General features: G+C 44.1%; 46 protein-coding genes and 1 pseudogene (2 of these 47 cut by a window edge). 37 read left to right on the top strand and 10 right to left on the bottom strand.

Annotation, left to right across the window (positions count from 1 at the left end):
- The 6 genes from hisC to epsC all read left to right on the top strand — a co-directional run.
- On the top strand, positions 1-756 hold the 3' portion of the coding sequence (gene hisC / locus EO124_RS00755) for a histidinol-phosphate transaminase (RefSeq protein ID WP_127057891.1). Its footprint begins 333 nt before the window's first position; 756 of the gene's 1089 nt are visible here — the last part of the coding sequence; its start codon lies off the left edge, out of view; its stop codon occupies positions 754-756.
- Between the two features lie 229 nt (positions 757-985).
- The gene (gene queC / locus EO124_RS00750; protein ID WP_127057890.1) at positions 986-1675 is read left to right on the top strand and encodes a 7-cyano-7-deazaguanine synthase QueC; all 690 of its coding nucleotides are present in this window, start codon (positions 986-988) and stop codon (positions 1673-1675) included.
- Positions 1676-1689: 14 nt separating this feature from the next.
- Positions 1690-2283 carry an SGNH/GDSL hydrolase family protein gene (locus EO124_RS00745; RefSeq protein WP_127057889.1) on the top strand — a complete coding sequence of 198 codons (594 nt, stop codon included), beginning with the start codon at positions 1690-1692 and terminating at the stop codon, positions 2281-2283.
- 588 nt (positions 2284-2871) lie between these two features.
- Positions 2872-3336, top strand: coding sequence for a hypothetical protein (locus EO124_RS00740; protein WP_127057888.1), 465 nt, complete (start codon positions 2872-2874; stop codon positions 3334-3336).
- A 1302-nt stretch (positions 3337-4638) separates the two neighbouring features.
- Positions 4639-5559, top strand: a complete 921-nt coding sequence (cysK, locus tag EO124_RS00735) for a cysteine synthase A (RefSeq protein WP_226974606.1) — start codon at positions 4639-4641, stop codon at positions 5557-5559.
- 129 nt (positions 5560-5688) lie between these two features.
- The gene (gene epsC / locus EO124_RS00730) at positions 5689-6324 is read left to right on the top strand and encodes a serine O-acetyltransferase EpsC (RefSeq protein ID WP_021840117.1); all 636 of its coding nucleotides are present in this window, start codon (positions 5689-5691) and stop codon (positions 6322-6324) included.
- 392 nt (positions 6325-6716) lie between these two features.
- On the opposite strand, the gene aroQ is transcribed toward epsC, so the two are convergent.
- From aroQ to EO124_RS00690, 8 genes are all read right to left on the bottom strand, one after another.
- Positions 6717-7157, bottom strand: coding sequence for a type II 3-dehydroquinate dehydratase (gene aroQ, locus EO124_RS00725; RefSeq protein ID WP_127057886.1), 441 nt, complete (start codon positions 7155-7157; stop codon positions 6717-6719).
- Positions 7138-8397: a shikimate kinase gene (locus EO124_RS00720; RefSeq protein ID WP_127057885.1), complete on the bottom strand. Its 1260-nt coding sequence runs from the start codon at positions 8395-8397 to the stop codon at positions 7138-7140. The genes aroQ and EO124_RS00720 overlap by 20 nt, the downstream gene beginning before the upstream one ends.
- 109 nt (positions 8398-8506) lie before the next feature.
- Positions 8507-9601, bottom strand: a complete 1095-nt coding sequence (gene aroC / locus EO124_RS00715) for a chorismate synthase (protein ID WP_127057884.1) — start codon at positions 9599-9601, stop codon at positions 8507-8509.
- Positions 9602-9635: 34 nt separating this feature from the next.
- On the bottom strand, positions 9636-11003 hold the full coding sequence (aroA, locus tag EO124_RS00710; protein ID WP_241230632.1) for a 3-phosphoshikimate 1-carboxyvinyltransferase: 1368 nt from the start codon (positions 11001-11003) through the stop codon (positions 9636-9638).
- A complete protein-coding gene (aroB, locus tag EO124_RS00705; RefSeq protein ID WP_127057883.1) occupies positions 10990-12072 on the bottom strand; it encodes a 3-dehydroquinate synthase in 1083 nt (360 codons plus the stop codon). Before aroB ends, aroA begins: the two co-directional genes overlap by 14 nt.
- 39 nt (positions 12073-12111) lie before the next feature.
- A complete protein-coding gene (aroF, locus tag EO124_RS00700; RefSeq protein ID WP_021841748.1) occupies positions 12112-13125 on the bottom strand; it encodes a 3-deoxy-7-phosphoheptulonate synthase in 1014 nt (337 codons plus the stop codon).
- Positions 13126-13622: 497 nt separating this feature from the next.
- On the bottom strand, positions 13623-14651 hold the full coding sequence (locus EO124_RS00695; RefSeq protein ID WP_127057882.1) for a ribonucleotide-diphosphate reductase subunit beta: 1029 nt from the start codon (positions 14649-14651) through the stop codon (positions 13623-13625).
- A gap of 190 nt (positions 14652-14841) precedes the next feature.
- The gene (locus tag EO124_RS00690) at positions 14842-17127 is read right to left on the bottom strand and encodes a ribonucleoside-diphosphate reductase subunit alpha (RefSeq protein WP_127057881.1); all 2286 of its coding nucleotides are present in this window, start codon (positions 17125-17127) and stop codon (positions 14842-14844) included.
- Positions 17128-17646: 519 nt separating this feature from the next.
- Here EO124_RS00690 and EO124_RS00685 point away from each other — a divergent pair.
- The 4 genes from EO124_RS00685 to purB all read left to right on the top strand — a co-directional run bounded on the left by EO124_RS00685 (position 17647) and on the right by purB (position 20876).
- The gene (locus EO124_RS00685; RefSeq protein WP_021841751.1) at positions 17647-17889 is read left to right on the top strand and encodes a DUF2922 domain-containing protein; all 243 of its coding nucleotides are present in this window, start codon (positions 17647-17649) and stop codon (positions 17887-17889) included.
- Between the two features lie 123 nt (positions 17890-18012).
- Positions 18013-18225, top strand: coding sequence for a DUF1659 domain-containing protein (locus EO124_RS00680; protein WP_127057880.1), 213 nt, complete (start codon positions 18013-18015; stop codon positions 18223-18225).
- A gap of 264 nt (positions 18226-18489) precedes the next feature.
- The gene (locus tag EO124_RS00675; protein ID WP_127057879.1) at positions 18490-19407 is read left to right on the top strand and encodes a hypothetical protein; all 918 of its coding nucleotides are present in this window, start codon (positions 18490-18492) and stop codon (positions 19405-19407) included.
- Positions 19408-19583: 176 nt separating this feature from the next.
- Positions 19584-20876, top strand: coding sequence for an adenylosuccinate lyase (purB, locus tag EO124_RS00670; RefSeq protein ID WP_127057878.1), 1293 nt, complete (start codon positions 19584-19586; stop codon positions 20874-20876).
- Between the two features lie 443 nt (positions 20877-21319).
- Here purB and EO124_RS00665 read toward each other — a convergent pair whose 3' ends face one another.
- Together EO124_RS00665 and EO124_RS00660 are read right to left on the bottom strand one after the other, a co-directional pair.
- Positions 21320-22642 (bottom strand): MFS transporter, encoded by a 1323-nt coding sequence (locus tag EO124_RS00665; RefSeq protein ID WP_127057877.1) that lies wholly within the window; start codon positions 22640-22642, stop codon positions 21320-21322.
- Between the two features lie 148 nt (positions 22643-22790).
- The gene (locus EO124_RS00660) at positions 22791-23315 is read right to left on the bottom strand and encodes a transcription repressor NadR (RefSeq protein WP_164726519.1); all 525 of its coding nucleotides are present in this window, start codon (positions 23313-23315) and stop codon (positions 22791-22793) included.
- A 363-nt stretch (positions 23316-23678) separates the two neighbouring features.
- On the opposite strand from EO124_RS00660, the gene EO124_RS00655 reads away from it, so the two are divergent.
- The 27 genes and pseudogenes from EO124_RS00655 to pyrG form a co-directional block, all read left to right on the top strand.
- A complete protein-coding gene (locus EO124_RS00655; RefSeq protein WP_021842061.1) occupies positions 23679-24968 on the top strand; it encodes an adenylosuccinate synthase in 1290 nt (429 codons plus the stop codon).
- Between the two features lie 314 nt (positions 24969-25282).
- Positions 25283-25867: pseudogene (locus EO124_RS00650) on the top strand (DedA family protein); the annotation flags it as partial.
- Positions 25868-26016: 149 nt separating this feature from the next.
- Entirely contained in the window at positions 26017-27732 is a 1716-nt protein-coding gene (locus EO124_RS00645; protein ID WP_127057874.1) for an ArnT family glycosyltransferase, read from the top strand.
- Positions 27733-27846: 114 nt separating this feature from the next.
- Complete coding sequence (locus tag EO124_RS00640; protein ID WP_127057873.1) at positions 27847-28560, top strand: uracil-DNA glycosylase; 714 nt, start codon at positions 27847-27849, stop codon at positions 28558-28560.
- 502 nt (positions 28561-29062) lie between these two features.
- A complete protein-coding gene (locus EO124_RS00635; protein WP_127057872.1) occupies positions 29063-31201 on the top strand; it encodes a ribonuclease J in 2139 nt (712 codons plus the stop codon).
- 171 nt (positions 31202-31372) lie between these two features.
- The gene (locus tag EO124_RS00630; RefSeq protein ID WP_127057871.1) at positions 31373-32329 is read left to right on the top strand and encodes a YybS family protein; all 957 of its coding nucleotides are present in this window, start codon (positions 31373-31375) and stop codon (positions 32327-32329) included.
- 24 nt (positions 32330-32353) lie between these two features.
- Positions 32354-34369 carry a DHH family phosphoesterase gene (locus EO124_RS00625; protein WP_127057870.1) on the top strand — a complete coding sequence of 672 codons (2016 nt, stop codon included), beginning with the start codon at positions 32354-32356 and terminating at the stop codon, positions 34367-34369.
- The gene (rplI, locus tag EO124_RS00620; protein ID WP_021842069.1) at positions 34366-34812 is read left to right on the top strand and encodes a 50S ribosomal protein L9; all 447 of its coding nucleotides are present in this window, start codon (positions 34366-34368) and stop codon (positions 34810-34812) included. The genes EO124_RS00625 and rplI overlap by 4 nt, the downstream gene beginning before the upstream one ends.
- A 1-nt stretch (position 34813) precedes the next feature.
- Positions 34814-36160: a replicative DNA helicase gene (gene dnaB / locus EO124_RS00615; RefSeq protein ID WP_127057869.1), complete on the top strand. Its 1347-nt coding sequence runs from the start codon at positions 34814-34816 to the stop codon at positions 36158-36160.
- Between the two features lie 12 nt (positions 36161-36172).
- On the top strand, positions 36173-37369 hold the full coding sequence (locus EO124_RS00610; protein WP_127057868.1) for a M48 family metalloprotease: 1197 nt from the start codon (positions 36173-36175) through the stop codon (positions 37367-37369).
- Positions 37370-37902: 533 nt separating this feature from the next.
- Entirely contained in the window at positions 37903-39042 is a 1140-nt protein-coding gene (locus EO124_RS00605) for an Ldh family oxidoreductase (RefSeq protein ID WP_412192126.1), read from the top strand.
- 333 nt (positions 39043-39375) lie between these two features.
- A complete protein-coding gene (locus tag EO124_RS00600) occupies positions 39376-41385 on the top strand; it encodes a molybdopterin-containing oxidoreductase family protein (RefSeq protein WP_127057867.1) in 2010 nt (669 codons plus the stop codon).
- Between the two features lie 286 nt (positions 41386-41671).
- The gene (gene brnQ, locus EO124_RS00595; RefSeq protein ID WP_127057866.1) at positions 41672-43033 is read left to right on the top strand and encodes a branched-chain amino acid transport system II carrier protein; all 1362 of its coding nucleotides are present in this window, start codon (positions 41672-41674) and stop codon (positions 43031-43033) included.
- A gap of 296 nt (positions 43034-43329) precedes the next feature.
- Positions 43330-44745: an amino acid permease gene (locus tag EO124_RS00590; protein ID WP_127057865.1), complete on the top strand. Its 1416-nt coding sequence runs from the start codon at positions 43330-43332 to the stop codon at positions 44743-44745.
- Positions 44746-44999: 254 nt separating this feature from the next.
- Positions 45000-45152, top strand: a complete 153-nt coding sequence (locus EO124_RS10145) for a hypothetical protein (protein WP_021842240.1) — start codon at positions 45000-45002, stop codon at positions 45150-45152.
- 250 nt (positions 45153-45402) lie between these two features.
- Entirely contained in the window at positions 45403-47061 is a 1659-nt protein-coding gene (gene ilvD, locus EO124_RS00585) for a dihydroxy-acid dehydratase (protein WP_127057864.1), read from the top strand.
- Positions 47062-47313: 252 nt separating this feature from the next.
- On the top strand, positions 47314-48537 hold the full coding sequence (ilvA, locus tag EO124_RS00580) for a threonine ammonia-lyase (RefSeq protein ID WP_127057863.1): 1224 nt from the start codon (positions 47314-47316) through the stop codon (positions 48535-48537).
- Positions 48538-48769: 232 nt separating this feature from the next.
- On the top strand, positions 48770-50512 hold the full coding sequence (gene ilvB, locus EO124_RS00575; protein ID WP_127057862.1) for a biosynthetic-type acetolactate synthase large subunit: 1743 nt from the start codon (positions 48770-48772) through the stop codon (positions 50510-50512).
- Positions 50502-50990: an acetolactate synthase small subunit gene (gene ilvN, locus EO124_RS00570; RefSeq protein WP_021842244.1), complete on the top strand. Its 489-nt coding sequence runs from the start codon at positions 50502-50504 to the stop codon at positions 50988-50990. Before ilvB ends, ilvN begins: the two co-directional genes overlap by 11 nt.
- Before the next feature lie 48 nt (positions 50991-51038).
- On the top strand, positions 51039-52049 hold the full coding sequence (gene ilvC / locus EO124_RS00565) for a ketol-acid reductoisomerase (protein WP_021842245.1): 1011 nt from the start codon (positions 51039-51041) through the stop codon (positions 52047-52049).
- A 342-nt stretch (positions 52050-52391) separates the two neighbouring features.
- On the top strand, positions 52392-52634 hold the full coding sequence (locus EO124_RS00560; RefSeq protein ID WP_021842247.1) for a DUF1653 domain-containing protein: 243 nt from the start codon (positions 52392-52394) through the stop codon (positions 52632-52634).
- Between the two features lie 53 nt (positions 52635-52687).
- Complete coding sequence (locus EO124_RS00555; protein ID WP_127057861.1) at positions 52688-53461, top strand: HAD family hydrolase; 774 nt, start codon at positions 52688-52690, stop codon at positions 53459-53461.
- Between the two features lie 158 nt (positions 53462-53619).
- Entirely contained in the window at positions 53620-54282 is a 663-nt protein-coding gene (locus EO124_RS00550; protein ID WP_021842249.1) for a peptidylprolyl isomerase, read from the top strand.
- Between the two features lie 75 nt (positions 54283-54357).
- Positions 54358-54657, top strand: coding sequence for a GIY-YIG nuclease family protein (locus tag EO124_RS00545; RefSeq protein ID WP_127057860.1), 300 nt, complete (start codon positions 54358-54360; stop codon positions 54655-54657).
- Between the two features lie 112 nt (positions 54658-54769).
- Complete coding sequence (locus EO124_RS00540; RefSeq protein WP_021842251.1) at positions 54770-55228, top strand: YwiB family protein; 459 nt, start codon at positions 54770-54772, stop codon at positions 55226-55228.
- Positions 55194-56858: an arginine--tRNA ligase gene (argS, locus tag EO124_RS00535; protein ID WP_127057859.1), complete on the top strand. Its 1665-nt coding sequence runs from the start codon at positions 55194-55196 to the stop codon at positions 56856-56858. The genes EO124_RS00540 and argS overlap by 35 nt, the downstream gene beginning before the upstream one ends.
- Positions 56859-56922: 64 nt before the next feature.
- Positions 56923-57671 carry the beginning of a CTP synthase gene (pyrG, locus tag EO124_RS00530; protein ID WP_127057858.1) on the top strand. It continues 865 nt past the right edge of the window, so only the first 749 of its 1614 coding nucleotides appear in the window; the start codon lies at positions 56923-56925; the stop codon falls past the right edge of the window.

The following is a 57671-nucleotide window of genomic DNA, read 5'->3' as shown; positions in this document are numbered from 1 at the left end:
ACGCCGACGTTTTCAGAATATGCTTTGAATGCTCAGCTAGAGGGGGCTGTCATTAAAGGCGTCCCTTGTGATGCTGTAACAGGTGCTACTGATTTAGCCGGTATGCTAAATGCTATCGATGAGACAACGAAGCTGGTATGGCTATGCAACCCGAATAATCCTACCGGTACGTATTGTTCGCTAGCATCGTTGCGTGATTTTATGAGTAAGGTTCCTAAAGACGTGTTGGTCTTGATTGATGAAGCATATATTGAATTTGTCACTACGACTGAAACAGCCAGTGCTTTACCACTTTTAAAAGAATTTGCCAATATGGGCTTGATGCGGACTTTTTCAAAAGCCTATGGCCTGGCCAATTATCGGGTAGGTTATTTAGTATTAAGCCCGGAATTGGTAAATTATGTACAGGCTATTCGCCTGCCTTATAATCTCAATAGCGTGTCACAGGTGGCGGCGGAGGCCGCCCTGAAGGATCAAGCCTTTATTGCGGAGGTTGTGGCGGCCAATGCTAAGGCTCGTCAAGGCTGGGAAACTTGCCTCGATGAGTTAAAATTCCATTATTATCACAGTGAAGCCAATTTTGTTTTCGTAGAATTTGCATCACCGGAAGAGACTAAAGCTATTGCCGATGTATGGCTCAAAAAAGGTTATCAAGTGCGGTCCGGACTCAGTCCTAAATGGCTGCGGATTACGGTTGGGCAGGCCGCTGATTGTGAAGCTATGCAGGTAATCTTACGAGATTATTATAAAAAATAAAAGCCAAAAGAAATAAAGGCTAAAAAAATTACAGTTATAGAAATGAAAATTAGGATGAGTCCTTGCTTGAAGTTCGAGCAAGGACTTTTTTCTCATCCCGTCCCCCTTTGTGATATGATAATATATAGAGAAATGTTCAAAACAGTTTTAAGGCTGTTGCATTTCTTCAGATATAGTTATTATGGCGCCTTAGTTGCGCTTTATATATTAGAAATACAAAGGAGACACTATGAAAGCAATTGTATTATCCAGTGGCGGCGTAGACTCCACCACCTGTTTGGCTTTAGCTATTGATCGCCTTGGCAAGGAAAATGTGGCGGCTGTATCTATTTTTTACGGGCAAAAACACGATAAAGAACTGCAATGTGCCCGTAAGATTGCGGCCTATTATGAAGTACCGCATTATGAATTGGATTTATCGCAGATTTTAAAATACTCGAATTCATCCTTATTGCAAAATTCCACCGATGAGATTATTCATAAGAGTTATGCGGAACAGATTGAAGAACAAGGCGAAGGCATGGTCAGCACGTATGTGCCCTTCCGCAACGGTTTGATGTTATCCGCCGTAGCCAGCCTCGGCATGAGCCTTTTCCCTGACGATACGGTGCAGATTTATTTGGGCGCCCATGCCGATGATGCAGCCGGCAATGCCTATGCCGATTGTAGTGAAGCCTTCGTCGATGCTATGACCAAAGCTATTGCCTTAGGTACCTACGATAAAGTCCAAGTAGAGGCTCCATTTGCTACTAAAAATAAGGCCCAACTCGTTAAGGTCGGGCTGGATCTTAAGGTGCCGTACGAACTTACCTGGAGTTGCTATGAAGGTGGCGACAAGCCTTGCGGCACTTGCGGTACCTGCATCGATCGCATTAAAGCTTTTGAATTGAACGGCACTACGGATCCATTGATGAAATAGGAGGCGGTAAGGGCATGGCAAAGACAAAGAGTTGGCAAAAGGTGTTATTTATCGGTGACAGTTTGACGCGTGGTTATGATGTACCCTACGGCAAGGGCTGGGTTGAATTATTGAAAGCTCATTTTGAAAAAAGTGCGGCAACCAATGAAAGTGCAAAAATTACTATGGTTAATGCCGGCGTTGATGGTGCCACCTTGCAGGCTATTTATAATAATTTGGAGCGCGCTCTTCATGATTCGTCCTATGATGCGGTGTTTATCATGGGTGGGACTAATGATATTTTACATGGTTGCACGGCGGAAGATTGCTATTTTTCAATGATGCGTTCGATTCATCATATTCAAAAAATCGGCTGTGATGTGGTTGTTGGTTTAGCTCCACAGATTGACTGTGATCCCGATGGCGATGATGCGGTACTCGTTGATTATAATGAGCGCTTGAAAGCCTACTGTAAGGAACAAGGCTTGTTGTATATAGACTTCTATAAAACTATCGCCGAGGCGGATTATCGCGATGAAATTCTTTATGCCGGTGATGTGCATCCCAATGAGTTGGGGTATCATTACATGTATGAAACGGCTCGTGATGTATTGAAGGCCGGCTTGTAGCCCTTTTACAGATAAAAATAAATTATTAGTTAAGACACGAATCCAGTATTTATGCTGTTTTTTAGACACTATATAGAGAAAAATAAATTAAATCGAAAAAAATAAATTTTAGATATTGAAATTATTAGATTTACATGCTATAATAGGCTCATAACAAGGGAACAGTAGTTAACGATTATTCAGAATCGAGCGCTACAGCTCAACTAACTTCTTTATCCCGGAAGTTATTGCGAGTGAGTCCACTTGTTAAACCTCTAAATACCTATACCTAATCGTGAGTACAAATATGTACGAACAACTTGCCGTTGCCTCCTCCCTAAGGGCAACGGCATTTTTCTGTTTATAAATAGGAATAATTATATATGCCTTTGGAATAAAAATATAAATGAATATTGAGTGAATAATCATGAAAAACTTCACAAAAAGCTCATCGAAATTTTCATATATACCTCATAAAATCTAGGTAAGATGTACATATGTTAAACGTTAGTTAACAGATTAGATTTGTATATGGAACTGATCAAGTGATGCACAAGCATTTATGAGACAGTAAGAAAATTGTATAATTTTGTACTAGGAGGTATAGTTATGAAACGCAAATATGTATTAATGGTACCTGTCGCGGCGGTTACTCTTTGGGCTAACTCTTTCGGCGCTTTGGTAAGTGCTCAGAGCTTACAAGACATTAACAACAATAAACCGGCTGTATGGCAGCAGGATGATCAGAACAAACAAAATCAGCCTAATAAAGACAACAAACAGCTTAACAAAAACGATAAAAACGATCAGAATCAGCAGAATCCTCAGGTAGCCCCTAAAGTTCCTGAAAAGGAAACTGTTAAAAAAGACAAACCATCAAGTAAAGTAACACCGGAAACCAAGGAAAAACGCAGAGTAGCTTTGGCTAACGACTACAATAATCGCAAACCGGGCGCTGAAAAACCACCGGTAAAACCGGAAGATAAAAAAACGTTGCCACCTAAAGATGATAAGAAACCGGCTCCTCAAAATTCCGGTACAGCTGTTAAAATCGGGGTACTTCTTAACGCATAAGCACGGTTTTCCCTGAAGAACCAACTCCCTCATTAATAGGTAATACTCCATAAATACCTAAACACAAACACAACACTTAAACACACACAATACAAAACAACACAAAACAACACAACACACAAAACACACACATTAAACACACACTTAACACAGTAAAATAAATACTCAATTTTACCGGCATATAGTCATATGCAAATACCTTCCTGCAAGCACAGCGGGAAGGTATTTTTTTACATTAAAGTCAATTAGAAAATGACTTTAAGTTATATAGCAGGTTTTTTTGACGATAATTATGCATAATCGATACGGATATTTATGTCGAAAATTCATTTTAAATATTCCTTATATTCAAAAGGTTTGTTATAATATACCTAGTATTCAAGGCTGTCAGCTTTCTGTCGAACCGGCAGGGATAGATTGAAGGTATAGGTTATTTCGAGGAGTTGGACAGACAGTATAGATTCGAATATACTGCATAGATGACAGTACAGGTAAGACTGAGACCTGTGAAGAGTGATGGACAGTAGCTAAGTCTATGACCGGTAATTGCAGGCCTCGTGTCTTATCGGGATTACGATTAGGGACGCGGATACCCATTAGATTAGGTTATACCGAGCAAAAATTTATATATGTATAACAGAAAGCAGTCTATGAAAATAGACTGTTTTTTCTTTGACTGTTTTTTCATTGCGGCTTATTTTGGTAATGCATTGATAATTATTGCAAAAATTGAAAAAAGCTCGATAAAATCGTTGGAAATAAACGTAAAATGAATAATAAAATACAATAGGACTGGCAAAAAATGTACAGTTGTAGTAAAATAAAGTACATGCAACAGAGAGTCAAAGATTCGTCAATAATAAATTGATGAAAATCAAAAAGTTTAATTTCGCTGTTGACAGTATTAATTCATAGTGTTATAGTAGGTTTATGATTTGAATAGAAATCAGGACGAGGAAGAGAAAAGTACATATACTATTGTATGTGCAGCGAGCCCGGACGGTGAGAGCGGGTCTTATGAAGTGTATGGAAGTGCATCTCGGAGTTATTAAGGCAAAGCTATAGCCATATAGGGGAGTCTTATTCGGGGGTCGCCCGTTATAGCGAATCTGTATAGAGTTAAACAGATAGGAGTGAAATGCTCCGGAGAATATGTGTTTAACAGTACAGCAAAGGTTTGATTGTGCGCACAGTCAAATGAAACAAGGTGGAACCGCGATATATCGCCCTTGGTCACAAATGTGACCAAGGGCTTTTTTTATTAGAGCTGAGAGACTCTATGAGAAAGGAACGATGAATATTATGAGTATGAAACCAGTAAATGATACATTAAAATTGATTGGTAACACGCCTGTATATCAAATTGGAGATTCTAACGTTTTTGTTAAATTGGAAAAATACAATGCCGGCGGCAGTGTTAAAGATCGTGCTGTTTATGGTATGTTGCGCGACGCTCAGCAGAAAGGTTTAATTAAACCTGACACTATCTTGGTAGAAGCAACGTCCGGTAATACCGGTATCGCCCTTGCTATGCTCGGTGCTGTTTTAGGTATTAAAGTTGTAATCTTGATGCCTGAAAGCATGAGTAAAGAACGTCGTGAATTGGTAAAAGCTTATGGTGCTCAGTTGATTTTGACTCCAAAAGCAACCGGTATGAAAGGTGCTTTGGCCAAAGCTCAGGAAATTCTTGATGCTAACCCAAGTGCTGTAACTTTGGGACAGTTCGTAAACCCTGCTAACCCTGGCATTCACTACGAAACAACAGCTACTGAAATTATTGAACAAGTTCCTAATGTGGGCATCGTCGTTGCCGGCGTAGGTACAGGCGGTACTTTCACCGGTGTGGCTCGTAAATTGAAAGAACACAATGCTAATGTGAAAGCTGTTGCGGTTGAACCGGCAGGTTCCCCAATGATTTCCGAAGGCAAAGGTGGCGCTCATAAAATCCAAGGTATCGGTGCCGGTTTCATTCCTGAAAACTTCGACCAATCCCTTATGGATGAAGTCGTAACCGTAACTGATGATGACGCTATCGCTCAAGTACAGACTTTCATGCGCGAAAGCGGTATCAGCATCGGTATTTCTGCCGGCGCAGCTATTAAAGCAGCTAAAGACTTAGCCGCTAAAAACCCTGGCGTGCCTGTAGTAGCTATTGCTCCGGACGGAGTTGAAAAATACTTATCCATGCTTGAATTTGATGATGTTGAATATGTAAAAGCCTAAGCATCTGACGATATAATCGTTCGGGGGAACGACCATAGGTTGACTTAGGTTTAGCTTGAAGAGAGATGAACGGCCAGCTATATGGCCATAGATATTTAGGGGCTGGGGGAATACCGGCCGGGAGGATGTATGAAAGAACTTTGGCAAGCGATTCGCTATAATATTAAGCGCGTTATGGATTCAGATCCGGCTGCCACATCAGTATTGATGGTATTGTGGACCTATCCGCATATAACAGCTTTGTTCTGGCATTTCTTTGCCCATCGTTTGTATAAACATGGTTACAAATTATTGGCCAGACGCGTGGCACTGCATTCGCGTAATGCGACGGGGATTGAAATCCATCCGGGCGCACAAATCGGTAAAGGTTTATTCATTGATCACGGCATGGGTGTCGTAATCGGTGAAACTGCCATTGTTGGCGATAATGTAACCTTGTTCCACGGCGTAACATTGGGCGGCATGAGCTCAAGACGCGTGAAACGCCATCCAACGGTCGGTGACGACGTGCTTATCGGCGCCGGTACTAAAGTACTGGGCGACATTATGGTAGGCAGCGGTAGCCGGATAGGCTGTAATCTGGTTATTAAACGTGATGTACCTGAGAATGTGGTCATCTATGAAACGGAACCTGAAAACATCGTTGTACGCAAGATTCGTTCGACGATTCACTTGGTGGACAGCCACTCACGTAAACATATGCCGCGGCATAAAGTAGCCTTCACACCAAAGAATATGACCGACGACATGGCTTGGTTCATTTAAAACAATATATTTTACGTTATATACAGATATCGGCCGTATATAACGTAGGCATTATTATTGTAAAAATATATGTGGATGTGACAATCTCGTTTTAAATGAAACAGTTTTATCGTCAGGCTTTGATTTGGTTGAAATTATTCCCCAAACTGCAGCGGGGGCTGGGTTTGGGGAGTTGACAAAGAAGAGAAGAAATCAGTTTTACACTAACAACTTATCCTATAGAAACAAGTACTAAAGCGAGTACTAAACGAATTATCATACTTAAAACTTACTAAACAAACTTACCACAAAAGTTTATATACCGGAAAAGAGGTTTGAAGTTGAGCACCATGGCTCATCTTCAAACCTCTTTTTTGTAATTATTGAATTTTTATCAGGCCGTAAAAGGTGTCTTATTCTTTATCGCCATACGTATCAATAAGATAATCCATGGCTTCGATATAGCCTTTAAGACCATGGCCTTTGATGGTTTTTTCAGCATATTCGCTTACATAGGAGAAATGACGGAAGCTTTCTCGTTCATCAGGATTGGAGATGTGCACTTCCACCGTAGGGAGGCCAATCGCTTTTAAGGCGTCAAGAATAGCTATTGATGTATGCGTATAAGCGGCCGGATTGATAATGATGGCTTCGGCGTCATTATGGGCCGCCTGAATTCGGTCTACCAAGCTGCCTTCGTGATTACTCTGATAAAAACTAACCGCGATATGACGATCATGCGCATGTTGGCGGATCATTTGAACGAGCTGTTCATACGTTTCAGAACCGTAAATATCCGGCTCTCTTAAACCTAACAGATTAATATTGGGGCCGTTAAGAATTAAAATGTGCATGATATTCCTCCTCAATCTGAGCAGCGCCGGTATCCGGATCGCTTATGTCCAAACTACATTGTGAAAAGGCTTCGTACAGTGGTTCTCTTACAGTATATAAAGATTCTAAGCGCTCCAGTCCCCCCTGTGAAAGCGGACGACTGTCAACGGCTAATTTCTCAAGGGGACGGCGAAGCCAATAGATACGACCGTTTTGGCGCAAAATAGGATAATTAACCGGTTGAGTTACAACGCCGCCGCCGGTGGCAATAATGGCTCCGGTGGTTTTGCAAAGTTCGGTGAGGAGGGCCGTTTCTTTTTCACGAAATTGGGCTTCCCCATAGGTTTTAATATATTCGCCGGGATGACAGTACCGTTCTTCAAATACATCATCACAGTCGATGAGCGGTCGCTGTAAGCGTTCCGCGAGAGCGGTGGCGATAGTTGTTTTGCCTACACCGGGCATGCCGATGAGAATAATATTTTCCTGGGCATGACGCATTTGACGAATGATAGTTTCCGTTGCTTCCGGTGGAAACTCTTTTTGCATAAATAGCTTAGCCGCCGCTACCGCCTGCCCTACGAGCATGGGGAGACCATCGGTATAAGGAATGCCGTGTTTCTCCGCTTCTATAAGAAGAGCCGTGCGATAAGGGTTATAAATCACATCGGCTACGCCTTTGAGTTTAGGAAAATCATCCAATGAAATTAAGCTATCCGGGCAATTCGGAAAAGTACCGACCGGCGTGGCATTGATGAGTACATCGGCATCGGCCCCATAGCTTTTGGCGTCACTATAAAAAGGTGCTGTTTTACGGGAAAGATGGCTAATCTCTTTGGCTCCCAAATCGGTTAGGGCCACATGAATCGTATGGGCTGTCGCACCATCACCTAAAACGACAACTTTTTGATTTTTGATGTGGATGCCGGCTCGTTCCAACATGTAGATGAAACCATCGTAGTCCGTATTGTGACCATACCATGTATTGTCGGCTTGGCGTACCATGGTGTTGACGGCCCCGATATGTTTGGCCGCGTCAGATAAAGTGTGACAGGCACTCATGACATCTTTTTTATACGGAATGGTAACGTTTAGGCCCTTCAGTTCGGATTGACCTAAGAACTCGGTTAATTCTTGAGGAGCTCGTTCGTACAGCACATAGTCGGGATTGCCGAGAGCCTTATGAATTTGTGGCGAATAGCTGTGTCCCAAGGTTTTGCCCAAGAGGCCAAAAGGGGTCAGCGTAGAAGTATGATTCATAATAATATCCTTTCCGTTCACTGGAAATGTGTATTTCGGTACCGACTATAATAGGTAGTCGCAAATTAGGAAAATATTAGTTTACCCTTAATTAAATTTTAGACCATTATTAATCAAGTTCAATAGTGTTATCTAAGAGAAAATCTAATAGGACTAAGGCGGTGACAGCTTCAACAACCGGCACGGCACGAACGGCGATGCAAGGATCATGACGACCTTTAATCTGTAAATCCGTATTGGCAGCTGCTTCATAACTGAAGCTTGGCTGTACTTTGGCAATAGAGGCAGTCGGCTTCATGCCCACTTTGAGGACGAGTGGCATGCCGTTGGTAATACCGCCTTGGATGCCGCCGCTATTATTGTTTAAGGTGCGAACTTTGCCGTTTTCTAAACGGAACGGATCGTTCTGATTGGAACCGCGGTCGAGGCAACCGTCAAAACCGCTGCCGAAAGCAACGCCTTTAACGCCGGGAATACCAAAAAGGGCACGGCTAAGACGATTTTCAATGCCGTCAAAATTCGGATTCCCAAGGCCCGCCGGCAGCCCCGTAGCAAACAGCTCTATAATGCCGCCCGTAGAATCACCCTCTTGGCGTAATTCATCAATATAGGTAATTGCTTTAAGGCGTGCCTGAGCGGATACCATGGCTACGGTTTCGTGGCTTACTTTTTGAAGTGCCGCCATATCCGGTTCGGTGAAGCTCATAGTGGTATCTTGTACCGAGCCAATCTGTTTTAAATGGGCACCGAGTTCAATGCCTTTTTGTTTTAGAATTTGTAAGGCAATGCCACCGGCACAACAGAGTGGGGCCGTGAGGCGCCCCGAGAAATGACCGCCACCGCGCATGTCTACTTTTTCACCATAACGCATACGCGCCGTATAGTCAGCATGGGATGGGCGCGGTATATCACGTAAATTATTATAGTCTTTAGAATGCTGATTCGTGTTTTCGATATAAAAGGCAAGTGGTGAACCACTGAGTTGGCCGTCTACGAGGCCGCTTAGAAATACGGGATGATCCGCTTCTTTACGTTGGGTGGTAATTAAACTTTGCCCCGGGGCACGGCGTTTCATAAAGCGGGCCAAGGCCGCTTCATCGACGGTTACACCGCATGGCAGACCGTCGACTACGGCGCCGATAGCCTTGCCGTGGGAGGCCCCGAATACGGAAATAGTAAGATTTTTACCAAAACTTGAACTCATAAGTGTCTCCTGTTTTGAAAGGTTAGATAGTATATTATTTGGCGTGACCGCCTAATTGATTCCAATGGCTGAAGAATAGCGGATAAGATTTATTGATGGCCTGACTGTCGGTAATCGTAATCGGATCATCGCTGTATAGCGCCATGAGTGTAGCGGCCATAACGAGACGATGGTCATTGTGGGAAGTAACGGTGCCGCCGGTAAGACTTCCGGTGCCGTTAATGTAGAGATTATCTCCCTCAATGTGAGCGGTGCCGCCTAAAGTTCTCACCAAATCACGAACGGCTAATAAGCGGTCTGATTCTTTAAGACGCAATCGTTCGCCGTTGATAAACCAGCTTTCCCCTTCGATACTGCAGGCTAAGGCCGCTAAAACAGGCAATAAGTCAGGACATTGCTCTAAATCAACCGTTATAGGGTCGATGGCGCGACCTTCACAATGAAGGCGTAGCGGTACTTTAATTTTGTCCAATTCATCATCTTCAACAACGGTACCGTCTTCTGTTTGCCATTCCACGGTGGTGCCGGCGCAGTCAACAATATCTAAGATGCGTCGATCCGCCTGTGTCGAATCGGGTTGCAAATTAGTGATGGTAAGCGGTTGGCCGGTGATGGCGGCGGCTACGAGCCAAATGGCACTGTTTGACCAGTCGCCTTCGATGGGATAATTTTCGAGGCCGCGGTAATGTTGCCCTTTGGGAACCGTAAAACTGTTGCCGTCGTCAGAGGTATAGGCGGTAACGCCAAAATCCGCCATGACATGACGTGTCAACGTCACATAATCGCGGGATTGTAACGGTGTTGTGCTGTTTATTAAGGTATCTTCATCTAGTTTTGGTGAGGCCAATAAGAGACCGGAAAAAAATTGACTGCTCACATTGCCTACCATTTCAAAAAGCCCACCTGTTAAATGACCGCTAATGGTAAATGGCGGCTTAGCTGCCGAAAAGGTGATGCCATGAGCTTCCAATTGGCTTTTTAAAGGCTCCAACGGGCGATCCGGTAAACGACCGGCTGCGGTTACATCGGTAGTATCACAAATGGCGGAACCTACCGATAAGAGTAAGCGCAAGGTAGTACCTGATTCGTGAGCATCAATGGTGCCGTGTTTTTGGTTTTCGGGGATGGGTGTGACAGTAACCCCGCTCTCTGTTTTCTCAATAGTAGCACCTAAGCCACGCAAAGAGGCAATAGTGGCGTCAATATCTTCTGAATAGTGTGCAATGAGTAAACTGGACGGGCTGTCCGCCAAAGCAGCGGCAATCAAGGCACGATGAGCGTGGGCCTTGGCCGGAATGGCCGCAATGGTACCGGTTGGAATGGCTCCGGTTACGGTAACGGATTCAGAATGGACAGTCGCAGTTTTGGTTGCTTCAAATTCAGATGGATTAGTTGGCACCATGGTGTTTTACCTCCTTTATGGCGTAATTGGCTAATTCGCTGTGTGGTATGGTGCGAAGTTCGCACTGCCCCCAACGATTCGGATAAATAATGGTAATAGTTTGGCCGTGACTTTTTTTGTCATGTAAAGCGGCCTCTAACAGTTCGTTAATACTGATAGTCGTGTTAATCGGCAAATTATGAGCGGCCAGTAGATTTAAAAAGTTATTTAATTCGGTTTCACTGATGTGTCCGTTTTTAAAAGCGGCACGCATCATGAGGGCCATGCCGATACTGACAGCCATACCGTGTTTTACGGAAAATTCACTGCAAAGCTCGATACCGTGACCAAACGTGTGGCCAAAGTTGAGCAAAGCTCTGACGCCTGATTCTTTTTCATCGGCGCTGACAATTTTTGCTTTGGCTTTCACGCATAGGGCGATAATCGCTTCAATATGGGGAAGGTCATCTTGACGTAAGGGATTAGTCATTAAATCAGCCAGTAAATCGGGATAACCGAGCATGCCGTATTTAATGACTTCACCGCAGCCGTTACTGAATTCATCGGCGGGCAAAGTGCTAAGTGCAGTTGGGTCACAGAGTACTAAAATCGGCTGTTTAAAAGCGCCCCAAAGATTTTTGCCGGCTTTTAAATTAACGGCCGTTTTACCGCCAACAGATGAATCCACTGCAGCCAATAGGGATGTAGGCATCTGGATATAGTCGATGCCCCGTAAATAGGTGGCCGCCGCAAAACCCGCCATATCACCGACTACACCGCCGCCTAAGGCGATAAGTAAATCCTTACGGGTCAGCGCTTTGGCCGCCATAAATTCCACTAAATCCAATAGTCGCGCAGCGTTTTTTTCTGTTTCACCATGAGGGAATACGTATTCATATACCGTATAGCCCGCCGCGGTGAGTTGCTTTTTGACAAGCGCTGCATAATGCGGAGCTACTCGGTCATCACTGACGAGCATGGTCGGGCAGGGGCCCTTAAGGGGCTTAATATATTCTATTATATGTTGTAAAACCCCGTCTTCAATGATGACATCGTAGGCAGTGGAGGCTTCGATATGAATACGTTCCATGGTAACTCCTTTTACTGGGTATCAATTAACGGGTCTTAATTAAGCTTTTTGACCGGTAACAATTTCGCGCATAGCGAAAACATCTTTGGTGAGGGACGCAAACTGATCGGGACGTAAAGCTTGCGGACCGTCGCAAAGCGCTTTGGCCGGATCAATATGAACTTCAATCATGAGACCATCCGCACCGCCACCGGTGGAAGCGAGGGATAAAGGTCGAACCATGCGGCTCATGCCGGCAGCGTGGCTCGGGTCCATAATAATCGGTAAATGACTGAGCTCATGAATCATTGGAATCGCCGTTACATCAAGGGTATTACGGGTTTTCGTTTCGAAAGTTCGAATGCCTCGTTCGCAAAGTACGATTTGTGTATTGCCTTCGCTCATGATGTATTCCGCAGCCATCAACCATTCTTCATAAGTTGCGGATAAGCCACGTTTAAGAAGAACCGGTTTCTTTAATTTGCCTACCTCTTTAAGTAAGGTGAAGTTTTGCATATTGCGGGCGCCGATTTGAAGCATGTCTACATTATCGAAGTACTGCAACTGGGATGGATCCATGACTTCGGATACGATAGGCAGGCCCGTTTCTTTTTTTGCCAGTTCCAATAAATGCAAGCCTTCAGGACCCATACCTTGGAAGGAGTATGGCGAAGTACGCGGTTTGAACGCACCGCCACGAAGAATAGTAGCGCCAGCTTCTTTGACCGCTCTTGCCGTTGCCAGCACTTGTTCCGGTGTTTCGACGGAGCAAGGACCGGCCATAATAGCGAAGTGGCCGCCCCCAATTTTTACGCCACTTACGTCTACGATGGTGTCCTCCGGATGGAATTTGCGATTAGCTTTTTTGAACGGTTCTTGAATGCGTGTTACTTTTTCAACAAAGTCTAGCGATTCAATTTGGCGCTTGTCTACGAGTGAGGTATCGCCGATGAGGCCGATTAATGAGTAGTTGTCGCCTTGGCTTGGATGTAACGTAATCCCTTGGGCCTCTAATTTTTGGCGTAACTCTTGAACTTTCTCCGGTGTAGCATTTTCCTTCAATGTAATAATCATAGTAATCTCTCCTCTTTCGTCACTTATGAATATTTGAAAACAGGTTTCGTTCATAAATTCCAATCCTTTACTGCTTGTACAACCTTCGTTGCTTTCAATAATTACTTTTAAGTGATAGTAAAAAAGGAGCTACCCGCGTGCACTACGGGTAGCTCCTTAACTATACTAAGCCTGACAATGATACCGAAATCAGCGTAGCCCAAATAGTCCTTTACCCGTTGCCTGGATAAAGAACCAAAAATAGAAGTATTGGCTGTTCATAGTGCTGATAGCGGTATTCATAATATTGGCTCCTCTCTTAAAGTGATTGCCAACATTATAAACCTAAGTTTCTATTCTGGCAAGTCTTTTTTTGCAAAACATTCGTAAACTTCAGGTAAACTAATTATTTAGTTGATTATGCGACTTATTGCTGAGCTTATTGTAAGGATACGGCTTGGCTAAAAAAGAAAAGCCGGCGAGGTGCCGGCCTTCCTGGTTTGGTTTGTAGCGCTGTATTACTCCAAATCGTCGAAGTCGAATGCGGCTGCTTTGGTATAATTCGTAACTTTTGCTTCAAAGAAGTCCGTTTTAGTGCTGTTGAGGTTGGAGAAACTTTCAATCCAAGCCATCGGATTTTCTTTGATGTCCGGATAGAGATGTTTGAGGCCGATGGCTTCTAAACGAATATTAGCCAAGTATTTGATATAGCGTTCAATCAATACATTGTTGATACCGAGGATTTTGTCATCCGTAATGTATTGGCCCCAAGCGATTTCGTTTTCCGTACCTTGACGGAGCATATCCGTAAGTTCCGCTTCCAATTCAGGCGTAAATAATTCAGGTCGTTCGATGCGAAGTTCACGAATGATGTTTTGGAATAAAACGAGGTGAGTTACTTCATCGCGGTTGATGTATTTAAAAATCGTACTAGTTGCTGTCATCTTGCCCTGGCGCGCCAAGGTGTAGAAGAAGCTGAAACCGGAGTAGAAATAAATGCCTTCCAAGATGTAGTTCGCCATGATAGTGCGAATCAAATTATGTTCCGACGGATCATCGCTGAAACGTTGGTAAATGTCGGCGATGAAACGGTTACGTGCCAAGAGGTGTTCATCTGTACGCCATTCGTCATAAATACGGTCACGGGTAATCGGATTCGTTACGGTGTCCAAAATATAGGAGTAACTTTGGGCGTGAATTTCTTCTTGGAATGCCTGAATGTTAAGCAATGATGCCACTTCGGCAGCTGTGATATAGCGGCTTAAGTTGGGTAAATTTTCACTTTGAATCGAATCAAGGAAATTGAGGAAGGAAATAATTTTGTCAAACGCACGGCGTTCGCTGTCGGTCAAGAACGGAAATTGTTTGATATCTTCGTTCAGCGAAATTTCTTCCGGAATCCAGAAGTTGTTGAGCATGGTACGGTACATCTGCGTTGCCCAGTCATATTTGATGCGGTTCCATTCGCGCAAGTTGGTCGTATTGCCACCAATCATGCTTTCCGTGCCGCGCTCGCCATGTTCGTTAAAAATAAATTTTTTATCCATAATGACATTCACCCTTTCTATATAAGTTGTTGTCTTTAGTATAGCATATTAAAGCGGTTAAACATATGAAATTTACGGCTAACCGGCAGTCATATATTGCTGTCGAACCGTTGCAAAACATCGTTTAATTGAAGCTTTATGGTGTTCGTATGACTGCCGGTCACTAAACCGCTTATTGTTTTAATTTAAATCAGGAAGAACAGCTGGTGCATTCGTCCATTTCGAGGGACTGATTGCGGATGTAGTAAATTGTTTTAACACCTTGTTTGTATGCTTCCACATAAAGGTTGAGGATTTCTTTGGCCTTAACTTGCGGTGTAATGTACAAGTTGAAAGATTGCGCTTGGTCAATGTGACGTTGGCGGGCAGCACAGGCACGAATACTCCATTGTTGGTCAATCGTGTGAGCTTCTTTGTAGAGCCAGAACGTGGAGTTATCGAGATCAGGGGCCGTTTTCGGAGTGAAGCTGCCTTTCTTTTCTTCGATGAAGAATTTTTTGAAAATAGGGTCGATACCGGCTGTGGTGTTAGCGATATTGGAGGTACTGCCGGTTGGGGCAATCGCCATGAGGTAACCGTTGCGCATACCGTATTTAGCTACATCTTTGCGCAATTGTTGCCAACGTTCGGATGTATAACCGCGGCGCTCGAAGTAAGCACCGGTTTCCCATTCGGAACCTTTGAAGGCAGGGTAGGCGCCTTTTTCTTTAGCTAGTTCCATGGATGCTTTAATTGCGTAGTAGGCAATGTTTTCAAATAATTTATCCGCTGTTTCAATGTGTTCTTCCGATTCCCACTGAATCTGATGACGCACCAAGTAGTGGTGGTAACCGCTCGTACCGAGGCCGATGGCACGGTATTTTTCGCTGGTCATCTTAGCTTCCGGTACCGGGAACTGGTTGATGGAAATAACATTGTCGAGCATGCGAATCTGAAGGGCTACATTAGCCTCCAATTCTTCGTCGGTAATTCGACCGAGGTTAATGGAGTTAAGGTTACATGTTACCATGTCGCCGGTCACCGTTTTAGTCGTGATGCTGCCATCCGGATTAATCACTTCTTCGCTAAGGTTGGTGAAACCAACGTTTTGCGCGATTTCGTGGCACAAGTTGGAGGCATAAATCATGCCTGCGTGTTTGTTCGGGTTGGCGCGGTTCGCTGTGTCGCGGAAGAAAATAAACGGCGTACCGGTTTCTACGGCACTGCGCATGATTTTTTTCATCATATCCAAAGCGCTGACCTGGATTGGGTGAAGATCCGGATTGTTTTCGCAAAGAAGATAATGTTCGGTGAAAGCTTTGTTGTTTTCGTCTTCATCGTAAAAATCTTCCAAGTTAAAGCCCATAACCTGCTGCACTTCATGTGGATCGAAGAGGCTGAAGTTTTCACGAGCCAATAAACGTTCCATGAAGATGTCCGGAATAGCAATGGCAGGGAAAATATCGTGAGCTTTACGACGATCGTCGCCGTTGTTGGTACGAAGTTCTACGAATTCGTAGAAGTCTTTATGCCAAATATCAAGTGTTACGGTAGCGCCACCTTTACGTTTGCCAAGCTGATCTACGGCTACGGCTGTATCATTGTAAAGACGAACCCAAGGGATAACGCCGCCGGAGGAGTTTTTGTAACCGCGAATATCACTGTTCAAGGCACGCACTTTACCCATGTAAATACCGAGGGCACCGCCGTGTTTGGATACGCGGGAGAATTTGCTGTTTACGTCGTAAATGGACCAAAGGTTATCGTCAACGCCGGAGATAAAGCAGCTGCTGAGCTGATGGAACGGCGTCCCCGCATTGGCCAAGGTTGGCGTAGCGGTGGTCATTTTTAATTCGCTCATTAAGTCGTAGAATTTTTTAGCGAATTCTACTTTGCGATCCCCTTCGATGAGGGCAAGGTGCATAGCAATCGCCATGAAACGTTCTTGCGGCAATTCATACACTTCTTTGTCGTAACCTTTTACGAGGTAACGATCGGCCAACAATTTAATGCCTTCATAGTTGAAGAGATAGTCTCGTTTAGGTTTGATGTAGTCCCCTAATTCTTCAAGTTCTTCTTCGGTGTATTGGGTGAGGAAGAAGTCCGCATAGCGCTTAGCTTCTACTAATTTTTTTACTAATGCAGGGAAGTTGCCGTAACCGAACGCTTTGTATTTGCGTTGGATGGCCGCTTCTTTATATAAGTCGAAAAGGAACAGGCGGGCTGCCACAAACTGCCAATCCTGGTTCATGCGGTTAACCATGTTGCCATAACCGTCGTCTACTTTTTGGATAACTTTTTCGATTGCAGTTTGCACCAAAATCTTCTGAATTTCTTTGGTGCTCATGCCGTCAACGAACTGTAATTTGGAGTCCATTTCGAGTTCGATAGGATCGCAGCTTTCAAGCCCCAAGCATGCGAAGGCAATCATCTTTTTAGTTTTTTCTACCGAGAGCGGTTCGTAATGGCCGTCTCGTTTTTTAATCATAATAGCCATGAATAAGGTTCCTTCCCGTTACAAAGTACTACATTTACACATAAAAATATGGCTCGCAAACAGTGACTTCACTGTATTTACGTAAGCCGTTGATACACTCATACCCTCTAAATACATCTATTTGGTACTATCGATGAGTTGTATTATAAATCAATATCTTGTATATGATATTAGTTATCATATACAAGATACACCTCATTATACTATTTTCCGACGGTGAAAAGAAAGAGGGAAATGTCAATCTGTATTGAATTTTTTGCATATGATGAATGAAGATTTCGGTTGGTGGAATTTAATGACTTGACATTTTAAAGTTGTGAGAATGTATAGGGTGTAAGCGGGTTCACAAGAAATGATGACTTGCTTATGACGTTTGCAAACGGTCAATGAGAATGATGAGAAACTCAATGGTACATGTACTTTTCAGTAATATGGACAAAATGAAGGGCTCTGTTTGATGTATGATTTTTTGGCATACATACATGGGGCATCGGACGGTTTTAACTTTAGGAGGCAACTATGGCTACAGGAACTATGAATGTTTTGAAAAAAGAATTACAACTTGTATTTTTAGATGATGAATTAAAAGAAACTACGGTGCGCATCAGTGTACCTAAAGCGGATGTAAGTCGCACTGCAGCCGAAACAGTGGCAAATTTGTTGATTGCCAAACGTTTTATGACCAGCGCCAAAGGTAAAATTTTAACCGGCTATAAAGGCGCTTTTATGGTAGAAAATACCAGTGCCCAATTGGTTGACTAATCAGCGGTCACCAAACGATATGTCTCAGCTGCAGGGTATCTTGCAAGATTAGATATATTCGGATAGCAGGATATGAGGTTAAAGTATTACGTATTATTAGTATAAATATATAGGAGGCTAATTATGGCAGACGCAACAGTAAAAGAAGTAGTAAAAATTCAGATTCGTTTAGATTTAGGCGATAATAAAGTAAAATCCGTAAGCATCGGTAATGTTAATCCGGAACTTAGCAATGCGGATTTTGAAGAAGTGGGCCAAGCTATGGCCGAACTTTGTGCTTATCCGTACAAAGATGTGGTTCGCGTAGAAACTACAACCATGACGCCTCAGGCTTAAGACTTTGGCTGTGGGGCTACCGGACAAGTAGCGGCGATATAAAATCCGAGTGATTTTAGTAAAATAATCTGTGTGATTTTACGGAAATAATATAAATAAAACGGTGTAATCTGGTTTAAACAGGTTACACCGTTTTTTATATTGAAAAAAATTGAAATAGAGTGCTCTTTAGTATAGGCAGCTGTATTGTATTTAAGTTATAATAAAAATATATAAAAGAGTTCTTATGTCTTATATTTTTAGTTTCATATGGAGGCATGATATATGACAATGTTTAATATGAAAAAGAAAGCATTCCTTGTTTTGGCCGGTTTGGCCATGGTGACTGTGTTGGGCGCCGGTAATAGTGCCGCCACAGCTAATGGCACCACAGCGCTTTCAGGGAGCGACAAAGATTTGGCAGCCATTGTTAATTATGCGACTCAGGAAGCTGTTAATGCAGGATCACCTTATGTGAACCGAGGCATACCAAAACAGGTGTTAGAAGCGTTTATGCCGGCATCGGGTGCTAAGACGGTGCTCACGAATGAAAGTAATTCTTTGTATAAAGAACAAGCCTTACGGGTAGCTTTCCCTATGACAGATGCATCGAAATATGATTTAGTGCCGAATTTTGACGGCTTCCCAAAACGGATTCCGTCCTTTGCCAACAATGTATCCGTGTTTTATATTCCGCAATTTATAAAAGCCGGTGGAGAAGCGCAGGTTAGTTTTACCGGTACGGCTTCCGAAATGGCACCGTATATCGGGGAAGCGCTTAAGTTAGCGATTATGCAGACTAATTTAACAGATAGTCGTTCGGTTTATGTAAAAATGGAGCCTAATTCAGACATGCAATTTGCCGACAGTTTACGCGAATTATTACCTGGTTACAAAATCGTGACAACGCCTGAACTAAAGAATCTTGGACCGTGGCGTGATTTCTGGAGTGATATTATCGATGTAACATCAGTAAATAGCGAAAATTATGTAACGGATCAGTTATTCGATAATGACACGAATAAAAAAGCTCAGCAGCAACTATTAGGCTATTATTCGTATAATTACAATATGGTGAACTTGGATGATTCCTATACCTACTATATTTTTAGCGTAGGGACGACATTTAATCATGCATACGTAACCGGTGCGGCCGTGAATAAAGCGGGCACGAAGATTGTTTATTTTTACAAACAGCAGTAGTGGATGTGATTAATTGGGAAGTAGCTATTGATGAGCAGTATTATATTAGCAGACATAAACCCGAATATTTTGCTTAAAATAAGCATTAACGTTCGGTAAAGTTTATTGACCCTTATTTTTTACTATGTTAAAATGAAAGAGTAATATTCAGTCATTTCGATGGAGGTTAAAGACACATGATTCAACGGTATACAAGAGAAAAAATGGGCCATATTTGGAGCGAACGCAACGAATTTGACCAAATGTTGGAAGTAGAAATCTTAGCTTGTGAAGCACAGGCTGAATTGGGTATTATCCCTAAAGAAGCGGCTAAGGTTATCCGTGAAAAAGCGAACTTTGATGTAGAACGAATTCATGAAATTGAAAAAGAAACGAATCACGATATTATTTCTTTCGTAACCGCTGTCGGTGAATACGTTGGCGAAGAAGCTAAATACATTCACCTCGGTCTTACATCTACGGACGTAAAAGATACGGCTCTCGGCGCTATGATGAAACAGGCTTGCGACATTATTTTGGAAGACTTGCATCAGTTCCGCGATGTACTTCGTCGCCGTGCCGCTGAATTTAAATACACTCCAATGGTTGGTCGTACTCATGGTATTCATGGTGAACCTACTACTTTCGGCTTGAAACTTTGCCTCTGGATGGCTGAAATTGAACGTGATATTGAACGTTTGGAACATGCAAAGAAAAATGTAGCCGTTGGTAAAATGTCCGGCGCCGTTGGTACTTACTCCGTTAACGATCCGTTCATTGAAAAATATGTGTGTGAAAAACTCGGTTTGGAACCGGTAAAAATTGCAACTCAGGTTATTCAACGTGACCGTCATGCTGAACTTTGCAGCACTTTGGCAATCATCGCCAGCACTTTGGATAAAATTGCTCTTGAAATTCGTCACTTACAACGTACGGAAGTGCGTGAAGCAGAAGAATATTTCAGCCCTAAACAAAAAGGCTCCTCCGCTATGCCTCACAAACGCAACCCAATTACTTGTGAACGTATCTGCGGCTTAGCTCGTGTGGTACGCGGCAATGCTCAGGCTGCTTTGGAAGACGTGGCTTTATGGCATGAACGTGATATTTCCCATAGCTCCGTAGAACGCGTTATCTTACCGGATAGCACGATTACGGTTGATTACATGTTGTCCTTGGCTATTAAAGTTATCGACAAATTGTTGGTATATCCGGAAAACATGATGAAAAACTTGGAATTAACCGGTGGCTTAATCTTCAGTCAGCAAATCTTAACAGCTCTTGTAGACAAAGGTGCTGTTCGTGATGAAGCGTATCGTTGGGTACAACGTCATGCTATGGCTCGTTGGTTGGAAGGCAAAGAATTCAAAGCCGGCTTAAAAGGCGATGCTGATATTAAAAAATATCTTACCGATGAAGAAATCGATCACCTCTTCGACCCACATCGTATGTTAAGACATGTGGATACGATTATGGCAAGATTCGGATTATAATAAAATAGCGAGAATGTCTTCGTGAGTTGAAGGCCGTGATGTAATTTCTAAGGCTTGGTTTTGCAAGCAAAAAAGACCCTTAGAAATCACAATCACGGCCTTCTTTTCGCATAGAACATTCTCGCTGTTTTATTACAGGGGGGTGTATGGAAGGAGAAGAGGCTTGGTTTCTGCAAGCAGAAAAGGCCCTTAGATAAGGACTTCTCGGGGTTTTTCCATATAACCTCGCGCTGTTTCATTTCTCTTCTCTCCGTCATAGTGAATGCGGCGTGAGGTGCTGAGCGAAGCCCTGAGAGATCCGCGGCTGATATGAGATGATAGAAAAAAGTGGCGAGGTATCACGGTAAAAGGGTCTTCCTTCAAGCCTTTGGACGTGATATCTCGCCACTTCTATTTTTATTCAGTTGAGGAGTTTCTCAGGGCTTCTTCATTCCTCCGCCGTTTTACTTAATTCCTTCTAGTGCTTGCTTTTTACTTTCCTTACCAAAGCTCAATACGACGAGTGCAATGATGACGAAGACGGAGGCAAAGAGGTAAAAAATAGAGTCCATGTGCATTTCATGGGATAGGAGAAAACCGACTAAAAATGGAGCAATGATGCCACCGATACGACCGACGCCGGCGGCCCAACCGGAGCCGAGGCCACGGATTTCGGTAGGATATAATTCCGGTGTGTAGGTGTAAATAACACCCCAGGCACCTAAGTTGAAGAATGACATGCAAATGCCGGACGTCAACAACATGGCTTCCGAGGTGGCATGACCAAAGAAATAGCTGCTGATACCGCTACATAATAAATAGAGCGATAAGGTATAGCGACGTCCGATTTTATCAACTAAATAGGCTGCTGAAATGTAGCCCGGGAATTGTGCTATGGTCATGATTAAGAGATATTCGAATGATTTTATAATGGTAAAACCTTGTTGATAGATTAACGAAGGGAGCCACATGAAAATGCCGTAGTAGCTGAAGACAATGCCAAACCAGGTAATCCATAACATGCAGGTGCGCAAGGCATATTGTTTGTTCCAAAGAGTGCCAAGGGTAGGGCGAGAGTCGTTGGCTGTTAACATAGTTAAATCGTCTTTGGTGCAACGCGTGAGAGGAACCTTGGTAGCGGCTTCTACTTGAGCGATGGTTGCGTTCAGTTGGTCAAGTTTTTGCTGTTTAATCAGATAACGCAAAGATTCCGGCATGTGGGAGCGAATGACCCCGGTATAGAGGGCCGGCAAGGCCCCGATGGCAAGACCGATACGCCAACCGTAAATCGGGATGATAAGATAAGCGATGAGGGCCGCTAAAAGCCAACCGATAGCCCAGAAGCTTTCCAGCATGACGATGAAACGGCCACGGGAATCTTGCGGTGAATATTCTGTAATCAAGGTAGCTACTACAGGGAGTTCCCCGCCGAGGCCAAGGCCTACCAATAAACGACAGACGAGCAAAAACTCGTAGTTAGGCGCCATTGCTGACAGGGCGGTGGCAATACCGTACAGTAACATGGTCCAAGTAATGATTTTTTTACGACCTATATGATCCGCTAAAGCACCGGCCAATACGGCGCCGATGGCCATGCCCAAGAGGCCTACACTGCCGAGCATACCGATTTCTGTGCCCGTGAGATGCCATTCTTTGGTTAATAACGGCATGATGAAGGAAATAATGCCCGTATCCATGGCGTCAAAAGCCCAGCCGATGCCGGCAATGAGTAAAAGTTTGTAATGAAAGCGATTAGGTTTCATCGTGTTCAATTCATTAATAATCATCGAGTCACCCCTATTTTTATACCTAAAACAAAAAGTATACAGATTAACTATGTGTATACTTTTTAACTATACAGCAATAACTTTCAGATAGCAAGGGCTTTTTTTGAAAAAAGTAAGCAAGATAATTATATGAAAAAACACCGGACAGTTATGCGTCCGGTGTTACTATTATGTGTAAATCCTGTAATGCTTTGATAATGTGATCCATTATGTCGGGCGTGGGTGCTTCAATCAGATGGGTGTGAAGACCGTTGTTTAATCGGGAGAGCAAACCGCTGGTAGACTCTTTTTGTTTGTTTAAAAAGGCCTCAATATCGTCGTCTGTTTTGATTAACAAGGGGGCAGTGAGCGTCCCGTACACGTCGTGGTTGACAGATACATTGTGAACCAGCCCGCCCATGGCGACAATCGTGTGTAATTCCGTCACTACATCCTCCGGCTTATGACGGCAGGTTATAGTGCGTAAAACACCCTGCGTTGGAGTTTTGCTGATTTCATACCCTTTTACGGTAGAACGAATCGGATAACCGTCGGCACGGAGAGCAGCCATGTCGTTTACGATTACCTGTCGTGTAACCCCGTAACTCTGAGCTAATTCATCACCCGTCAGCGGTGTCATACTTTCATTTAATATAGTTATGAGCTCTTGGCGTCGTTTTTCCTTTTTCTTCATGTGCTGGTTCACCTTGCTGTGAGAATACATAGGGAATTGAAATATAAGGGCGTGGCAGTGCACGTCCACACCCTTTGCTAATTTATATAATAATATTTAAATACTTACTGCTGTTTTCTATTATTTTATCTCATTTTATAGATTCATGCACTATAGTGAGATGAAACAATATAAAAATCTTTCCTCTCCGTTTCCCATACCTCCGTCGTTTTACTTGATGCACACTTTTCAAAGGTATGTTATAATAAATTGTATGATAATGTCTCTATATTTTACTTTTAGAATTAGATTTTTATAATTCAAATTTTAGAGCAGGCCATACCACAACTGACACTATGTGATACAAATGGAGGTTTGAATATTATGGCAACTAGTATGGTTATCGGAACCCAGTGGGGCGATGAAGGAAAAGGCAAGATCGTAGATTATTTAGCAGAACAGGCGGACGTGGTTGTTCGCAGTCAAGGCGGCAACAATGCAGGACATACCGTAGTAGTTGATGACGTAGCATTTGCGCTTCGTTTATTGCCTAGTGGGATTTTATATGACAATAAAATCAATGTGGTAGGCACCGGTACAGTTATTGATCCTAAAGTTCTTTTAGGTGAAATTGAAAACTTGGAAAGCCAAGGCAAAAGTGCTAAAACGTTGCAGATTTCCAATCGTGCTCATGTAATTTTGCCATATCATAATCGCTTGGATGAAGCGGAAGAAGCCTCTAAAGGTGCTTTGTCCATCGGTACGACTAAGAACGGTATCGGCCCTTGCTATGCAGATAAAGTAAATCGTATCGGCATTCGCATCTGCGATTTGATGAATGAAGAAGTTTTCAAAGAAAAATTACAATATAATGTTAAGATTAAAAATAAAATTTTGCGCGAAGTATATGGCGCCGAACCGGTAGATTACTATGAAATTTTAAAAGATTACTTAGAATATGCCGATCGTTTACGCCAATATGTACAAGATACAAATTACAATGTAGTATCTTACATCAAAGATGGTAAAAAAGTATTGTTCGAAGGTGCTCAGGCAACTATGCTTGATCTCGATCATGGTACATATCCATTCGTTACGAGCTCTCATCCTATTTCCGGTGGTGCTTCCGTAGGTGCTGGAGTAGGTCCTAATTATTTGAAAAATATCGTAGGTGTGGTTAAAGCGTATGCTACTCGTGTAGGCGCCGGCCCATTCCCATCCGAACAATTGAATGAAATCGGTGATTTACTCCGTGAAACCGGTCATGAATTCGGTACCGTAACCGGCCGTCCTCGTCGTTGCGGTTGGTTAGACTTGGCTGTAGTTAAATATGCAGCTGACCTTAACAGCCTTGATTATTTGGCAATTACTCGTCTTGATATTTTGGACAAATTGCCTGAAATTAAAATCTGTGTAGGTTATACTTTGAATGGTGAACCTGTTAAAGGATTCCCTGCAGATTTACAGGTATTGGAACAATGCGAACCGGTATATGAAACTTTACCTGGTTGGCAGACAGATATTAGCGGTATTCGTCATTATGATGAGTTGCCTGAAGCAGCTCGTCGTTATGTAGAACGCATTTCTGAAGTAACCGGCGTGCGTCTCGGTATCGTATCCGTAGGCCCTAACCGTAAACAGACTATCGTGTTGGAAGACGTATTCGGAGCCTAAGAGTTCTCGTATAGTTTTTTTGCATGATAGCAAAATGAAACAGTAAGTAATTTAGCCACTGAGTTAATTCGTTGACTCGGTGGCTTTTTTCGCAGTATTGCTGAGATGTAGCTTATAATAAGGTTTCTTGTTCACCCTTTGCTAACCCGCGTTTTACAACTTATAAACTTTTTATAAACTATGCATTTTGGTAATAACTTTGTGTTAAAAAGACAGAAATTATGGTAAAATAAAAGATAATGTGAGAAATTAACACACTCTGTAAGAGAAATATAGTTTGGTAAGTTGTAAACAAGTAAAAGGAGATATTAACAGTGGATTACCTGATTTCATTTTTGGAGACATACGGCTATGCGGCCATGTTTATTACGATGGTATTGGAAAATGCCAATGTTCCGATTCCCAGTGAGATTGTGTTGGGCTTCTCGGGCTATTTGATTGCGCAAGGCGTATTCGAGATGAATATGACCATGATTGTAGCTACGGCTGCCGGTGTGGTTGGCTCTATTTTATCCTATTGGATGGGGGAACATGGGGGCCGTCCGTTGCTTAGAAAATACGGTCGCTATATTTTCTTCAATGAACATAAATTTGAAATGGCTGAGAAAATGTTTAATAAATACGGCGGCGCTGCGGTGTTCTTTGGTCGTCTGTTGCCGGGGATTCGCACCTTTATTTCCTTCCCTGCCGGTATCGCCCGTTATCCTATGGGACGTTTTATCATTTGGACTTTACTCGGCACTATTCCTTGGACGATTTTGCTCGTATGGCTCGGCGTAAAATTGGGTGAACATTGGCAGGATTTGATTGAGTACAATCATGAATTCTTAGTTATTATGATAGTTGTTTTTGCTATCGTAGGCGCTTTCTTCGGCATCCGCTATTATCGCAGCAAAAAGCGCAAGCAAGATACAGCCGCTGTAAATGCAGTTGCCCATGACTCGAAGATTGAGACCAAAGAAGCGACAGACCTTACGGGTGAGGCAACAACCGAAATGAAAGACAATGCTGTGCAGGATAATACAACACAGCGCTAAGGAGGGATTAGATGCGACTTCATCGCTTGAGCGTCATTTGCTTCTTAATCGCCTTCGCCATGTTTGCTATCGGCAATGGCAGTTTGCCGATTACCGATCCGGTTGAGTCGAACTATGCATTGACAGCTAAAGAAATGGTCATGTCAGGCGATTGGTTATCGCCACAGATTTATCATGAATATTGGTATGATAAGCCTATAATGATTTATTGGCTTATTGCGTTAAGTTATAAAATTTTCGGCTTTTCCGACTTTGCCGCTCGTTTTCCGGGGGCTTTATTCGGGGCCTTGTCGGTAGGGTTCTTCTACCAGGTAGTGCGCAGCATTTCCGGCCGTCGTTTGGTATCGCTGTGGAGTGCTATGATTCTCGGTTCATCCCTTGAATTCTGGATTTTGGCGCGAGGCATCGTAACGGATATGGTGCTCTTGTGGGCGACTATCGGCACTTTGGCTTATGCTTATCGCGGGCTTACGGAACGCCGCACCTTGTTTATGGTGTGGGCATACCTTTTTGCGGGCATCGGTGTTTTGACCAAAGGACCGGTGGCACTCGTATTGCCGGGCATTTTGCTCTTAGTATATGCCGCTGTAATGCGTTCGGGCCGTATGCTCCGTTACATCTTAGCGTGGCAAGGTATTTTAGCTTTTTTAGTTGTCGTTATGCCTTGGTATGGCTATATGTACATGACACACGGGCAAGATTTTATTGATGGTTTCTTGGGGCTTCATAATGTGGTGCGCGCCACCCAGTCGGAGCATCCGGAAGTTAATCACTGGTGGTATTACTTAGTTATGTTCCCGTTGGCTTCGTTGCCGTGGACGGGCGCCGTATTATACGGCATGTATTACGGTTGGCGTTTTAAACAGCCGTTCTATATTTATTCCATGATTATGGGGTGGGGGACATTATTATTCTATACGTTAATGGCCACTAAATACCCAACGTATACATTTATCAGCTTGGTACCGTTTAGCTTTTTAGGTGCTTTTGGGGTTGTAAAAATATTGCGTCCCGGTCGCCCTCGTAAGTTGTCTTGGCTCATTATGGGGCCGGCCTTCTTCTTGTGGCTCGTTTTGGGCGTGGCAAGTTTTTATGTGCCTTGGGGCTTCTGGTATTTGTTGTATGTACTGATTGTGGTCGGTTTTATTTTGACCGGCCTGATGTATTGGAACCAGAAACGCTATATGTTGCCGGTAGTAGTTACTTTTATGACCATGGCCATTGCGGGGCTTGTTATTCATGAAGGGGTACAACCGCTGGTGGAACAGCGCTCATCAGTAGCTTATGCACCGATTGTGGCTCAGTATGACGGCGATATCTATTATTATGGTGAGTATAGTGCGTCGCTCGTGTATTATACAGATAAAGAAGTCACTAAAATTGAAGATGATGTGCTGCCTAATAAAAATAAGGTGCGTAGTAATGCTTGGGAAGGTAAAAACAAGATGCCTGCTCAATCAGTAGAAGAAGTGACGGAGCGTTTTCAGGCGGCCCTTAATAATGAAGCACGAGTTTTACAAAGTGTAACGAATGATAAGGGACAAGCAACCCGCTTGCCGATGGGTAAAAACCCGACGGAACCGATGCCGATTGATAATCCGGTAGCGCTTCATGCGCTGATTCTTGTGCCTGAGAAGTATCGGGGACATTTTGAAAAATCTTCGTTAGCGCCAATGGTGAAATTGCTGCGAGTTGAAAATAAGACATTTATTTACGAAACACGGTAAACAATCAGTTTGTTAACCATGTTGATTGGCGGAGTTTTATTTGAATTGTTATAGCAGGAAAGATGCTTTGTCAAAAGTGTGTTGAATGCGTGTAAATGCCGTAGAGGAGGTTCTATGAAAGATTCAATTAGTCGGTTTATAGATAAACTGGTAGCTTATGAAGGCTCTGATACGGTATTTAATCCGTGGCGTGATTACGATCCGGTTCTCGATGTATCGCAGGCGGCGCCTCAATGGCGACGGGAGCAATTAGAGAGTTATTTAAGAGCACGCTTAAAACAAAGCCGTTATCTTATTGTGGCTGAAGCCGTAGGCTATCAGGGTGGGCGCTTTTCCGGTATTGCCATTACTTGTGAGCGCATGCTCCTCGGTTTTCATAATGAAGTGAAACCCCCTATGATTTTGCCGGACGGCATAGGCAAACGGACGAGTCGTGCCAGCCCATTGTCGCTTAATAATAAACAACGTTTGGAAGGGTTTAACGAACCGACGGATACGGTAGTATGGTCGGCTCTTTTGGAGAATAATATCTCTACCTATGATGCTATATTGTGGAATATTTTTCCTTTTCATCCCCATGTAGCGAATCAGCCGTTGACGAATCGCACGCCTACGGAGACAGAAATTGTTACCGGCGGTCAGTTTACTAAGGACTTAATGGCCTTGCTTGAAGAGTACAATGGTGACCGACAGATTATTTGTGCCGTAGGGCGCAAGTCGGCGGATATTTTGGCTCGGCAGGGCATTGCGGCTCATGCACTGCGGCATCCCGCCAATGGCGGCGCCAAGCAGTATCGCGAGCAGTTCAAGGCTGCGATTGAGTGTTAATGCCAGTATGTAAGGACGGATGACGTGTTGGCGGGTATAAAATTAATGTAGTCGCCGGTTAGTATACGTAAAAGACATAGAATAAAAAAGTTTTATATATAGAGAACCTTCGATTAAATTGTCGGGGGTTCTTTTCGTTTTATATGACTTATGGTATACTATTCGTAAGATATTTGTTCGGCTTTGGGTTAATATAATGTGCAAAGAGTCATAATTCGGCTCTTTTTTCAGGTACACAATATGTGTAATCGCTCAGTTTTTTCACATTTTACCCTTTAACTTTACAGAAGCAGTATGCAGACGAAGAGGCGTGTCTTACAAAGAACGGTCCTTGCTTTTGTGTTGCATCCATACGCTTATGTGATGACAAGTTAATAATGAACGAGTGAATCTTTTTACGTACATCCCGCAATGGAAATCGGAGAATAGGTATACTCCGGACGGACGTACATGATTAAGGTATATTTAAGGAAATATAAAATTTAGGAGGAGTAATACATATATGTTAAAAGAATTATTGAACCAATTAACAGGCCAAAGCAATAATACTGCTAATGAGCCTAAACCGGCGGCTGAGAAAAAAGCAGCGGTAGCTAAAAATGTGGTGGCCACTGAAACGACAGGTGCCGATCAAGCACAGCAAGGCGGCGAAACCACTCGTCGAACCACGCGTCGTACCAATAGTAATCGCAATAGCGGTGAAACTCGTCGGCCAAGCACGCGCCGTACATCGAATGCATCCGGCGAAGGCACTAAACAGTCCGCACCGCGTCGTAAGAACACAAATTCTGCCAATGTTGCGGCTAATGCAGAAGGCACAGCTAAACCGGCTCGTACCAACAACCGTACGAATAATCGTACCAACTCTACACGTTATAACAATCGCAATGAAAAAAATACCGGCGAACGTGCCAATACTAATGGTCGTCACACATCCCACAGCAATGGTGATGCACATGCGGATCATCAACATCATTCAAGCAAAAAAGATAAGCTCATGATTATTCCATTGGGTGGTCTCGGTGAAATCGGTAAGAACATGACCGTATTCCAATATGGCGATGATATTATCGTATTGGATGCAGGCCTTGCTTTCCCTGAAAACGATATGCCGGGCGTTGATATTGTCATCCCTGACATGAGTTATTTGATTGAAAACCAAGATAAAGTACGTGCCGTAGTTATCACTCACGGTCATGAAGACCATATCGGTTCCTTGGCGTACCTCTTGAAAGAAATCAATGTGCCGGTATATGCTACAAACCTTGTTTGCGGTTTAATTGAAGGCAAGTTGAAAGAAAATAAAGTGGGCGGCGTAAAACTCAATATTGTAAAAGCGGGCGATGAAATTCGTGTAGGCTCTTTCAAAGTAGGTTTCATTCAGACGAACCACTCTATTCCTGATGCTTGTGCTGTTTATTTTGAAACGCCGGTTGGTACTGTTGTTCACACCGGTGACTTCAAAGTAGACCAGACGCCGGTAGACGGTAAATTGATGGACGTTCATAAATTTGCGGAACTGGGCAATAAAGGCGTATTAGCTTTGATGTCCGACTCCACTAATGTGGAAAAACCGGGATTTACCCCATCTGAAAGCACTGTAGGACCTGCTTTACTTCGTGCTGTAGGGGAAGCTCGCGGCCGTGTAGTACTCGCTACTTTCGCGTCCAACGTATCTCGTTTGCAGCAGGCTGTTGATGCGGCAGTTGCCTTCAAGCGTAAAGTTATCGTGTTGGGCCGCAGTATGGTTAACGTAACGGAAATCGCTCAGGAACGCGGTTACTTGAATATTCCGGAAGGAACTTTGATTGATGTTGATGAAATGGGTCGTTACCGTGATGACGAAATCATGATTTTGACGACGGGCAGCCAGGGGGAACCTATGGCGGGCTTATCCCGTATGGCAACCAATAATCATCGTACTATTGAAATTACTCCGAATGATACGATTATTATCTCCGCCACGCCGATTCCGGGCAATGAAGCAGCGGTTGGTCGTACCATCGATAATCTATTGCGCTTAGGTGCGGATGTAATTTATGGTCGTGACCGCGGCATTCACGTATCCGGTCATGGCAGCCAAGAAGATTTGAAAACCATGCTCAACTTGGTTCGTCCTAAATTCTTCATTCCGGTACACGGTGAGTATCGCATGTTGAAGAAACATGGTGAACTTGCTGTATCCATGGGCATTGTGAAACCAAATCACGTGCTTGTAGGCGACAATGGGCAGATCTTTGAATTCACCAGTCGTACAGGCCGCAAAGGCGGTCACGTTACGGCCGGCAAGGTATTCGTTGACGGTCTCGGTGTTGGCGACGTTGGCAATATCGTAATTCGCGATCGTCAGCAATTGGCGCAGGAAGGTATGGTTATCGTAGTTATGGCCATGGACCGTGCCAGCGGCCAGATTGTAGCCGGTCCTGATATCGTATCGCGCGGTTTCGTATATGTGCGTGATGCGGAAGATCTTATGAACGAAGCGCAAAAACGCATTGAACAAGTGATTGAAAAATGCGAAGCCAGTCAGATGAAAGATTGGGCTACCATTAAATCTCAAGTACGCGATACTTTGGGTAAATTCTTGTATGAAAAGACTCGTCGTCGTCCGATGATTTTACCGATTATCCAAGACGTATAAGTCGTACCGGTTGAGTGATGCGGTAAATTCAAGCTTGTTTATAAGTGGTAATTTACCCTCCTATATAGGTCGTAATTTGTGATTTTGTGGTTAATGATATTCAAAAACAATACAAAATGTTATAATAGGCGTATGACCTCGGTCATACGTCTATTTTGTCAGGAGTAATTTATGAGATATACAGATACGCGAGCCGTAGTGGAAACAGGATTTTTGACGGCTCTTATTATGGTATTTACCTTTGTGGGAGTAACGGTACCGTTTATGGGCTTCCTTGCTTCCATCTTGATGCCCGCCGTACTTGTGGTGTTGGGCGCTCGCCATGGTGTTCGGTGGAGTATTTTGGCGACCGTTACGATGGGGCTGGTTATGTCGGTTGTATTGACACCGTTAGGGGCACTCATGCAAGTGATGACATCGGGTATACCCGGTATTGTCCTGGCCTATGGTTATATACATCGCTGGTCGACCAGTCGGCTTTTGGTATTGCCGGCAGTAACAATGATGGTTACCATCGGTATACAGCTTATGATTGCGCAATATGTGATGCAAATGGATATTGTGACAATGTGGCAAAATTTTCAGCAGGAAGCGTTGACCGAAATGGAAAATGCTTATCGTGAACAAGGACTGATGGATGAACAAGTGACTGCCATGATGACCAGCGTACAGGCCATGCTTAAGCAAATGGCCTATGTGCTTTTGGCCGCTCTATTTATGTCGTCCGTAGTTATTAGTTACTTCATTTGCGCCGTAGCGAATATTATCATGCGCCGCACCGGTGGTGAAGGCGTAACCTTACCGCCCCTTGAAGAGTGGCGTGTACCGCAGTGGACCTTATACATGTTTGCCCTCGGAGTGCTGTTGACGTATTGGGGCAACGAACTGCAATCGGAAGCCATTAATATCGTGGCTTATAATATGTACGCGTTGGGATCGTACATGTTGGTACTGCAGGGTATCGGTTGTTTGTGGACTATTTTTAAAAGCTATGGATTGTCGAACGGCATCCGTTTAGTTTTGATATTTATTACTTTGTTAATGCAATTCGCCACGATGTGGATTGGCATTTTAGATTTAATTTTAAATTTACGTCGTCGTCTGTCGAGACGAATCGGCGATGAGTAAAGAGAAAAAGTAGGGAGCGATCTTATGAATGGGAATGAAGGTTTTTTTGGAGCCTTTGAAAAAACCGCCTTCGTTGTTATCATCGTTTTACTATTAGTGATTGCCTGGCTTAACTGGCAGATGGCGCTATTTGGCCTTTTGTTTGTCGTTGTGGCCTATTTATACAGCAGCCGAGCGGTGTGTAAACAACGACAGCAACGGTATGAGCAATTTAATACGATTGCGAAGGGGATTACCCAAGCGTCGAATTTTGCTTTGCAGAACTTGCCGACAGCAATAGTTATTATTGACAGTAAGGCTCGTGTTTGCTGGTATAATAGCGTGTTCCGTGATTGGATGCCGCAAGATCCGGATAAAACACAACGCCTTAACGGTTTTATTCCGAGTTTACGCCTCGATAAAATCTGGGGCAAGTCCGGCTATTTTAATGAAAAAATTGAAAATAAATATTATCGTGTTATCTATAAATTCATTGATGGCACGGATTATAAAGGGGCGCCTGATTCCGAAGTGGAATCATATATGGCGTTCTACTTTGACGATGTAACCGAATCGGAACAATTGCGCCATGAAGCGGAAGCGATGGCACCGGTATTCGGGTTCCTCATGATGGATAACATCGAAGATGTGACGAAAGGTCTCAGTGACGTTGAGTACACTAACCTTTGGGCGGAAATTAATAATGCTATCGTAGAAGAAATTGACCGTTACGATGGTTTTGTCCGCAACTATGCAGATGATTCGTACATCTTCTGTATTTCTAAAAAAGCGTTAATGAATATGATTGAACAAAACTTCCCGCTTTTGGCGAAGGTTCATAATATTCCGACCAGCCGTCGTATTCCGGCTACTATCAGTATTGGTATTGCTGCCGGTGCGGCTACGATTAAAGAACAATCGGAACGGGCTCGTTCCGGTCTCGAATTAGCTCTTGGCCGCGGTGGCGACCAGGCCAGCGTATATATCGGCGAAGAATTGAAATTCTACGGCGGTAAAACGCAAGGCGCCGAAAAGAATACTCGTGTTCGTGCTCGCGTGGTAGCACAAGCCATTAAAGAACTTATGGATGATGCCGATAACGTTATCGTCATGGGCCATGAGCGTGAAGATTATGACAGTATCGGTGGTGCCATCGGCGTAGCCGCTATGGCTAGAGCGGCCGGTAAATCCGTTCACGTAGCTGTAAGTGATCAAACTGTGGCTATTAAGAAATTGTCAGATTTATTCCCTACCGAACCGGGTTTTGAAAGTCTGTTAATCACGCCACAAGCGGCTGAAGATTTTGTAACCGATACAACCCTCGTATTTGTAGTGGACGTGCATCGACCGGATATGGTAGCGGCGCCAAAAGCCTTGCAGAAGTCTAAACGTCGCGTTGTTATTGACCATCACCGTCGTGCTTCCGACTTTATTGAAAAACCGTTGCTCACTTATTTGGAACCGGCTTCGTCGTCCACCAGTGAGCTGGTAACAGAATTAATTCAGTATTTCGTAGACCCGATTTCACTCAATGTGGTGGAAGCGAGTGCGTTATATGCCGGTATCGTAGTAGATACGAAGAACTTTGTGGTACAAACGGGATCGCGTACTTTTGATGCGGCGTCTTTCTTGCGCCGTTCCGGTGCGGATTTGTCCATTGTGCGCCATTTGTTTATGGAAAGCTTTGACAGCATCCAATTGCGGGCCAAAATGTTGGCCGATGCGGAACGTTTTGACGGCATGGCTATTACCACTTGTCCGGCGGGTATCCAGAATGCATCCATTCTGTCGGCTCAGACAGCGGATAAACTTATCACCATTGAAGGTATCGAAGCCAGCTATGTGCTCTATACTTTGTCGGATGGCGGCATTGGCGTAAGTGCCCGTTCGCAAGGGGCTATGAATATTCAACTTGTTATGGAAGCCTTGGGCGGTGGTGGTCATCGTACTGTAGCCGGCGCCCAGCTATATGATATGACCATGGAAGAAGCGGTGGAAGCTGTAAAAAGTGTAGCTAAAGGCCAGCTTGCTTCTATGAAGAAGGAGGAGAAAGCAGAATGAAAGTAATTTTGTTGGAAGATGTAAAAAAAGTAGGTAAAAAAGGTGAAATCATTGAGGTCAGCGAAGGTTACGGCCGCAATGTGTTGATTAAAAAAGGCCAGGCTTTAGAAGGTACGCCGGCTAACTTGAATAATGCTAAGCAACAACAAGCTTCGGCAGCTCACAAGAAACAAGTAAACGCTGATGAAGCGAAGATTTTGGCCAGCCAGTTGGCTAAAGTAGAAGTACGCATTCCGGTAAAAATGGGTGATGCGGGCCGTGTATTCGGTTCCGTTACCGGTAAAGATATTTCCGATGCTTTGGCCGCTCAATTCGACGTAGCCGTTGATAAAAAGAAAATTGAACTCAAAGAACCACTCAAAACTTTGGGCGTTCATGATGTGTTGATTCGCGTACATCCTGAAATTACGACGACTATTAAAGTTGAATTAGTGGAGGCATAATATGGCGGAAGCGCGCATTCCGCCCCATAGTATTGAGGCGGAGAAGGCTGTTCTCGGTGCTCTTTTAACCGAGAATGATATCTATGATTCCGTCAGCAGTATTGTAGGTCGCAGTGATTTTTATCGCGATGCGCACCGTATTATCTATGAAGCCATTGAAAATATCGTGCGCCGCGGTAATCGTCGCGTCGATATGGTCCTTTTGACAGAAGAATTAACGCGCATGAAAAAACTCGACGAAGTGGGTGGCATTAACTATATTGCGGAACTCACCAATGACGCTATGTCGTCCTTTAATGTGGAAGAGCATGCTCGTATTGTGGCTGAAAAATCAACCTTGCGTCGCCTCATTGATGCGGGTAATCGCATCGTCGGTGAAAGCTACAATGGGGAGAAAACGGTGCCGGACATTTTAAATGATGCGGAAAGCAGTATTTTGAATGTAACCGGTGCGGTGAAGGCGGAAACTTCTTTTGTCAGCCTTGGTGATGTAATGACCAATGTTATGAAACGAATCGGTGAATTACAGAACTATGGTGACAGTTTGACCGGTATTTCGACGGGCTTCAAAGACTTGGATAAGATAACTAACGGCTTGCAACGGTCGGACCTTATCTTGGTGGCCGCTCGTCCATCCATGGGTAAAACAGCGTTCACTTTGAACTTGGCCTATAATGTGGCCGTAAAAGGTAAAGGTTCGGTTGCTTTTTTCTCCTTGGAAATGTCTGCCGAACAATTGGTAGGTCGTATTTTATCTTCCGCTACGGAAGTGCCTTCGGACCGTTTGCGTACGGGGCGCCTCTTACAGGAAGATTGGCCGAAACTTATCGGGCAATTGGAACAACTTGGTGAATCCAAGTTATATATTGATGATACGCCGGGCCTTACGGTACAAATGATGCGCTCCAAACTGCGCCGTTTGAAAGTGGAACAGGGTTTGGATCTTATTATCGTCGACTATGTGCAGCTCATGACGGGGCGCAATGGCGGTAATAGCGATAACCGGCAACAGGAGATTTCGGAAATTTCCCGAAACCTTAAATTGATCGCCCGTGAAATGGACGTACCTTTGATTGCTTTGTCGCAGCTTAGCCGCGGTGTTGAATCGCGTACCGATAAACGACCGGTCTTGAGTGACCTCCGTGAATCGGGTTCGTTGGAACAGGATGCGGACATTGTAGTCTTTTTATATCGTGACAAATATTACAGTAAAGATGAAAATCAGGAAGATGTAACGGAAGTTATTATTCGTAAACATCGTAACGGCGCATTGGGCACGGTAAATCTCTTATTCCAAGGGGAATTCACCAGATTCCGCGATATTACTATGCGTACGGATGAGATGTAAGGGAGGCACTGTATGAAACGCTGGGGACGAACTGTATTGGCGGCGGCTATTGGGATCACCTTGGCCGGCGGTAGCGGTTTTACCGGTTTGTCAGGCTTTAAAGCGGAAGCAGCCGGTATATTTGATGTACTATTGGGCGGAACAATGGCCATGGTAACGGTCAATACGGAATTATCCCGTATTGACGATACTGATGACGGTCAGCAGCAAATGCTCGAAGAACGTCAGAAAAGCACCGGATATTATAATAACTATGCCTATCAGGATCGCGCTAAGCGGATTTTTGAAAGTCTAACCGATACGCCTGACGTAAAGCGGACCTATGTAGTATATGTAACACCGGAAGAAGATGCTAATGCAGCTATGAGTCTTGGCCGTGTCATGTCCATCAATAAAGGTCTCATGGATATGATGGATGATGCAGCGATTGCGTCCGTTGTGGGGCATGAAATCGGTCATGGTGAAAACAAGGATGCCATCCGTGGCATTCGCAAAAGCGTAGCCTTGCAGACGGCAGTTGGTGCCGCTACAGCGAATGCGGGCGGCCTTAGTGTGCTCCTCGGCAATGTGGCGGGTAACTATGTTAACCAGCAGGTATTCAGCGTAAGTCAAGAAAAAGCGGCTGATGAATGGGGCTTTAAACTATTGGCCGATGCAGGCTATAACGTAGGTGCCGCCGCTGTGGCTATGGCGGTTCTGCGCGATAAATACGGCGATTTGTACACCGATGGTTTGGGGCAAATTGTCAATCCCAATAACCATCCGAAGATGAGTCAGCGTATTCTCGATCATTTGAAACGTATTGAGGACTATTCCGGGAAACATGTAAGTGTTACGGATGATGTAGTCTATGTCAATAAAAAGCCTGTTTATACCGGTGAGGCCAGCGGGCAATATACGGGCGCCATGCGTGCTTATTTGGTGGCCGGCAAATTGGCAAGATACTATCACGATAATAATGTAGGAACCCCGGTAGCTCAGGGCAACCAAGTTCTTATGAACGGCAGTTCTTTGGTAACGTTAAGTTCCGTCGATAAAGCTGCGACCATGGAACAGGATTTAAAAGCGGCTATTGACTCTAAGCACAGCAAAAAGGTAAAAGGTGACGATAAGTCAAAAGCGGATAAGAAAGACAAGAAAGCTAAAGTTAAGACTGATACTAAGGTAAAAACCGACAATACAGCCGCTTCGAAAGCAAACTTTGAATAGTATTAATTAATTTTCTAACCGGAACGCCTGTTAAGCGAATGCTTTGACAGGCGTTTTTTTATGCAATATAGTGCAATAATACACTAAAAAATTTCCCGTGAATCATAAGAAATGCCTTAAAATAGGATTTTGAATTTTGACCAAAAACATGAAAAATGTTTGATTTATACGTTTTGTAGTAGACAAATATAGTAATAAAACAGAAAATTTATAGAAAAAATAGCGTAAAATTTTAAAAAATTCATCGTTCCTATTATCAAAACGCATTCATGGATAAAGCTAGTGATAACTAGCAGTTATCGACTCTCATACCGTCAATTATTCGTCAAAAACGCCTTTTCTATGCAGATTTAGTAATGGTTTTTGGACGTTTTTAGGGCTTCGGAGTATTCAACAATCAAAAACCCTGTGCTATAATGAACTTGTCTTTAAAAGGAAATAAGCAATTTGAGAAGGGGACCAAAAAACGTCAGTAATTAGGATTAAGGATTTCTTGAAGAGCTTGTTCCAGGTATATGTTTTCGGAAAAGAGGATTAGACAAATGGGAAACGTAGTAAAATTTAAGTATGAACAACTTGACCAACTTTTATTAGATGCTTTCATGAAATTTGGTTTCTCTGAAAAAGATTCTAAAATTATTCGTGACGTATTGTTGATGTCCGATATGTACGGCATTCAGAGTCATGGTATGCAGCGTCTTGTTCGTTACCACAAAGGTATCGAAAAAGGTACAATCAAAGTTGACGCTCAACCTGAAGTTGTTTTCGAAACTCCAGTATCCGCAGTTATCGACGGTCATGACGGCATGGGCCAATTGATTGGTCACTATGCAATGGAATTAGCTATTAAAAAAGCTAAAGAATCCGGTGTAGGTATCGTTTCTGCACGTAACTCCAACCACTACGGTATTGCCGGTTACTACGCTAACATGGCAGTAGAAGAAGGCTTAATCGGCTTCTCCTGCACTAACTCCGAAGCTATCATGGTTCCTACATATGCTCGTAAAGCTATGTTGGGTTCCAACCCACAAGCTTGGGCAGCTCCTGCTGAACCTTACAACTTCTTCTTCGACGCTTCTACTACAGTAGTAACTCGTGGTAAATTGGAAATGTACAATAAATTAGGTAAACAATTACCTGATGGCTGGGCATTGAATAAAGATGGTAACCCATCCACTGACGCAGCTGATGTATTGAAAAACATCTCCGCTCACGTAGGCGGCGGTATCATGCCACTTGGCGGTAACACTGAACAATTAGGTTCCCATAAAGGTTATGGTAACGGTATGGTTGTTGAATTGTTCGCAGCTATCCTTTCCATGGGCGGCACTTCCAACCACTGCATGAAAGACGGCAAATCCAACATTTGCCACGGCTTCATGGCTATTAACCCTGCATTCTTCGGCGATGCTGACGCTATCAAAAAACATTTCTCCACTTTCTTAACTGAACTTCGTGAAGCTCCTAAAGCTGAAGGTGAAGCACGTATTTACACTCATGGTGAAAAAGAAGTTGAAGCAGTTAAAGACCGTGAAGAAAACGGTATCCCTGTAATCGACAAAACTATGACTGAAGTTTATGAACTTTGCCAGTACTTAGGTCTTGACTTCAGCAAATACTTCGGCGACTACAAACCACCTGTAGCCGGCGATATGTTCACCGGTAACTATTAATAGACGGCCATTGAGCCCTATTAATAGGAGTCCCTTGACTCTCAGTAAATAATGCACCTAGCACATATAGCGCAATGATGATATTGTGCAGTTTAATAGGAAGGGCAGAGCCTATTAAGCAGTAAGAAGAAGAGCAGCTCGCACGGTAACGTGCGGGCTGTTTTTTGTTGAATCAGGAATCAAAAGAATGCATGCTAGTGATATATGCAACAACTGATTCAATATAAGGGGTTTACAATGGTGAGTAGATACATTAAAATAAAACCTTAGCTTGAGATTATAGTGGAGAACTATAATTTGAGGAAAAAATTAACATGAAAAGGAGAGCGCTTTATGAGTAAACGAGAAATCAATGCTGTGTGCCCGTATGACTGCCCCGATGCGTGTGGTTTGGTATTAACGGTAGAGAATAATACCGTATTAAGTGTAAAGGGCAATCCGGATCATGCGTTTACGCGCGGTACTTTATGCCCTAAAATGGTGCATTATGAAGACACAATTCACTCACCGGAACGCTTGCGGACACCGTTAAAACGTGTCGGTCCGAAAGGCAGTGGTGAGTTTGAACCCATTACTTGGGAAGAAGCAGTGGCAACGATTGCTGCTCGTTTTAAGGATAGCCTTCAAAAATACGGTGGCCGGAGTATCATGCCTTATTCCTATGCAGGAACTATGGGGCTTATTCAAAAAGCCGCTGCTTTTCCGCTGTTTGCCCGTTTGGGGGCAGTGCGACATAATCGGGGGATATGCTCACCGGCCAAAACATACGGGTGGAATATGGTTATGGGTGATACATTCGGAACGCGCCCACAGGAAATGAGTCACAGTGATCTTGTTATTCTTTGGAGTCTGAACGCGTTGGCTACAGAAATCCACATTATGCATGATGTGAAGGCAGCGAAAGCACGGGGCGCCAAAGTATGGGTTATCGATATTTACAAAACCACCACTTGTGCCCAAGCCGATGAAGTAATCATTACCAAACCGGGGACAGACGGTGCCTTGGCGCTAGGGATTCTTCATATTTTAGAACGGGATAATTTGGTGAATCGTCAGTTTATAGCGGACCATGTTATCGGTTTTGATGAATTGGCGAAAGAATCACTACCTGCATACACGCCGGCGAAGGTATCCGCCATTACAGGCGTACCGGTAGCACAAATCAAAGCATTGGCGCATGCTTACGGCAGAGCGAAAGCTCCGTTTATCCGCTTGGGTAGCGGGCTATCCCGCTATGGCAACGGAGCCATGACCGTTCGTGCCATTACATGTTTACCGGCCGTGGTCGGAGCCTATGAAACGTTGGGCGGTGGCCTTTTGAGCGATGCAAAAGGCAGTTTTTACGTTAATGACAAAATTATGTCTTGGGATGTTCATGCCGGTAAGGTCGTGCCGATGATACCGATGGTTAAATTAGGCGAAATATTGACTCAACAAGAAGAGCCTATTCGCTGCCTTTATATTTATTCATCAAACCCGGCCATTACGGCGCCGGACCAGAATGTGGTGCGCCGCGGACTGGCTCGTGAAGATTTATTTACTGTCGTGCATGAGCGATTTTTGACTGACACGGCTAAATATGCGGATATCGTGTTGCCCGCGACTTCGTCGGTGGAAGCGGATGATATTTATAATTCCTACGGTCACTATACGAGCGGAATCGGTTATAAAGCAATTGAACCGATTGGTGAAAGTAAGTCGAACTGGGACACGATTCGCCTAATCGCTAAAGCAATGGGGATTACGGATCCGTTTTTTGACAAAACAGCTTTAGATTTAATTCATGATACGCTTGATGCGGCTGTTAATGTACCGGCGGAATTGAAAGAAAAATTACTACAAGGCGAACCGGTGGAAATGCCGGTGCCAAGCGATTACAAAATGAATTTCAAAACGGCGTCCCGCAAGATTGAAATCTTGAATACTGTATTAGCTGAGCCGTTGCCGCGCTATGTGGAGTCGCACAGTGATACGGTGGCCAAAGGCGAGTTCGCCCTTATTAATGCGCCGGATTTACGAATCCTTGACTCGTCGTTCAATGAACGGGTCTTTGATACGTCGAAACCGATGATGGGGGCGTGGCTTAATCCGATAGATGCGGAAAGACTCGGCGTTGTTGAAGGTGATTTGGTACGCCTTCATAATGAGCAAGGGACCCTACAGATGCCGGTATATTTGGATGAAGGGATTAGCCCTAAAACGGTAGTTTCTTATGGTGTTTGGTGGCAACGCTACTCTTCGGATCCTCGAAACAGCATTAATGCGTTAACCTCATCGAGACTGACCGATTATGCAGAAGGTAGTACTTTTTATGACGTAAAAGTGGATATTACGCCTCTATAGGATAGAACTGTCTCCATTTACAAAATAAAATGATGAGTTTTTAGAAGTTGAATGAGAATTGTCAACTTTATTATAAAATGATGATTACACATATTGTTCAGTTAAAATGGGCTTTCTGGGGAATTTATGATTCGGCTTTTTTGATAAGAGTATGATATTTGATATAAATTTATGCGAAAAAGTAATAAATAAACCGGAAAAAATTTTTAAAATACATTTGTACAATATGTAAAAACGTTGTATAATCTATTGCAAACCTATTTTAATTGAGAGAGGATGGGGACTTATGAATACTGAAAATGTAAAGTTGAGTAATCGAGCTTATATAGCTATAGGCTTGATGTTGTTCGCATTGTTTTTTGGTGCGGGCAATCTGATTTTCCCGGCGTCATTAGGACAACAGGCCGGGGTTAATGTGTGGTGGGCTGTCTTAGGCTTCATTGTGACAGGTGTAGGCTTGCCGCTCCTCGGTGTTATGGCTATGGGTTATTCCGGTGCTAAAGACTTACAGGCATTGGCCGGCCGAGTTCATCCATTATATGGATTCCTTTTCACGGTATTATTATATTTAACTATCGGACCTGCCTTCGCTATTCCGCGTACCGGCACCGTATCTTATGAAATTGCTGTTCGCCCGTTCTTAGCCGGTGGCGGCAATGATATGTCACAGACTATTTTCTTGGTAGTATTCTTCGTAATATCTCTTTGGTTATCTATTAACCCTGCCAAATTGGTAGACCGTATCGGTAAAGTGTTGACGCCATTATTGTTAATCAGTATCTGTGCTTTGATCGTAAAATCTTTGGTTACACCAATGGGTTCTTATATGAATCCGACTGAATCCTATGCTACCGCAGGTGTTGCCGTTGTTCAAGGTATCCTTGACGGCTATAACACAATGGATGCGTTGGCTTCCTTGGTATTTGCTATTCTTGTTATCGACTTTGTAAAATTGTCCGGTGCCCAAACGAAAGAAGAAGTAACCAGTGCTACTTTTAAAGCGGGCATCATCGCCGTTGCTTGCCTTGGTTTTGTATACATTTTCGTAGCTAATTTGGGGGCTACCAGCGTACAGCAACTCGGCATTTTGGAAACAGGTGCGCCTGTATTGGCTGAAAGTGCTAAATACCTCTTCGGTGGTGTCGGTGCTTTAATTTTGGCCGTTATCGTATTATTAGCTTGTTTGACAACCAGTATCGGTTTGATCACATCTTGTGCTAAATATTTCCAACGTGTATTCCCGGTTATCGGTTATAAATCCTATGCCGTAATTTTCACCGTTGTATCGTTCTTCATCGGTATGTATGGTTTGAAAACTATCATCGTAGCTGCCATTCCGGTGTTGATGTTCTTATATCCGTTGACCATTGCCATCATCGCTTTGGCATTCTTGAATAACACATTCCAAGGCCGTCAATGTGTATATGTTTGGACTATCGGTTTGACATGTGTAGCCGCTTTTGTCAGCGGTGCTGAAACAGCCGGTGTAAGCCTTGGTGCGTTCGGCGAATGGTTTGCTAATTATGTACCGTTCCATAACGTAGGTATGGGCTGGATTCCGTTTACTGTGGTAGGTTTTGTGGTAGGCTTTATCAATAAAGCTTTAGTATCTAAATCGGCCGTAAATGGTGAAGAAAAAACTGCATAATCATTGAATAATGCGTGAGTCATTATTTAGAAATAACAACAAAAGGCAGTCCTTGGGGCTGCCTTTTTTGTGTGCCGGTAATTTTTGCAAGGGAAATTAGTTAGCGCGGCATAGAGAATCTTCCGGTGGAATCGTTTTGGTTATCTTTGTAAATAGTGTATAATAGTTAGGTAAAGCCTGGGTAATGTGCGGTTTAATAAACTTGATAGTATGTAATGCAATTTGTGCGATATGGATTATCAAAGTGATAAGGGCCAGTGCCGGGCAAGTAGCGTAAGTAGTATAGGAGGATTTTTGTGATTTCGTTGCGTAGGAAGCCGTTGGCTGATTTGACTGCAGCGGCGGCGGAGAAAAAATTAACCAAAGCATTGAGCGCTTTGGATGTTACCCTATTAGGTTTAGGCGTTATTATCGGGACGGGTATTTTCGTACTTACCGGTATCGGAGCCGCCAATTATGCGGGACCGGGCCTTATGTTATCATTCGTATTGGCAGCTGTTACTTGTGCCTTTGTATGTTTGGCCTATGCGGAGCTGGTGGCCATGTTGCCGGTTTCAGGCAGTGCTTACACCTACACCTATGCGTCCCTGGGCGAATTCTTCGGCTGGTGGGTCGGCTGGGGCTTGGTCCTTGAATACTCGGTCGGAGCCAGTGCGGTAGCCGGCGGTTGGTCGGCATATCTCGTGGGCATCTTGCATGCAGCGGGTATCGATTTGCCGAAGGCTTTAACGGCGGTTCCCTATGAAGGGGGCATTGTGAATTTGCCGGCCATGTTGGTGGTGCTGTTCGTTACCGGGCTCTTGGTTCTGGGGATTCGTGAAAGTGCGCGAGTTAATCGCATACTGGTTTTAATCAAAGTGGGTACGATTTTCTTGTTCCTTTTCTTGGCGGCCCCTCATGTGGACCCGATTAATTGGGAGCCGTTTTTACCATACGGTTGGCAAGGCGTCGCAGCCGGTACGGGCATTTTATTCTTTGCCTATCTCGGGGTTGACTCCATTGCGACGGCGGCGGAAGAAACAAAGAATCCTAAAGTGGATATGCCGGTGGGCATTATTGCTTCACTGCTTATCTGCACGGTTTTATACATTGCGGTCAGCATTGTCATGACCGGCGTGGTACCGTATCAACAGCTTGATACGGCGGCACCGGCGTCCTACGTACTTGAATATGTAGGCATGCGAGCCGGTTCGGCCATTGTCGGGACCGGTGCGCTTTGTGGTTTGTCCACGGTGCTCTTGGTTATGATCTATGCGCAGACCCGTGCTTTTTACGCCATGAGTCGTGACGGTTTGATTCCGCGCAGCTTATGTCGCATTCATAAAAAGTTTCACACGCCCCACATTATTACGATGATTGTAGGTGTGGTGGTTTCATTGATTGCGGGCTTCACGCCGATTCATATTGTAGCTGAAATGTGTTCGGCCGGTACCTTGTTTGCCTTCATGTGTTCGGCTCTCGGGGTTATGGTGTTACGTCGGGTATATCCGGATGTGAAACGCGATTTTCGTTGCCCTGCCGTGTATGTGGTAGCACCGCTGGCTATCATTTTCTGCCTCTTTGTATTCTCACAATTATCGGCTCATACTATAGAGCTCTTTGTGGGTTGGAGTATTTTAGGCTTTTTGGTTTACATGGGCTACGGCCGCAAGCATAGCGTCTTGCTTAACGGTAACCGTGAGGCTACGGAGTCGCCTCAGGAAGCTCAATAATTAAATAAAAGCTAAGTTATGGTGCGCCATGAGTATGTATGCTCGTGGCGCATTTTTGTATTGTTTATTAGGTATGGATTTTTGTCTATTATTTTAAAAAAATTGAAAATTAGTACTTGCAATTTTAAAAATGAAGTGCTAATATAATGAACAACGATACAAGGTCAGTGGACAGTTGGTCGTTGGAATTTTCAGATATCGATTTAAGTTACGTGCCAAGGCACATAAAATACTGTGGAAAGGAGGACAATGTTATGTTAGGTTTAGTCGTGCTCATTATTAGCTTGCTCATTATTATTGACATTATTATCGTCATTAGCCGTGAACAAAACTTAACAGACATCGTCTTAAAAGTTTCCACAAATCATGGCCCTGAGCTCCCCTTGATGCAAGGGAAGGCAAGCTAATAAAGAGCTTGGGCCATAAACCGTATACTGTATTTCGTATATTTGTGAGAGACAAGAGAACATTTAGCCGGATATTTTTAAGACGATTCTTCGGAATCGTCTTTTTTTATTACTAACACGATATTTCAAGAAGTGCCGAAAATTGAATGGCAATTATGAAGTGACATCGTTAAAATTTATTAAGTACCAAGAACTTAAACTACAGGCGAAGGCCTTGCAAGTTATTCGATTAGGAAAAGGAGCGAGAAACATGCGAAGTGATAATTTTTCAAAAGGAGTGGCCAGAGCGCCGCATCGGTCATTGTTGAAGGCCTTGGGATTTGTGAACGAAGAAATCGGTAAACCGGTCATCGGCATCGCCAATTCGTTCAACGAAATTATTCCGGGGCACATGCATCTACGCAACCTGGTGCAGGCTGTGAAAGACGGGATTCGCGAAGCCGGCGGCATTCCCATGGAGTTCAACACTATCGGGATTTGCGATGGCACGGCCATGAATCACATCGGCATGAAGTACTCGCTGGTGACACGCCAAATCGTAGCCGACTCGATTGAAGCAACGGCCATGGCTACACCGTTTGACGGGCTCGTGTTCATTCCGAACTGCGACAAGATCGTACCGGGCATGTTGATGGCGGCAGCCAGATTGAATCTGCCAAGTGTTTTCGTCAGCGGCGGAGCGATGCTCGCCGGGCGACATCAAGGCAAACGGGTAGGCCTCAGCGATGTATTCGAAGCGGTAGGCAAGGTAGAAGCAGGGCTCATGAGCGAGGCGGAATTAGCACAGCTCGAAGATACAGCTTGTCCGACTTGCGGCTCCTGCTCCGGGATGTACACGGCGAACACCATGAACTGCCTCACCGAAGCTTTGGGCATGGCTCTTCCGGGGAACGGTACGATACCGGCGGTATACTCGGAACGACTAAGATTGGCTAAGCGGGCAGGACTTCAAGTGATGGAGGTTTTGAAAGCGGATTTAAGACCGCGGGATGTACTTACCAAGGACGCTTTTGAAAACGCCGTCGCTGTCGACATGGTGCTTGGCGGTTCGACGAACACGGCCTTACATTTACCGGCAGTAGCCCATGAGGCGGGTGTAAAACTAAGCTTGGATGATTTTAACCGACTCGCTGAAGTTACACCGCAGCTGGCAAAATTATCACCATCCGGTTCGTACTTCATTGAAGACTTGTATGCAGCGGGCGGTATTCCCGCCGTACTTCATCGTTTACAGGAAGCGGGCAAGTTACACGAAGATGCCAAATCCGTAACTTTGGTTACACAAGGGGAACTTGCTAAAGTAGCTAAAGTGCTGGATGAAGATGTAGTCCATCCGTGGTCCAATCCGGTTTATGAAACCGGTGGTATTGCGGTTCTGAAAGGTAATTTGGCGCCGGACGGTTCGGTAGTTAAAGCCGGTGCAGTGAATCCGGAAATGTTGGTACACAGTGGTCCGGCCAGAGTATTTGATTCGGAAGAAGCGGCTTGTGAAGCCATTACATCGAATCAAATTAAGAAAGGTGATGTGGTGGTTATCCGTTACGCCGGTCCGAAAGGTGGACCGGGGATGCCGGAAATGTTGACCCCCACATCCACGATTACCGGTATGGGCCTTGGTAAGGATGTGGCACTTATTACGGACGGACGCTTCTCGGGCGCTACCCGAGGCGCTTCCATCGGTCATATTTCACCGGAAGCGGCGGCCGGGGGGCCGTTGGCACTGGTGCAGGAAGGCGATGTGATTGACATCGACATTCCAAACCGCAGCTTGTCGGTGCGTTTGACGGAAGAAGAAATGGCAAAACGAAGAGCCAATCTAAAGCCTCATGATTCCGGTGCTACGGGTTACTTGAAAAAGTATGCTACATTCGTATCGTCGGCAGCCGAAGGAGCTATTGAAAAATATTAAGCGTTTAATAACCGGGGAAGCTGCTAAAAAGGCGCGTTAATCGGCAAGACCTGAGAGACCTGGCCGATATAGAGAAACGATGAGAGAGAACATTTTATAAGGTGTGAGAGACCTTTTATATAGAGACATTGAGAGAGTTTTGACTAAGACTTGAGAAACCTTAGCCATAGCGAGAAAAAATCGAGAGAGAACATTAAATGAGGCGTGAGAAACCTTAGCATAGAGAGATTTGAGCAAAAAAGGATGGGTAGGATGTTAACACTGTATGATTTTATAGAAGCAAGAGAGCGTTTGCAGACGGTAACGGTCAAAACAAAGCTAATACACAGCACGGTATTTTCAGATGAATCGGGCAATGATGTGTATATTAAACCGGAGAATTTACAACGGACCGGTTCCTTCAAATTAAGAGGGGCGTACAACAAGATTGCTAAGCTTACGAAGGATGAAAAAGCGCGTGGCGTTATTGCTTCCTCCGCCGGCAATCACGCACAAGGCGTGGCGCTCGGGGCTCAACGATTAGGTACTAAAGCAGTTATCGTAATGCCGAAGCCAAGCCCGCTCATCAAGATTGAAGCAACTCGGCAATATGGTGCCGAAGTTGTGCTGGCCGGTGAAGTATATGATGAAGCCTATGCCGAAGCGGTTCGCTTACAAGAGGAAAACGGCTATGTGTTTGTACATCCTTTCAATGATGAAGACGTCATCGAAGGTCAGGGGACAATTGCTTTGGAAGTGCTTGAAGAATTGCCGGATGCGGATATCTTGCTTGTGCCAATCGGTGGTGGCGGCTTAGTTGCAGGCGTAGCGGCAGCGGCCAAATTAAAAAATCCGTCCATTAAAGTGGTCGGTGTCGAACCGGAAGGCGCGGCCAGTGCGGTAGCTGCATTAAAAGCAGATAAACCGGTAGTGCTCGACAGTGTCAGCACGATTGCTGATGGGGCGGCGGTTAAGCAGATCGGCAATGTGACCTTGAAGTATATTAAAGAATATGTCGATGAAATCGTCACCGTATCCGATTACGAATTGATGGAAGCCTTCTTGTTGCTTGCGGAAAAACATAAAATCGTCGGTGAAAATGCAGGACTTTTATCCGTCGCGGGGTTAAAGAAACTAAAGGAAAAAGGCAAAAAGGTAGTATCTATATTAAGCGGCGGGAACATCGATGTATTGACCATCGCCTCCATGATTAATAAAGGCTTGGTATTGCGGGGACGAATTTTTACCTTCTCCGTAAACTTGCCGGACAAACCGGGCCAACTGGTAGCGGTATCGGAAATTCTGGCCGGTCAAAATGCCAATGTTATTAAACTGGAACATAATCAGTTCAAAAACTTGGATCGTTTCCACGAAGTAGAATTACAGGTAACGGTAGAAACTAACGGTGAAGAACATATTCGCCGCATTACCGAAGAGTTTGCTAAAAAGGGTTACACAATTCGCCGTATCAATACGAGCGAAATAAACGAACGTTAACAGATTTAGTTATTTTTAAAGAATTAGTCATGAAAAATTAGTTATACGAAACAATTAAAATAGGTTGCAGTAAATCAAAAAAGAATTAAACAGTATTAGTTAAAATCTGAGAAAACGTTCGAAGTGATGGCTTGCAAAGACAAGCAAACGATGAGAAAAATTTGAGAGAAATATTTTAGAAATCTAAAAGAAAAAGTACTGTTTTGAGAAAACAGAGAGAGGATGTGAGCGAATGGGGGACGCCATGATAAACGGGGCGCGCATCGTATTGGAAACGCTTCATCGCATGGGAGTGACCGATTTTTTCGGGTATCCCGGCGGCGCCGTTATCCCGATTTACGATGAAATCTATAAATACCCGAAGCTGAACCATTATTTTGCCCGCCACGAACAAGGGGCGGCACATGAGGCCGATGGTTACGCCAGAGCTACCGGTAAATGCGGTGTGTGCCTTGCGACATCGGGGCCGGGGGCGACTAATTTGGTGACCGGTCTTATGACGGCCCATATGGATTCCGTGCCGGTGCTGGCTATTACAGGCCAGGTCGGTTGTGCTTTACTCGGTAAAGATGCGTTCCAAGAGTCCGACGTTGTGGGGATTACGATGCCGATTACGAAAAATAATTACCTCGTAAAATCGATTTACGATTTGCCTCGCATCCTGCGCGAAGCCTATTATATCGCGACGACGGGGCGGCCGGGTCCGGTGCTCGTAGATATTCCGAAAGACGTGCAGCTAAAAGAGATTACGCGAGACGAATTCGATAAGCTTTATGAAGAGCCCTTTGCTCTCGAAGGCTATGAACCGAATTATAAAGGCCATCCTAAGCAGATAAAAAAAGCGGCCAAGGTCTTGAAAAATGCGAAGCGCCCGTTGATTATTGCCGGCGCCGGTGTCTTAAAAGGTCGTGCTTCGGCAGAACTTTTTGAACTGGCTGCAAAAGCCCAAATTCCGGTGACGAATACATTGCTTGGCTTGGGATCTTTTCCGGGGGATCATGAGTTATTCTTGGGGATGCTCGGCATGCACGGAACGGCAGCTGCAAACTTCGCTACTGATGAAGCTGATGTAGTTTTGGCCGCAGGGATTCGCTTCGATGACCGCATCGCCGGTAATCCGGAAGCGTTTTGCAAAAACGCTACCATTATTCACATCGACATCGACCCGGCGGAAATTGAGAAAAACCGTAAGGTGGATGTGCCGATTGTAGGTGATGTAAAACAGGTTTTACAGGCGTTGAATAAGGAGCTGAAAATCGGCGAAGACGAGGCTAAGGTGGCCGCTCATGAGGCTTGGCTCACACAGATTAAGGCTTGGCAAGAACAATATGCGTTGCGTTATAATGAACAACCAGACGGTACTTTGCCACCGCAGCAAGTGTTAAAAACACTTAATGAATTGCTTCAAGGTGATGCGGTTATCGTCACCGATGTGGGGCAACATCAAATGTGGGCTGCTCAGTATTTTACCTATCGGAAACCGAACAGTATCGTTACATCCGGCGGCGCCGGTACGATGGGTTTCGGCTTACCGGCTGCCATCGGGGCGCAAGTGGGGATGCCAAAGAGCAAAGTGGTCCTTGTTGTAGGCGATGGCGGTTTTCAGATGACGGCGCATGAATTAATGCTCATTAATCAGTATAAATTGCCGGTGAAAATCGTACTCCTTAATAATTCCTATTTGGGCATGGTGCGGCAGTGGCAAGAGCTTTTTAACGATAAGCGTTATTCCTACGTTGACTTATCTTGTAATCCGGATTTTCAGACGTTGGCAACCGCTTATGGTGTACGCAGCGTCAAAATTGAAGGTGCGGCGGACTTAAAAGCAAAGTTAAAAGCGGCGCTTGATGCGGACGATGGCGTGCTCATTGAATGCGTGGTAGCGCGCGAAGAAAATGTGTATCCTATGATTCCGGCCGGTATGACGGTAGCGGATATGCGCGGTAAGGAAGGGGTGGCTGACGATGTCGAATGAGCATCAAATTCTGGTGATAACTAAAAACACATCCGGCATCGGCGCTCGCGTGCTGGCGCTTTTTAACCGGCGCGGCTATTCCGTGAAAAAAATGACTTCCGGTGTAACGGTTCAACCGGGCTATGCCCGTATGACTCTTACGGTGGATGCCGATTCGGATACATTGGATCAAATCCAAAAACAGATTTATAAAATTATCGACGTAGTTAAAGTGAAAGTATTCCCCAAGACCGATGTGGTACGACGCGAGCTGATGCTGATTAAAGTAAAAGCTGACGACCAGACCCGTTCACAAATTGTGCAGATTGCTAATATTTATCGCGGCAATGTGCTCGATGTGGCACCAACGTCACTCATCATTGAACTGACGGGGGATGAAGAAAAACTACGCGGCTTTATTGATATTATGAAACCCTACGGGGTGCTTGAAATGGCTAAAACGGGCGTGACGGCAATGAGCCGGGGCGAACGATTATAAGCGATAGATTAGGTTAGCCGGGGAGCCGGCAGAGAGAGAGGAACAATTATGGCAGGAACAATCTATGGAGCAACAGTTTATTATGATGCAGATTGCAATTTGGACGCATTAAAAGGTAAAAAAATCACCGTACTTGGTTACGGTTCACAAGGGCATGCTCATGCGCTTAATTTAAAAGAAAACGGCATGGATGTTACCGTAGGCCTTCGTGAAGGCTCTAAATCTTGGCAAGTAGCCGAAAAAGACGGGTTACCGGTTAAAGTGACGGCTGATGCAGTGAAAGATGCTGATGTTGTTATGGTTCTTATTCCTGATGAATTACAGGCCGAAACCTATAAAAAAGACGTAGAACCGAATCTCAAAAAAGGTGCCTATCTCGGCTTTGCTCATGGCTTCAATGTTCATTTCAAAAAAATCGTGCCACCGGCCGATGTGAATGTATTCATGGTCGCCCCTAAAGGTCCGGGCCATCTCGTTCGTCGTACGTTCCAAGAAGGCAGCGGTGTACCAAGCCTTTATGCGGTAGAAAAAGATCCATCCGGCGATACGAAAGAATTGGCCTTGGCTTGGGCGGCCGGTATCGGTGCCGGTCGTGCGGGCATCTTGGGCACAACCTTCCGTGAAGAAACAGAAACCGATTTGTTCGGTGAACAAGCCGTTCTTTGCGGCGGTATCTGCGAATTGATGCAGGCCGGTTTTGAAACCTTGACGAAGGCCGGTTATCATCCGGTTAATGCCTACTTCGAATGCGTTCACGAAATGAAACTTATCGTAGATCTTATCTATGAAGGCGGTTTCCACACCATGCGCAACTCCATTTCCAATACGGCAGAATACGGTGACTATGCAACCGGTACTAAATTAATCACGGCTGAAACACGCAAAAAGATGGAAGAAATCTTGAAGGATATCCAATCCGGTGCCTTTGCCGATGAATTCTTGGCAGATTACAACGACGGCTTCAAGAAACTCTATGCTCGTCGTGAAAAAGCAGCTAACCATGAATCCGAAAAAGTGGGCGCCGAACTTCGCGGCTTGATGAGTTGGATTAAAAAATAAGAAGAATGATGCTTCAGAGCCTGTATTCATGCTGTAGAGAATATAGAAAGAGCATATAAAATCCTATGAAAGCAATTTGCGTTCCAAACGAAATGGAACGCAAATTGCTTTTTTGTTTCAAATATGGAGCAAAAATGGAATGCAAAGTTGAAATTGTTTAAAAATAGAATATAAAATGGAACGCAAATTGATTTTTGTTTCAAAGATGGAACGAAAAATGGAACGAAAAAATTTGCGTTCCATTTTTATAAGTTGAAAAGTATTTATTTTTGCCCTCATATGTTACAATAAAAAAAGCGAAACAATGAGTTTTATTCTTAATCACAACTTATGGGAGGTCGTATGCACGAAATCGTAGTAGGTGGCTTATATCGCCATTTCAAAGGCATGTATTATTACGTAAAAGACATCGCCGTTCATTCGGAAACGGGGGAACCTTTCGTTGTGTATCAGCAGTTATATGGTGAACGCAAGACGTACATTCGTCCGTTGTCTATGTTTGCAAGTCCGGTAGATCATGAAAAATATCCTGATGTAACACAGAAAGAACGGTTTAAACTGATGTCGGGCCGTGACAAAGCATAAAAACACATTTAACTGTATAATTATATGAAATATTAATGTGATGGGAGGCATTGATGAAAAAGAAATTCTTCTTTTTTGACGTTGATAACACGCTGGCTGTTTGGCCGGATGGCATTATTCCAAAAAGTGCTCAAATGACGCTCGACACGTTAAAGGCGAACGGTCATCGCGTAGCGTTGGCGACGGGGCGCTTGCAAATTGATGCGAAACGCTTTGCCGATATGGCCAATGTCCATGACTTTGTGGCTGATGGCGGTAAGAGTGTGACCGTTAATAATGAGATATTATTTATGGAAGGCTTGGATAGAGAAGCGTGCCTTAACTATTTGGCACAACTGGACAGGTTGGGGCTTCACTGGGCCGTAACCGATGTGAATGAATTAGTCCGGGTTACACCGTATGAAGAAGTGCTTAACTGGCATCCTGTTTGGGATGTATGCACGACCAAATACGATCCGAATTTTGACTATCGTAAGGTAGAGCATTTTTACAAGATTTATGCCTACATGACACCGGAACAAGAAGCTGCCACCGGCGTCGTTCATATGTCGAATGACATTATTCGCTATGGCAATGATTGCATCTTGTTTGAACCTATGGTTAAAGGGGAAGGCGTGCGTCGTATGATTGCCTATTACGGCATGGAACCGGCCGATGTGGTAGTGTTCGGCGACGGCTATAATGATTTGTCTATGTTTAGTCCGGAATGGCTTAACATTGCCATGGGGAATGCCCGTGAAGAGCTTAAAGCGGCGGCTGATTATATTACGGCCGATTGCAATAATGACGGCATTTACGAAGCTTGTAAAAATTTCGGTTGGATTTAAGTTTTTGGTCTGTTGATGGCCTTAGAGCCGCGCGTCACAAATGAAAATCGAAAATTTTAAAATCCCTCTAGCCTAATTTAATACTCTATGCTATAATAAAATGTCAAAAGTACCGCTCATATTGTTTGTGAGCGGTTTTTCATATATTGGAGGTACAGATGAAGCTGACGTATTTTTATACAAATTGGCGACGTTTGTGCTCGGTTGGTTTATTGGGGATGACCATGCTCGTAACTGCCGCTTGCGGTACGGCGGCAGGCAGCTCGGCCGACCAAAATACAGCACAAAACAGCCAGACCGGTACCTTGCAAGCACCGACGCTTGATAACACGCCGGTCAAAGATCATTATGCCGTGTTTAACACCACGGAAGGCACTTTTAAAGTTCGTTTATACGGTACCAAAACACCGATTACAGTTAAAAACTTCGACTACTTGGTAAAACAAGGTTATTATAACGATTTAACATTCCATCGCGTTATTGACGGCTTTATGATTCAAGGCGGCGATGACGGTAAAGGCGGTCCGGGTTATACTATTCCGGATGAATTTGTAAATGATTTACATTTTAACAAAATGGGCCTTTTGGCCATGGCCAACCGCGGGCCGAATACAGGTGGGGCGCAATTCTTTATTACTTTAGGGCCGACACCGTGGCTCGACAATAAGCATACCATTTTCGGCGTTGTTACGCAGGGCATGGATGTAGTTGCTAAAATCGGCAAAGTACAGACCGATAAAAATGACAAGCCCTTAGCGCCGGTTGTGATTAAGTCGATTACTTTGGAGCCGATTACGGACACTCAAGGTAGTAGCAAATAGTGCAATAATTAGCTGTAAATAGAACAATAATAAAGATATTAAAGTAGTGCAAACTGTAAACGAGGGGAGGCAGTTATGAGTCAATTTTACACATACATGGTAGAATGTGCGGACGGGTCCTTATACACCGGCTGGACTGTTGATTTGAAGCAACGTGTGGCGGCTCATAACGGTGAAATTCCGGGCGGCGCCAAATATACCAGAACACGCCGGCCGGTGAGCCTCGTGTGGTTTACCGCCTTTGATCGTAAACAGGATGCGCAGTCCATGGAATACCAGGTAAAACGCATGCCGAGGGACCAAAAAAGAGCCTTGGTAGCAGCTTTTAAAAAGGCGAATCCTACGGTAATTGAGGACATTCTTCAAGGCGTTTAAGCGAAGAATTTTCTTAAAATAAAGCTCTTTCTATGGTATAATTAACTGATGTATAGTTTAATAAAATTTTTGATAACAAACGGATGTGTCAAAAGTGGAAAGGAGGACTTCGATGAAGCGCGTTTTAGTTGGTGTAAAGAGTATTCAACGGGATGCGGACGGGCATGATACAGTCATTGAAATGGTTTCTCCCGGTGAATATCACGAAAAAAATGATACAAAATATATTATGTATAATGAAACCGAATTATCCGGAATGGAAGGCTCCCATACAACGATTAAGTTAAAGCCTCGTTCCATTGTATTAATTCGCAATGGCAAAGTGTCTATGCGTCATGAGTATGTGCTCGGCGAGACACGGCAATCAGTGTATGAAACTCCGTTCGGTGAGCTTCACATGGCGTTTAAAACCCATGAATTGGAGTCTGACTTAGAGGACGGCATCGGTAAAATACACTTAGGCTACGACATTTCGGTCAGTGGCGAATGGCAATATTATAATCAATTAGATATCGTATTACAGGAGGATTTGGAGTATGGAACTAAAGGACAAGCTCAAGCAAGGAATTGAGGCGGCAGTAGCAAAAGCATTAGCTGACGGCACATTACCGGAGGGAACGTACCCTGAAGTAGTTTTGGAAGTACCGCCACAGAAAGAATTCGGCGATTTTTCTACGAATATTGCCATGCAATCGGCCCGCGTAGCCCGCATGAATCCGGCAGCTATTGCGGATATCATCATTGCCAATATGGACTATGATTGGCTTGAAAAAGCTGAAAAAGCCGGCGCCGGTTTTATCAATTTCTTTGTGAAAACAGACGCTGTTTACGATACGTTGAAATCCGTGTTGGAACAAGGCGTTTGCTATGGCACACAAGCTACTCGTGATGAAGATACGATTCAGGTTGAATATGTAAGTGCCAATCCGACAGGCCCCCTTCATGTAGGTCATGGCCGTGGTGCAGCTTACGGCAGTGCGTTGGTTAACTTATTGCGCGCCGCCGGTTACAACGTGCAATCCGAATATTACATCAATGACGCCGGTAATCAGATTGATAACTTGGCGAAATCCATTGATGCTCGTTATATGGAACTTCTCGATATGAAGAGTGAATTCCCTGAAAACGGCTATCATGGCCAGGATATTATTGATACGGCACAGAGTATCATCAACTGGCGTGGCGATTTCTTTGCCGTATTGAGCGAAGAAGAACGTTTGCCGTTCTTTAAAGAATTCGGTTTGACTGAAAAGCTTAATGCCTTGCGTGTAAGCCTGCGCAATTTCAATGTGGACTTCGATCACTGGTTCAGCGAACGCTCCTTGCACAGAAGCGGTGAAGTAACCAAAGCTATTCAATTCTTAAAAGACACCGGTGATGTGTATGAAAAAGACGGTGCTTTATGGTTTGCGTCCACGCGCTACGGCGACGACAAAGACCGCGTAGTTATCCGTGAAAACGGCGAACCTACATACTTGGCATCGGATATTGCGTACCATCGCAATAAATTTGAACGCGGTTTTAAAAAGATGATTAATATCTGGGGCGCTGACCATCACGGTTATGTGACGCGCGTTAAAGCGTCCATGCAGGCCCTCGGCTATAATCCGGACCGCTTGGAAATTTTGTTATTACAAATGGTGGCCTTATATCGTGACGGCGAACTTGTAAAAATGTCGAAACGTACCGGCCAATCCGTAACCTTGGATGAATTGATTGAAGAAGTAGGCGTTGATGCGGCGCGTTATTTCTTCCTCATGCGTTCCTTGGACAGCCAATTGGATTTTGATATCAACTTGGCAGCCTCAAAGAGCAATGATAACCCGGTATACTACATCCAGTATGCGCATGCACGTATTCACAGCATTTTCAATCAAGTGAATGAAGCGGGCATCAAATACGGTGATTGGACCGGCGTAAAATTTGATACCTTAACGAGCGAATTGGAACTCGATATTATTAAAAAATTAGGCGCTTACCCTGAAGAAATTCGTCAGGCCGCCGAACATCGTGCGCCACATCGTATTGCCCGTTACTTATACGAATTGGCCGGCATGTTCCATTCGTTCTACAAACAAGGTCGTATTATGGGCGTAGACAGCGATTTGCAACAGGCTCGTTTAGGCCTTATTACGGCTATTGCCGCTGTATTGCGTAACGGTCTTGGTATTTTAGGTATTTCCGCACCGGAAAAAATGTAAGATTTTTTAAAACTGTCGCAGCGTGCGATAGTGTGTAGATACATTCATAGCTTTGGGAGGAATCATGGCAACAAAGTATATTTTCGTAACAGGTGGGGTTGTTTCGTCGTTAGGTAAGGGCATTACTGCAGCGTCCTTAGGTCGTTTGCTTAAGAACCGCGGTATGAATGTAACCATTCAGAAATTTGACCCATACATCAATATCGACCCTGGTACAATGAGTCCGTATCAACACGGTGAAGTGTTCGTTACCGATGACGGCGCTGAAACAGACCTTGATCTTGGTCACTATGAACGTTTTATCGATATCAACCTCGGTAAACGCTCTAATGTAACGGCCGGTAAAGTATATTGGTCCGTTATTAACAAAGAACGTAAAGGTGATTATTTAGGCGGTACCGTTCAGGTTATCCCGCATATCACGAATGAAATCAAACAAAACGTATATCGCGTAGGTAAAGAAGATAACGCGGACGTAGTTATTACGGAAATTGGCGGTACTGTAGGTGATATTGAAAGCTTACCGTTCCTTGAAGCCATTCGTCAGGTTAAAAAAGAAGTAGGCCGCAACGATGTGCTCTACATTCATGTAACCTTGGTACCATACATCAGTGCAGCGGGCGAGTTAAAAACTAAACCGACTCAGCACAGCGTAAAAGAATTGCGCAGTATCGGTATTCAACCGGATATCATCGTTTGCCGTACGGAAAAACACATTTCCGACGAAATGAAAGATAAATTGGCTTTATTCTGTGACATCGATCCGGAAGCCGTTATTGAAAACCGCACTTGTAACACGATTTATGAAGTGCC

The organism is Veillonella ratti, from assembly GCF_003992115.1.
GTDB lineage: Bacteria > Bacillota > Negativicutes > Veillonellales > Veillonellaceae > Veillonella_A > Veillonella_A ratti.
Note: the sequence above shows the minus strand (reverse complement) of the source record. Positions and strands in the feature narration are given on the sequence as shown.

What these genes read in the sequence shown, in the direction of transcription:
- ilvD (WP_127057864.1), top strand. Translation starts at nt 45,403, where the DNA reads ATGCGAAGTGATAATTTTTCAAAAGGAGTGGCCAGAGCGCCGCATCGG.
- EO124_RS00665 (WP_127057877.1), bottom strand. Translation starts at nt 22,642, where the DNA reads ATGATTATTAATGAATTGAACACGATGAAACCTAATCGCTTTCATTAC.
- ilvC (WP_021842245.1), top strand. Translation starts at nt 51,039, where the DNA reads ATGGCAGGAACAATCTATGGAGCAACAGTTTATTATGATGCAGATTGC.
- ilvN (WP_021842244.1), top strand. Translation starts at nt 50,502, where the DNA reads ATGTCGAATGAGCATCAAATTCTGGTGATAACTAAAAACACATCCGGC.
- ilvB (WP_127057862.1), top strand. Translation starts at nt 48,770, where the DNA reads ATGGGGGACGCCATGATAAACGGGGCGCGCATCGTATTGGAAACGCTT.
- EO124_RS00740 (WP_127057888.1), top strand. Translation starts at nt 2,872, where the DNA reads ATGAAACGCAAATATGTATTAATGGTACCTGTCGCGGCGGTTACTCTT.
- EO124_RS00610 (WP_127057868.1), top strand. Translation starts at nt 36,173, where the DNA reads ATGAAACGCTGGGGACGAACTGTATTGGCGGCGGCTATTGGGATCACC.
- rplI (WP_021842069.1), top strand. Translation starts at nt 34,366, where the DNA reads ATGAAAGTAATTTTGTTGGAAGATGTAAAAAAAGTAGGTAAAAAAGGT.
- EO124_RS00560 (WP_021842247.1), top strand. Translation starts at nt 52,392, where the DNA reads ATGCACGAAATCGTAGTAGGTGGCTTATATCGCCATTTCAAAGGCATG.
- ilvA (WP_127057863.1), top strand. Translation starts at nt 47,314, where the DNA reads ATGTTAACACTGTATGATTTTATAGAAGCAAGAGAGCGTTTGCAGACG.
- argS (WP_127057859.1), top strand. Translation starts at nt 55,194, where the DNA reads ATGGAACTAAAGGACAAGCTCAAGCAAGGAATTGAGGCGGCAGTAGCA.
- EO124_RS00630 (WP_127057871.1), top strand. Translation starts at nt 31,373, where the DNA reads ATGAGATATACAGATACGCGAGCCGTAGTGGAAACAGGATTTTTGACG.
- aroQ (WP_127057886.1), bottom strand. Translation starts at nt 7,157, where the DNA reads ATGCACATTTTAATTCTTAACGGCCCCAATATTAATCTGTTAGGTTTA.
- EO124_RS00685 (WP_021841751.1), top strand. Translation starts at nt 17,647, where the DNA reads ATGGCTACAGGAACTATGAATGTTTTGAAAAAAGAATTACAACTTGTA.
- EO124_RS00695 (WP_127057882.1), bottom strand. Translation starts at nt 14,651, where the DNA reads ATGGATAAAAAATTTATTTTTAACGAACATGGCGAGCGCGGCACGGAA.
- aroA (WP_241230632.1), bottom strand. Translation starts at nt 11,003, where the DNA reads ATGGTGCCAACTAATCCATCTGAATTTGAAGCAACCAAAACTGCGACT.
- EO124_RS00555 (WP_127057861.1), top strand. Translation starts at nt 52,688, where the DNA reads ATGAAAAAGAAATTCTTCTTTTTTGACGTTGATAACACGCTGGCTGTT.
- EO124_RS00660 (WP_164726519.1), bottom strand. Translation starts at nt 23,315, where the DNA reads ATGAAGAAAAAGGAAAAACGACGCCAAGAGCTCATAACTATATTAAAT.
- EO124_RS00675 (WP_127057879.1), top strand. Translation starts at nt 18,490, where the DNA reads ATGACAATGTTTAATATGAAAAAGAAAGCATTCCTTGTTTTGGCCGGT.
- purB (WP_127057878.1), top strand. Translation starts at nt 19,584, where the DNA reads ATGATTCAACGGTATACAAGAGAAAAAATGGGCCATATTTGGAGCGAA.
- EO124_RS00720 (WP_127057885.1), bottom strand. Translation starts at nt 8,397, where the DNA reads ATGAATCATACTTCTACGCTGACCCCTTTTGGCCTCTTGGGCAAAACC.
- EO124_RS00540 (WP_021842251.1), top strand. Translation starts at nt 54,770, where the DNA reads ATGAAGCGCGTTTTAGTTGGTGTAAAGAGTATTCAACGGGATGCGGAC.
- EO124_RS00635 (WP_127057872.1), top strand. Translation starts at nt 29,063, where the DNA reads ATGTTAAAAGAATTATTGAACCAATTAACAGGCCAAAGCAATAATACT.
- dnaB (WP_127057869.1), top strand. Translation starts at nt 34,814, where the DNA reads ATGGCGGAAGCGCGCATTCCGCCCCATAGTATTGAGGCGGAGAAGGCT.
- EO124_RS00655 (WP_021842061.1), top strand. Translation starts at nt 23,679, where the DNA reads ATGGCAACTAGTATGGTTATCGGAACCCAGTGGGGCGATGAAGGAAAA.
- EO124_RS00600 (WP_127057867.1), top strand. Translation starts at nt 39,376, where the DNA reads ATGAGTAAACGAGAAATCAATGCTGTGTGCCCGTATGACTGCCCCGAT.
- epsC (WP_021840117.1), top strand. Translation starts at nt 5,689, where the DNA reads ATGAAAGAACTTTGGCAAGCGATTCGCTATAATATTAAGCGCGTTATG.
- aroB (WP_127057883.1), bottom strand. Translation starts at nt 12,072, where the DNA reads ATGGAACGTATTCATATCGAAGCCTCCACTGCCTACGATGTCATCATT.
- EO124_RS00640 (WP_127057873.1), top strand. Translation starts at nt 27,847, where the DNA reads ATGAAAGATTCAATTAGTCGGTTTATAGATAAACTGGTAGCTTATGAA.
- EO124_RS00625 (WP_127057870.1), top strand. Translation starts at nt 32,354, where the DNA reads ATGAATGGGAATGAAGGTTTTTTTGGAGCCTTTGAAAAAACCGCCTTC.
- EO124_RS00545 (WP_127057860.1), top strand. Translation starts at nt 54,358, where the DNA reads ATGAGTCAATTTTACACATACATGGTAGAATGTGCGGACGGGTCCTTA.
- aroC (WP_127057884.1), bottom strand. Translation starts at nt 9,601, where the DNA reads ATGAGTTCAAGTTTTGGTAAAAATCTTACTATTTCCGTATTCGGGGCC.
- brnQ (WP_127057866.1), top strand. Translation starts at nt 41,672, where the DNA reads ATGAATACTGAAAATGTAAAGTTGAGTAATCGAGCTTATATAGCTATA.
- cysK (WP_226974606.1), top strand. Translation starts at nt 4,639, where the DNA reads ATGAGTATGAAACCAGTAAATGATACATTAAAATTGATTGGTAACACG.
- queC (WP_127057890.1), top strand. Translation starts at nt 986, where the DNA reads ATGAAAGCAATTGTATTATCCAGTGGCGGCGTAGACTCCACCACCTGT.
- EO124_RS00645 (WP_127057874.1), top strand. Translation starts at nt 26,017, where the DNA reads ATGCGACTTCATCGCTTGAGCGTCATTTGCTTCTTAATCGCCTTCGCC.
- EO124_RS00690 (WP_127057881.1), bottom strand. Translation starts at nt 17,127, where the DNA reads ATGGCTATTATGATTAAAAAACGAGACGGCCATTACGAACCGCTCTCG.
- EO124_RS00745 (WP_127057889.1), top strand. Translation starts at nt 1,690, where the DNA reads ATGGCAAAGACAAAGAGTTGGCAAAAGGTGTTATTTATCGGTGACAGT.
- EO124_RS10145 (WP_021842240.1), top strand. Translation starts at nt 45,000, where the DNA reads ATGTTAGGTTTAGTCGTGCTCATTATTAGCTTGCTCATTATTATTGAC.
- aroF (WP_021841748.1), bottom strand. Translation starts at nt 13,125, where the DNA reads ATGATTATTACATTGAAGGAAAATGCTACACCGGAGAAAGTTCAAGAG.
- EO124_RS00680 (WP_127057880.1), top strand. Translation starts at nt 18,013, where the DNA reads ATGGCAGACGCAACAGTAAAAGAAGTAGTAAAAATTCAGATTCGTTTA.
- EO124_RS00550 (WP_021842249.1), top strand. Translation starts at nt 53,620, where the DNA reads ATGAAGCTGACGTATTTTTATACAAATTGGCGACGTTTGTGCTCGGTT.